This is a genomic window from Pseudarthrobacter chlorophenolicus, from assembly GCF_000962805.1.
Classification (GTDB): Bacteria; Actinomycetota; Actinomycetes; order Actinomycetales; family Micrococcaceae; genus Arthrobacter; species Arthrobacter chlorophenolicus_A.
This window is the reverse complement of record NZ_JZTW01000014.1, coordinates 1-55,009: the sequence shown is the minus strand read 5'-3', so window position 1 is coordinate 55,009 and position 55,009 is coordinate 1. Positions and strand designations below refer to the sequence as shown.

The following is a 55,009-nucleotide window of genomic DNA, read 5'->3' as shown; positions in this document are numbered from 1 at the left end:
CCAGCGTAGGAGCGCCGCTGATGCCTGTCTAAGTGTTTTTTTATATGTATTGATACCTTTGCTGCATCATGATCGCGCGGGTACCAAAGCGGTGATGCTTGCGGTGCCCGGCCTTCGGGATTTACTCCATGGCGAATTCCAGGTCGCGCAGCAGGCGGGCCAGGGCCGGGTTGGTGATCCGGCGGTTCCATAGTGCGTGCAGTTCCACTTCCTCCCCGCGTCCGGCCTCAAGCGGCAGGAACTCGACGTCCTTGATGCCCAGCAGGGTGGCGGAGTGAGGCACGAAGGCCAGGCCGCGGCCGGCGGCCACCAGCGAAACCATGGTGAGGATCTGGCTGACGGTGTGCACCACGTTGGCGTGGCGGATAGGCAGCATCCGCACCACAAGGTCGTAGAAGTAGCGGGCCTGGGTGGGGGAGTGCATGATCAGCGGCTCGTCCTTGAAGTCCTCGGCCGTGATGTCCCGGGCGAGCAGGGTCAGCGGGTGCCCGGCCGGCACCGCCACCACCATGGATTCGCGGTAGAGCAGGTGTGAGTCAAAAGTTTCGCTGTCGAACGGCGGCCGGGCCAGGCCCAGATCGAGTTCCCCGGTCAGGAGGCCGCTGAGCTGTTCGCCCGTCACCAGTTCCTGCAGGTCAATGTCCACATCCGGAATGATGCCCGCCAGTTCGCCGAGGAGCGGGCCCAGGATGCTGAAGCCGCTGGCAGCGGTGAACCCCACCCGCAGGACGCCCGAGCGTCCCGAAGCAATCCGGCGGGCTGTCACCGGGGCCCGCTCGGCAAGTGCCATCAGCCGCCTCGCCTCGTCCAGGAAGGCTTCGCCGGCCGAGGTCAGGGTGACTTTCCTGTTGTCCCGTTCCAGCAGTTCGGCCCCGACGATCTTTTCCAGCTTCTGGATCTGCCGGCTCAGCGGCGGCTGCGTCATGTTCAGCCGCTCGGCCGCCCGCCCGAAGTGGAGTTCCTCGGCCACGGCGATGAACCCGGCCAGCTGGTCGAAAGTAAACATGATGCCTTCCGGGTATCAAATGATGCAGATATGGGCTTAGACAGGCATCATAACCGCTCCCTACACTCGACAAAGCGAACGGGGTGACCCGATTCACAGATTGTTCCGGGCCCCACCCGGAGACTAATGAGGAGTTCCAATGAAGCACTTCCCCACCCGCCGCGCCATCCTCGGCACTGCGTCGGCCTTCACGCTGTTGGCCCTGACGGCATGCGGCGGCAACGTTGGCGGCGGCGCCGCGGCCGGCAACTCGTCCAAGTTCCCCAGCGGTCCGGTGACGCTCACCGTCGGCCAGGCGGCCGGCGGCAGTACCGACCTCATCGCCCGCGCCCTGGCTGAAGGGGCTACTAAGACCCTCGGTTCCCCCATGCCGGTAGTCAACAAACCCGGTGCCAACGGAGCCCTGGCCACCAAGGAAGTGGCAGGCAAGACCGCAGACGGCCAGGAACTGGTACTGCTCACCGCATCGCTGATCACCATTACCCCGCTGGCCGTCAGTGCCGATGAAGCCGTCAACATCGATGACCTGGACATCATCGCCGGGCTCTCCCAGGACGACTATGTCCTCGTGGCCAGCCAGCAGTCAGGCTTCAAGAGCTTCAAGGACGTCACCAGCGCCGGCCGCAACGTCACGTTCGGCACCACGGGTGTGGGCACCGGCAGCCAGCTGGCCCAGACCGTCCTGTTCAAGCAGGCCAGCGTGAAGGGCACCGACGTTCCCTTCGACAGCGGCAAGCCCGCACTGACCGCCGTCCTGGGCAACCAGGTTGAACTGGCCACCATCCAGCTCGGCGAGGCCATGGCGCAGATCGAAGCCGGCAAGGTCTCCCCGCTGCTCGTCTTCTCCGAGGAGCGCAACAGCTTCCTGCCCGATGTGCCGTCCGCCAAGGAAGCCGGCTACGACGTCCCGGTGGCCCAGTACCGTGCGGTGGCAGCACCCAAGGGCACCCCGCAGGAGGTCAAGGATAAGCTCCTGGCATCCTTCCAGGACACCTTCAAGACGGACGCCTACAAGGAGTTCAACAAGAAGAACCTGCTGACGCCCAAGGAGCTCAGCGGCGAGGAAGTGGTCACTGAATGGAAGGGCTACGCCGAGAAATACAAGGAGCTGGTGGAGAAGTACGACATCAGCCTCGGCGGGAACAAGTAAGGACCATGGAGACAACTCCAGCAGTATCCGCCGGGCGTGACGGCAGCACCGCCGTCACGCCCGGCGCGGACGCCACCAACGACCTGCCCGAATCCCTGACCCCTGAGCAGCTCGCGGCGCAATGGGAAGAGGAAAAGCCTCCTGCTGCCGGGCCGCTGGCCAATGCCGCGTCCTCCCTGGTGGTGCTCGGCGTCGGCATCGGCGCCCTGGTCCTTTCGGTGGCCATGGGCCTGGGAACACTGTCGGCCCCGCAGCCCGGGCTGTGGCCCTTCATGGCCAGCTGCGTGATGGTGGCGCTCGGGCTCTTCCAGCTGATCCTGGGCCGCCACAACCGGGACGCCGAGAAATTCACCCGGATGTCGCTTGCCCCGCTGATTGGCCTGGCCACGCTCGCCACGATGGTTGCCCTGATGCCGGTGATCGGCTTCGAAATCCCCGCGTTGGTCCTGTGCGTCATCTGGATGAAATTCCTCGGCGGCGAAACCTGGCGCTCAACCATCCTGATCAGTGTCCTGGTGGTGGTTGCGTTCTACGCGATCTTCATCCTGGCCCTGGGCACGTCCATTCCCCACCTCTTCTAGGAGACCACCGTGGATTTTCTGAATCCTGTGATTAACGGTTTCTCGGTCGTCCTGGAACCGATGAACCTCCTGTACTGCCTGATCGGCGTCGTCATCGGCATGCTGATCGGCGTGCTCCCCGGCCTGGGACCGGCCGCCACCATCGCCATCCTGCTGCCCCTGACCTACGGCGTTGAACCGGTGACGGCCATCATCATGCTCGCGGGTATCTTCTACGGGGCCCAGTACGGCGGCACCATCACGTCGGTGCTGCTGCGGCTTCCGGGTGAAGCATCCTCCGTGGTCACCGTTTTTGACGGTTACCAGATGGCCCGGCAAGGCAAGGCCGGCACCGCGCTGGGCCTGGCCGCCATCGGCTCGTTCATTGGCGGCACGGCGGCCATCATCGGCCTGACCTTCCTGGCGCCGCTGGTGGCAGGCTTCGCCCTGGACTTCGGGCCACCCGAGTATTCCGCACTGGCCATGCTTGGCATTCTGCTCGTGGCAACCATCAGCGGCGGGTCCAAGGCCAAGGCACTGATCGCCGCGTCGGTGGGCCTCCTGCTGGCCACCGTGGGCCGCGACATCTTTACCGGCGAGAGCCGTTTCACCTTCGGCAGCATCCAGCTCGCGGATGGCATCGATTTCGTGCCGATCGCCATGGGCATCTTCGGCCTCGGCGAGATCCTCTACAACCTTGAGGAACGGCACCGCGCCGCCAAGGCGCCGTCGAAGGTTTCCAACGTCTGGCCGTCGAAGGGCGAACTGAAGCATGCCTCAGGTGCCATCGGCCGCGGGTCCGTGCTCGGATTCTTCCTCGGCATCCTTCCCGGCGGTGGCGCAACCATCGCCTCCATGGCCTCGTACGCCATGGAAAAGAAGCGCGCCAAGCAGCCCGAGCGGTTCGGCAAGGGTGCGCCCGAAGGCGTAGCCGGACCTGAAACGGCGAACAACGCGGCAGCAACGTCGTCGTTCATTCCGCTGCTGACCCTGGGAATCCCCGCCAACGCCACCATGGCCCTGATGTTCGGTGCACTGCTGATCCAGGGCGTCACCCCGGGACCGCAGCTTGTGGAGCAGGAACCCGAGCTGTTCTGGGGCGTGGTGAACTCCATGTACATCGGCAATATCCTGCTGCTGATCATGAGCCTGCCGCTGGTGGGAATCTTCGTGCGGATCCTGCGGGTCCGCGCCGCCATCCTCGCCCCGATCACCGCACTGATCACGCTGCTGGGTGCCTACACCATCAACAACAGCATGTTCGATGTGACGCTGGTAGTGGTCTTCGGCGTGGTGGGCTACCTGATGAAGAAGTTCGGGTTCGAACCCGGCCCGCTGGTCCTGGCCTTCGTCCTGGGCGAGCTGCTGGAAAGCTCCCTCCGCCGCTCGCTCCTGGTGTTCGACGGCGACCCCACCGGATTCTTCACCCGGCCCATCTCGGCCACCCTGCTGGCGGTCTTCGTCCTGGTTGCAGTGATGCCGGGCATCCGCAGCCTAATCGCCAAGCGCAAGCGCACGACGGCGGCATCCGCCTTGGCCGGCGACGGCACCAACAACGGCGCCAACAACATCAAGGAGAAGGTATGAGCATCATCGTCGGGTTCGTCCCCACGCCTGCCGGGGAGGCTGCCCTCACCGCAGGCATCGCGGAGGCGCAACTGCGGAACCAGCAACTGTTCATCGTCAACTCGGCCCGCCAGGGTGCACTGGTGGACAAGTCCGTCGCCCCTGAGGACGTACTGGCCGAGGCCGCGGCCCGCGCTACGGCCGCCGGCATCAAGGCAACAGTCATCCAGCCGCCGTACCAGCACGACCTCGCCGACGAATTCCTGGACGTTGCACGGGAGGTGGATGCCTCGCTTATCGTCATTGGGCTGCGGCACCGCACCCAGGTGGGCAAGTTCATCCTGGGGAGCCACGCGCAGCAGATCCTCATGCAGGCCGACCGTCCCGTGCTGGCCGTCAAGGCCGCCGGCGGAAACTTCTAGCAGGAACGGGAGCCGGCATGTATCAGCGCAGCCCTCTTCGCAGGATCGCTGCCAGGCGTGGGCCGGTCCGCGTGGCGGCCCCGGTCCAGGTGCAGGTCCCTGACTGGTCCAGGCTGGGCCGGGGCGACGACGTCGAGGTGATGGCGGCCCGGGGAACGGCCGTATCCGGGACGATCGACATGATTGCAGCGGACCGCAGTGTGTTCTGGATGATCCGGCGCGACGGCGGCGGACGGACCATGGTCTGTTCCGGCGACGACGTCAGCGTTGCGATGATCGCCCGGGCAAAGGCTGCAACGCTGGAACATCCTGCCGTCCAGGTGTGACCACCCGGAAGGTTCGGGAACAAAACTGGTTTGCCGGAAAGGCCGGTGGTCCGTCACGGACCACCGGCCTTTCGCATCCACCGTCATCCGGCAGCGCCGAGCTCCTTCAGCAGCGCGTCCAGGACAGGAATCTGGCCTTTGACAAGCTTTTCCCGCGCGGCAGGAACCGGAAACCAGCGGGCATCGTCGATCTCCGGAAAGTGCTGGATACGCCCGGAGCCTTTGGGCCACTCAAGTGGAAACGTGTTGCTGACGATACTTTCGGGCCGGAAATCCTGTTCCGCCGTGAACACGGCAATGACCTTGCCGCTGGACTGCCGGAACTCACCCAGCAGCCGGTACTCGGCGGCCGGAGCGGGCGTGCCGATTTCCTCCGCGAATTCCCGCAGGGCCGCTGCGAGCGGATCCTCGCCGTCACCGTATTCACCCTTGGGAATGGACCAGGCATGGGCGTCCTTCCGGGCCCAGAACGGTCCACCCATGTGGGCGATCCATACGTGGACACCCGGAGTTGAGCCGGGGCTGTCCGTGTCCCGCCGATACAGCAGGAGTCCCGCGCTTCGAACCGGCATCTGCCCTCCAAGGTCGAATCAAAAAGTGGAAAACTGCCCTCCGGTGTTAACCCGCAGTTCACGGCACTGCCTTAGGTTATTCCTTCAGGCACTCTGCTCGAAGGGACCATCATGGCCAACATCGCTGAGGTTATGGGACGGCTCACGCCGGAAGAACTTGATGAGCTTCACCGCCTGGGGCCGCAGGGCCACTTGCCCCGCCACCTCCAGGACGCCCTGGACCGGGCCGCCGGCGGGCCTGGTTCCGGCAGGGGGTACTACGTGCCCACGGGAAACGTCAGCTCCACGGGCGGCCCCCTGCTGGTGCTGCGCAGCGACGTCTCCACGTGGCTGTTCAGCTCCCACCGGGACGATCCGGACCAGCTTCCGCAGCACCCCTGACCCCGCCACTGCCCGGAGTTTTTGGACAGATATGAGGGGCTAAACCCCCTGCAAGTCACTGTATCTGCCCAAAAACTCCAAAGGGGGTTTTGGGGGAGAGGTGGGCAAGGAGGGTCAACCGATCAGCAGGCTGAGCGCCTCGGTCAGGTGTTCCACCTCGCGTACCGAGAAACCGGCCGGAACCGGCCCGGGCCCTGTGTGGCTGGCAGGGACCACGGCGTGGGTGAACCCCAGCCGGTGGGCTTCCTGGATCCGCTGGTTGATGCCGGGAACCGGCCGGACCTCACCGGCCAGGCCCACCTCGCCGAAGGCGATCAGCCGGACGGGCAAAGGCTTGCGGGCCTTGGCCGAGGCCACAGCCAGGGCAACGGCCAGGTCCGTGGCGGGCTCGCTGAGCTTTACCCCGCCCACCGTTGCCACGTAAGAATCATCCTTGTGCAGCTGCGTTCCGGCGCGCTGCTGCAGCACGGCCAGGAGCATTGACACCCGGGAGCTGTCCAGGCCGCTGGTGGCCCGGCGCGGCTGGGAGTTGGGGCTTTCCGCCAGCAGCGACTGCACCTCGGCCAGCAGCGGGCGGCGCCCCTCCATGGTCACGGTGATGCAGGTGCCGGACACGGGATCCTTGGTGCGGCTGACGAACAGCCCGCTGGGATCGGTGAGCCCTTCAATACCGTTCTCGTTCAGGTCGAAACAGCCGACGTCGTCCGTGGGCCCGTAGCGGTTCTTGACGGCCCGGAGCAGCCGCAGCCGCGAATGCCGCTCACCCTCGAACTGGCAGACGACGTCCACCAGGTGCTCCAGCAGGCGGGGCCCGGCGATGGACCCGTCCTTGGTCACGTGCCCCACCAGGAGGGTGGTCATGTTCCGCCGTTTGGCTGCGGCAATGATGGAGGCCGCCACCTCCCGGACCTGGGACACGCCACCGGCGCTGCCGTCCACGTCGGCGCTGCTGAGTGTCTGGACGGAGTCCACGATCAGGAGCCGCGGTTCAATCTTTTCCACCTGCCCCAGCGCCTGGCCGAGGTCCGTTTCCGCGGACAGGTAGAGGGATTCGGCCACGGCGTCGATCCGCTCGGCACGCAGCTTCACCTGCGCGGCAGATTCCTCGCCGGTGACATACAGGACATCCTGTGCCGTCCGGGCGAACTTTGCGGCCACGTCCAGCAGCAGCGTGGATTTCCCGACCCCGGGTTCGCCGGCCAGCAGGATGACGGCCCCGGGGACCAGGCCGCCGCCCAGCACCCGGTCCAGCTCCGCTACGCCCGTGGGCAGGAACGCGGCCGTGGTGGCGTCCACCTCGGCAATCCGCCGGGCCGGCTCCACAACCGTAGTGGCCGCCGTCGTACGTGCAACGGCCGTGCCTGTTTCCTCAACGGTGCCCCACGCCTGGCACTCGCCGCAGCGACCCACCCACTTGACGGTGGTCCAGCCGCACTCGGCGCATTTGTACGCGGGCGCCTTGGAAGCCCGGGAAGTCTTTGTTGCCATGCCTCCAACCCTACTGGCGGGCACCGACATCGGGGCTCCGGCCCCGCCCGCCTGCGCGCGGGCGGCAGCTATAGAGCCGGCAGCACGTCCCGCGCCTCCTGGGCATCCATGCCCGTGGCCTCCAGCAGGTCCACCATCAGCGGCCGGAACAGCATCACCACCGTTTCGCCCTCCAGCCGCTGCACCTCGAGCAGCTTCGGGTGCAGCCGCAGGGCGATCTCGCTGAGCTCGTTCCGTGCCGTGCGCAGGTGGGCGCGGCGGACGCCGTCGTGCGTTTCCGCGAGGCCCAGCGAGAGCTCCTCGATGGCGGCAGCGGTTTCCTGCAGCACCTCGGCGATGTTCTCCGTGGCCTCATCGGAGAGCGCCGCGTGGTTGATGGCGCTGGTGAGCCGCCGCGCGAACACCCGGCTGTTGCGCAATGCCAGGTCGATGAAATCGAGGGACTCCTTGAGCCGGTCCAGCTCGTCCCGGTGCCGGCGATGGGCGGGCGCCAGCCGCGCCACCTCATTGGAGGCCCGCAGCGAGTGCCGCATCCCGTCCACCAGCGGCTGGCAGTTCCGGCCGCGGACCAGGGCGTGCCATGCCTTGGTGGAATCGCTGTGCGCCAGCGCCTCCGCACACTCGCGCAGCACCTCCGCCAGTTCATGGAGCAGGTTCTGGACGTCCTTGCGCGGCTCCCTTCGCGGATCCTTCGGCATCAGGATGGTCACCAGCAGGGCGCACAATCCGCCCACCACGGCGTCGATACTGCGGGTGAACGGCCCGCCGGACGGCGCCGGCAGCAGCACCACCAGCAGCGACTGCAGCGCCAGCTGCGTGGTGAAAATGTTGCCGCTGTCGAGGAAGCGAGCCAGCAGGATGGAAAACAGGAGTACGACGGCGGCCTGCCAGATTCCGCTGCCCAGCCAGTGCAGGAGCAGGTCGCCCACGGCGATGCCGATGGTGCAGCCCAGGCCCACCTCCAGGACCCGGCGCAGCCGAGGCTCACGGGAGAACCCCAGCGCAATCAGGGACGATGTGGCGGCGAACAGCGGCCCCGAGTGTCCCAGCACGTATTCGGCGAACGCGTAGGCGCCCACGGCGCAGACGGTCATCTGAATGGCCGGGACAAGGGAGTTGCGGCTCCGGATGATCCCGGTGCGGAAGCGGCCGCGCAGGAAGTGCCTGCCTGCTGAAAGTCCTGCTGCGGGAGCCATGGCGTCAAGTCTATTTGCTGCCCGCGCAGGTTCCCGCGCACGCTCACGCCCGGGCAGGCCCACTACGGCGATCAATGTGACCTGCGCAATGGTGACCCGGCAAGTGTTAACCAAAGTCCCGCCGTCGTTAAGGTCCCGTTCACTTTGGGCCGCCCATCCCGTTACCTGCGGCCCATAACTTTCTTGAAGGTACAGAACGTACGCATCGCGCGGCAGGGTTTCTCCGGCCCCGCCCGCACCTGAATAACCCTGGAAGGGGTACACGTAGTGAAGGCACTTCGTTTCGGCCGCCACGCGGCAATCGCTGTTATCGCAGCCGGCGCCCTGGCGCTCACGGCCTGTGGCTCAGACAACGCCACGGGCACCACGCCTGCCGGCAACCAGACTTCCTCCGGCCCCAAGGTCACAGGCACCCTCACCGGCATCGGCGCATCCTCCACCGGCGCAGCCATGGACGCGTGGAAGGCAGGCTTCGCCTCCGCCAACCAGGGCGCCACCGTGCAGTACTCCCCGGACGGCTCCGGCGCGGGCCGGAAGGCGATCATTGACGGCTCCGCCCAGTTCGCCGGTTCGGACGCATACCTCAAGGACGAAGAGCTCGAAAGCTCCAAGGCCGTCTGCGGCCCCGACGGCGCCATCAACATCCCGGTCTACATCTCGCCGATCGCCGTTGCGTTCAACATCCCCAACGTCACCGAACTGAAGCTGGACGCCACCACCGTGGCCAAGATCTTCCGCGGCCAGATCAGCAACTGGAACGATCCCGCCATTGCCGCCCTGAACGAGGGCGTCAGCCTGCCGGACCTGAAGGTCACCCCGGTGAACCGCTCTGACGACTCCGGCACCACCACCAACTTCACCGACTACCTGGCCTCCGCTGCCCCCGAGGTCTGGACGGACAAGTCCTCCGGTGTCTGGCCCGCCAGCCTCCAGGGCGAGAACGCCAAGGGCACCTCCGGTGTGGTTAAGACCGTCACCGACACCCCCGGCGCCGTGACCTACGCCGACGACTCCGCAGTGGGCGGCAAGCTCGGCACCGCCTCCATCAAGGTGGGCGACGAGTTCGTCAAGATCTCCGCCGACGCCGCCGCCAAGGCTGTAGAAGCCGGCAAGCCCGTTGACGGCCGCTCCGCCAACGACGTGTCCATCAAGCTGGACCGCAAGACCACCGCTGCCGGCGCCTACCCGGTGGTGCTGGTTTCCTACCACGTGGTCTGCAGCACCTACGACAAGCAGGAGACCGTTGACCTGGTCAAGGCCTTCGAGAACTACGTAGTCTCCGACGCAGGCCAGCAGGCCGCCGCCGACTCCGCGAAGTCCGCCCCGCTGTCCTCCTCCCTCGCGGAGAAGGCCCAGAAGGCCATTGACTCCATCAAGGTCAAGTCCTAGCAGCCGTACCAAACCCGGGTTCCCCGCCTGCCGAGAGGCAGGCGGGGAACTTCGGTTTGGACGCAGCAATCTTTTTCGTGCCAGTTAACGATCGAAGGGCCGTCGAATGACCGCCACCTCCCTGACCAGCACCCAGGGCGCCGGCCGCGCCGGGGACAAAGTCTTCTCGGGCGCCGCGCTCGCCGCCGGCTGCCTCATCCTCGCCGTCCTGTTCGGCGTCGCACTCTTCCTGGTGGTCCAGGCCATCCCGGCGCTCACCGCCCCCGCCGCAGAAATCCAGGGCGGGGCCGGCTTCTTCGCCTACATCTGGCCCATCGTGATCGGCACGCTGATCGCCGCCGTCATCGCCCTGGTGATTGCCACTCCCATCGCCATCGGCGTTGCACTGTTCATCTCGCACTTCGCCCCGCGCGGCCTGGCCGCAGCCCTGGGCTACGTGGTGGACCTGTTGGCCGCCATCCCGTCGGTGGTCTACGGTGCCTGGGGCGCAACATTCCTGGCGCGGGAGATCTCCCCGGCCTACAACTGGCTGGCGGACAACATGGGCTGGCTGCCCATCTTCCAGGGACCGGCCTCGGCCACCGGCAAGACCATCCTGACGGCGGGCATCGTCCTGTCCGTGATGGTGCTGCCCATCATCACCTCGCTGTCCCGGGAAATCTTCCTGCAGACCCCCAAACTGCATGAGGAAGCCGCTTTGGCCCTCGGCGCCACCCGCTGGGAAATGATCAAGATGTCCGTGCTGCCCTTTGCCCGGCCCGGCATCATCAGCGCCGTCATGCTCGGCCTCGGGCGTGCGCTCGGCGAGACCATGGCCGTGGCCCTGGTGCTGTCCTCCGGTGCGCTGACCGCCAGCCTCATCCAGTCCGGCAACCAGACCATCGCCGCCGAGATCGCCCTGAACTTCCCGGAGGCCAGCGGGCTGAAGGTGAGCACCCTGATTGCCGCCGGCCTGGTCCTGTTCGTCATCACCCTGGCCGTCAACATGATTGCGCGCTGGATCATCACCCGGCACAAAGAATTCTCGGGAGCCAACTAAATGACCTCCACGCTTACCCCGGTGCGCAGCAAGCGCTCGGCACTGACCAAGGGCCAGCTGCCCAAGTACGCCCCGTACATCGTCCTGGCCGCCGCCCTGATCGTGGGCGCCGCCATCCTGGCGCTCATCGGCTTCAACGCCTTCGGGTGGGGCATCGTCTCGGCCCTGCTGTTCGCCGTCGGCCTGGTGTCCTGGAGCGCCGCCGTGGAAGGGTCCCGCAAGGCCAAGGACCGGCTGGCCACCTGCCTGGTGGTGGGCTCCTTCCTGGTTGCGCTGCTGCCGCTCGTCTCGGTGATCTGGACAGTGCTGGTCAACGGCATTCCCGGGCTCCTGAACCCCGGGTTCCTCAGCAGTTCCATGAACGGCGTCACCGGCGTCTACGACAACCGGGCCGTTGAAGAAGGCGCTCCGGTCCTCGGCGGCATCTACCACGCGCTCCTTGGCACCGTGCAGATCACCCTCCTCGCCACCGTCATTTCCGTGCCGGTGGGCCTGCTGACGGCCATCTACCTGGTGGAGTACGGCAACGACGGCCGCCTGGCCCGCGCCATCACCTTCTTCGTGGACGTCATGACCGGTATCCCGTCGATCGTGGCCGGCCTCTTCGCAGCGGCATTCTTCTTTGCCGTGGTGGGCCCGGGAACCAAGACCGGTGCGGTAGCCGCCGTCGCGCTGTCCGTCCTCATGATTCCCGTGGTGGTCCGCTCCAGCGAGGAAATGCTGAAGATCGTCCCCAACGAACTCCGCGAGGCCTCCTACGCCCTTGGCGTGCGGAAGTGGCGCACCATCCTCAAGGTGGTCATCCCGACGGCGATCTCCGGCATCGCGTCCGGCGTAACCCTGGCCATCGCCCGGGTCATCGGCGAAACGGCCCCCATCCTGGTTACCGCAGGCTTTGCCACCAGCATCAACTCCAACGTCTTCGGCGGCTGGATGGCCTCGCTGCCCACCTTTATCTACACCCAGATCCTCAACCCCACCTCGCCCGCCAACCCGGACCCGTCGTCGGAGCGGGCCTGGGGCGCTGCGCTGGTCCTGATCATCCTGGTGATGATCCTTAACCTCGCCGCACGGCTGATCGCCAGGATCTTCGCCCCCAAGACGGGCCGCTGAGCCCGCAGCCCCTTCCGGTCCAGCGGGCCGGATGACAGACTTCAATTCATCCCCAGTTAGTGAAGGAACACCATGTCTAAGCGCATCGACGTCAAGGACCTGAACGTTTACTACGGCGACTTCCTCGCCGTGGAAGACGTCAGCATCAACATCGAGGCCAAGTCCGTCACCGCGTTCATCGGCCCGTCCGGTTGCGGCAAGTCCACGTTCCTGCGGACCCTGAACCGCATGCACGAGGTCATCCCCGGCGCCCGCGTGGAAGGCGAAGTCCTCCTCGACGGAGACAACCTGTACGGCAACGGCGTGGACCCCGTGACGGTCCGTTCGCAGATCGGCATGGTGTTCCAGCGGCCTAACCCGTTCCCCACCATGTCCATCCGGGACAACGTGCTTGCCGGCGTGAAGCTGAACAACAAGAAGATCTCCAAGGGCGAAGCCGATGTCCTGGTGGAACGCTCCCTGAAGGGCGCCAACCTGTGGAACGAGGTTAAGGACCGCCTGGACAAGCCGGGCTCCGGCCTCTCCGGCGGCCAGCAGCAGCGCCTCTGCATCGCCCGCGCCATCGCCGTGGAGCCGCAGGTGATCCTCATGGACGAGCCATGCTCCGCCCTGGACCCCATCTCCACGCTGGCCATCGAGGACCTCATCAACGAGCTCAAGGACCAGTACACCGTGGTGATCGTGACCCACAACATGCAGCAGGCGGCGCGCGTCTCTGACAAGACCGCGTTCTTCAACATCGCCGGCACCGGCAAGCCGGGCAAGCTGATCGAGTTTGGCGACACCCACACCATCTTCAGCAACCCTGTGGAGAAGGCTACCGAGGACTACGTTTCCGGCCGCTTCGGGTAAATCCGGCAATATCGGAGCCAGGGGCGCGCAGGCGCTGCGCCCCGGGGTGCGCCTAGGCCGGGACTTCCAGCTGGAAACCGCACCGGCAGCGCAGGACCCTGGTAGGCAGGCATACGGCGCTGGGATCGTCGCCGGCCCTGCTGGTCCGGTAGCCGAGCCGCACAATCTCGAAGCCGGCTTCCTCCATGGGGTAGCCGCAATGGACGTAGTCATCGCCGAACATGATGACCTGCGTCATGGAGCGAACCTGGTGGAGGGCGGCAGCGACGTCCGTGGTGTACGCCAGGTGCTCCTGGAACTGCATGCAGCCATCGCAGGTGTAGGACACCGTCACCAGGTCCCCGCCACCGGGGTCCAGGGCCGTGATCGCGTGGATGGTCACGTGGTTTTCCGTGCCGCATGTTGCGCAGCCGAGCTGCCGGGGCTGGGGCAGCGGGCGCCGGGGATTCGAAGTAGACATGATGCCTGCTCTTTTCCGCGATGTGCATCCATGCCGCCGGTTGCAGCAGCGGCAAAATCCGGCGGTTGCACACGGCGCCGGACGGGTCCCCGGCACCCAGCACTGGGGGACGTCCTTCGAATGTACGTCACCGTCGCCGGGACTGTACAGGAAAATTACGGGCGCTCAGCCCGCCGCGGACAGGGCCAACGCCAGGACGAAGGCGAGTGCCGCCGTCGCCACCGGTGTGAGGACCCAGAGCCCCACGATGCGGATGACCAGCTTCCGGTTGGTCACGGAGAAGTGCTGGTTCTCGCCGGCTCCCAGGACCGCCGAGGTGACGGTGTGGGTGGTGGACAGGGGCCAGTGCAGTGCAAGGGCCCCCACGAACAGCATGAGGGCGCTGTAGATCTGGGCCACTGAACCGCGCAGCGGATCAACCCTGGTGAGCTTGTAGCCGATTGTGTGGGATATCCGCCATCCGCCAAACAGGGTCCCCGCCGTAATCATCACCGCGGACAGGAGGACAACCCACACGGGGATGCTCCCGCCGTCGGAATATCCTGCCGCGAGCAGGGCGAGCAGCAGCACGGCGCTGACCCGCTGGCCGTCCTGCAACCCGTGGCCGAATGCCACCGCGCCGGCGGCAATGGCCTGGCTGCGGCGGAAGCGCTGGTTCACCACACTCGGCTGGGTGTGGCGGGCGGCCCAGGTGGCCGGGTACACCAGGAGGAATGCGCCGCTGTACGCCACCAGGGGAGAGAGTAAGAGCGGCAGGACCACCTGCAGCAGGAGTGACTGGTCTGCGCCGCCCACACCGGCCCCGCCAACGGCAAGGCTGGCAACGCCGGCCCCGGCCAGGCCGCCCACCAGGGTGTGTGTCGAGGGGACGGGGATGCCCCGCCACCACATCAGCAGGCCCCAGGCGCACGCGCTGAGAAGGCCGGAGACCAGGATGGCCAGGCCATCGGTGCCGGATGGCAGGCTGATCCAGGTCTGGCTGACGGCAACGGCCAGGGTGGCGCTCAGGAGCGCCCCCACAAAGTTGAAGAAGGCGGCCAGCAGGACCGCCACACTGGGCGTGAGTGCCCGGTTGCGGACCGGCAGGGCCGTGGAGAGGGAAACGTCCCGGAAGCCGTTGAGGAACGCAAACGCGGCGGTGAGGAGCACCACTGCGCCGAAGAAGACTGCCGTCACCTCACGATTCCTTGACGATGATGCTGCCCACCTGCGTGGCGATGCGCCGCATATCCTTGGTGACCTCAACCAGTTGGTTGGCCACGTCCCGGTTGCGGGAATACTGGGCCCACTTCATGTCTGAGATCATGTCCGCCACCCACACCCGGTGCGTGCGCTCGGCCCGTTTGGTGAGGCGGAGGATCTCGATCCAGTAGTCCTCGAGGTCGTCCAGGTTGTTCAGCCGGCGCATGGCGTCCACCGTCAGTTCAGCCTGCCTGCTGATGATCTCCAGCTGGTCCGCGGCGCGCTTGGGGAGCCGCTCCAGTTTGTACAGCGCCACCAATTCGGCCGCGGCGTCCATCTTTTCCATGGCTTCGTTGAGGTAGCGGGACAGGGTGTACATGTCCTCGCGGGGGAGCGGGTTTACGAAGCTGGTCCGCATGTGGGTCAGCAGGGCATAGTGCAGCTCGGAGGACTTTGCGTCATGGTTGTGCATGTCCTCCACGAGCTTGGCGTGGTCTGCAGCCGAGACTCCCAGGATTTCCGCCAGGGTGCCGCTGGCCAGGACAATCTGCTGGGCCATCTGGGAGAGGAGTTTCAGCCCGGCGGGCTCCTGGGGAAATAGGCGCAGCTGCTTCACGTGGTTTACCGGTCTCCGGGAAAAGTTCAAGGCGGGGGATTGCCGCCGTGTGACTTGACCCGGGCGCGCAACTGACGCTAACTCTACCGGCCCCTCGCCGCGGGCCTGAAATGGGCGGACGGCAAAATGGGCAGAAAAATGGTGCCGAACCGGATACGCCTCTCGGCGGTAGGCCGCTCTAGGCGGCTGAGTGTTGAAGCCCGGGGGTTTCGCGGTTCGGCACCGGTTTTAGTCTTCTACGATGCTTCGCCCAAGTCAATCTTGACAGTTGGCGGTGCTTGGGCAGGGGGTTTCAGTCGAGCTCCCCGAGGCGCCACGCGTTGGCGGCGTGCTCCAGGTCCTCTGCGGTCTTCACCAGCTGGTGCGAGTTGCGCGTCAGCTTGCTGGCATGTGCCTCGTTGGCGTGCTCGGCACCATCGGCGAGGGTCGCCTGGCCGAGCGCCACCACCCGGCAGAAAGCGGCGGAACGTTCCAGCGCGACGTCGAACTCGCCGTCGAACGCGCCGGAAAGGATGGCATCCGCCATGGTCCGCATCTCATCGGCCCCCGGCGGCTCCGCCACGCCCGCCACCACGTTGGACACCTGCGCGGTGTCCTTGCCTGCCCGGAAATAGACGGAGATGCGTTCAGGGTCCTGGACGGTTGCGGCACGCAGGGCATAAAGCCGCCACAGTGCTCCCGGCAGCGAGCGGGCCGGGCTTTCGGCCCACATCTCCGCGATGGCTTCCAGGCCCTGTTCGTCCGCGAGCCGCACCAGGCGCTCGGTGATGACGGGATCGTCGCTGTCGCGGCCGTGCCGGACCAGCGCCTGCGCGGCAAGGTGGGCAGCCTCGGAGACCCGGGCGGGGTCAGCGCCGCCGGCGAAGGGCTCGAAGTCGATGGGGGCGAAGGGCTTGGGCTTGTGGTGCCGGTTCGCGCCGCCGTATGGCTTGGATCCTGCTTGCTCGCTCATGCCCCCACGCTACTCCTGTGCCGTTCCTGAATCGAGCACGCGAGGCAGGGGCGGGCCGGGCAGGAAAGCGGGTGCCGGATCCGGTGTGGAACGCCCGACGGCGGCGTCCGGGCCGCGTGCGGAGGCGCCGGAACCATGGGTTAGAGTATTAACGTCCAGAAATGGATGGGCCGGGATGGCGAACGTGGCAGACTGCAGCGTTGACCAGCCGGCTGGGGCCTTTAGCTCAGTTGGTAGAGCATCGGACTTTTAATCCGTGGGTCGTGGGTTCGAGCCCCACAGGGCCCACCCATTCAGCGGGCCGGAAGCGTGGAGCTTCCGGCCCGTTTTTGTTTTCCGCTGTGCCGCCAGTCCTGGGCTTGTTCGCCGGACAGGGCCTTCACGGCATGGTCCCGCGAACTAGCTGCTGACCGGAGCCTGTGCCGCCGCGGCAAGCCACTGGCTGCCGGCCGCAATATCAGTGAACCGTTCGCCGATCAGCCCGTAACCCTCGGCATCCGGGTGGAGGAGGTCCGGGAGGAGATGTGCGTCGGCGGACCCGAAAAGCCGCAGCCCGTCCAGGTAGTGAAGATTCGGGTCGGAGGCGCTGCGCTCGCTGACGGCCTCCGCCAGGACGTTCCTGGCATCGCGGAGGGTCATCAGCCCGTCGCCGGGCTTGCGGGGAAGATCGGTGGCCAGGAACTCGCCGTCCACCAGCCGCGAGGGCCCGGGGGCGTCCTCATGCTCGGGGCAGAAGATGGGCGATATCAGGACCAGCGGGGTTCCTGGGTGGCCCTCCCGCACGGTGTCCAGGAATCCGTGAAGGGCTGGTGCGAATGTGCGCCGGCGAAGGCTGGCGCTGTTTATGATGTTGATGCCAACCTTCAGCGTGATGAGGTGGGCCGGCTGGTCGCGGATGGTCCGTGCAACAAACTGGTCCAGGTGGGCGGAGCCTGCCAGCCCCAGGTTGTAAAGGTCCAGGCCCAGGTTGCGGGCGGCGATAACTGGCCACACACCAAGGGGGGACTCGGCGTGTGAGGACTGGCTGATGGAGCTACCGTAGTGCACCCAGCGGGGACCGGTGCGCGGTGCGGGCTGCAGGGGCGATTCGGCGCGGACGCCGTGGATCCGGACGGTTCCACGGTGCGGGAACCACAGCGTGACTGAGCGTTCCTGCCGCGGCCCCGGAATCTCGAATCGGGCCGTGGACGGGGCGCCGGGGGCCAGGGTGCTGGACCCGTCCGGAAAGGTTTCCAGGACGTCCCCCTCGTGGAAGTCCCGGCTTTCGGCATGGCCATCCGACGTGGTCAGGCTGAGCACCGCAGCCTGCAACGGACGCCAGCGCCAGTCAGCAGATTCCCGGGTGAACGTCAGGTCCACCTCCAGCCAGGCGGCATCGGTGAGGAACTCCAGCCGCACCCCGGAGGGCGTTGCATTGGCTTTGGCCAGCGGATTGTCCCCACCGAACTGGGCCTGCGTCCATGCGGGAAGCCGCCGGATGGTGGTGCCGCCGGTGCCCGGGGTGATGTCCAGTGCTCCGCGGAAGGCCGCTGCTTCGGTGTCCGGTGAAGCGGTATATGGTGCAGCGTTGTCCAGGGCCATGGCCCCATTCCACCACGCCAATGTCCAGGCCCGGGCCCGGGCTGTGCTGCATGACGTCCCTTGACGAGGCAGGGAATGTAAAAGAACCAGCCGGGCCTTACTCATAGGCTTGTTCGCTCGTCAGAACCTTGACGGCGGGGTTGCGCGAACTGGCTTCTGATGGAACCCGGGAAGCACGGGGGCGGTCCATGCAAGGTTGCTCAGACGGGCCTGGGGCGGGCCACCCGTTCCAGCGGGGACAATAGGCAGATGGCTAAAAGCAGCAAGGGCAGGATGCCGCGCCTGGAGGATGTGGCAGATGTGGCCGGCGTTTCCCACCAGACCGTCTCCCGCGTCATCAACAACCACCCGAATGTCAGCAAGGCCACCCGGGAAAAGGTGGAGGCCGCCATTGCGGAGTTGGGGTACCGGCGGAACACGGCTGCCCGGAGCCTGGTCACCAGGCGGTCCCAGACCATCGGGGTCCTGGCCAGCGAGCTGTCCCAATACGGGCCGGCCAATACCCTCCTCGGCGTGGAGCAGGCTGCGCGAGATGCCGGTTACTTCGTCAGCATTGCCGCACTCCGCGAGGTCAACGGAGCAGCCATCGCCGGCGCCGTCAGCCACTTCCTGGACCAGGCGGTGGACGGCATTGCCGTGCTGGTGCCGCACGCGGAGACCCTCCAGGCGCTCGACGCGCTGAACATCCCGGTCCCGGTGATGGCCGTGGGATCGCTGGGCAACAGCGAGGTGAGCGGTGCCATGGTGGACCAGCGCGCGGGGGCGCGGCTCGCCGTCGAACATCTCATCGCCCAGGGGCACCGGCGGATCGGCCATGTTTCGGGTCCCGCCGGCTGGACCGACGGCGCCGAGCGTGCCGAGGGATGGCGGGAAGCCCTCCACGCCGCGGGCCTTGCGGACGATCTTCTGGTGGAAGGGGACTGGAGCGCCGGCAGCGGCTACGCCATCGGGCGGGAGCTGGCGGCCGCGCGCAGCGCAACCGCACTCTTCGTGGGCAACGACCAGATGGCGCTGGGAATCCTGAGGGCCTTCGCCGAGGCCGGTGTCCGCGTGCCCGACGACGTTTCAGTCGTTGGGTTCGACGACCAGCCGGAATCGGGGTACTTCAGCCCGCCGCTGACCACCGTCCGGCAGGACTTCGAGGAGCTGGGCCGCCGCTGCCTGGACATCATGCTCAAGGAAATCGAGGCCGGTGCCGGGATCAGCTCCACCGTGGTCACACCGGCACTTGTTCCAAGGTCCAGCACTGCCGCACCCGCGGCCGGGTAGGCGGCCACAAATAGTTCCATGATTCTGCATCCAAATCCGCGCCCGCACCGGTAATAGAGGTGTAAGCGTAAAGCGCCCGCCCGCCGGGCCGACCAAGGAGAAGGACATGCGAAAGAGGATCTTCACAGCAGGTATCGGTGCCGCAGCCATCGCCGCCGCGATGGCCCTGGCCGGTCCCGCCAGCGCCGCCGAAGGCGACGCCCAGCTGTCGGTGCTGCACGGCGTCCCCGGGCTGACCGTGGATGTCTGGGTCAATGGCGACCGCACCCTGGACGATTTCACCCCGGGCAGCCTGGCAGGGCCGCTGGCATTGCCCGCTGGCGCCTACCAGATCGCGATCACCGCGGCGGACGCTGCCGATGCATCCGCAGCTGTCATCGGCCCCGTTACCGTGAACCTGGCCGCCAACGGTAACTACACCGCAGTGGCCAACCTTGACACGGCTGGCAAGCCCACAGCCAACCTCTTCACCAACGACGTGTCCCAGATCGCCGCCGGCAAGGGCAAGCTCACCGTCCGGCACACCGCCGCGGCACCCGCCGTCGACGTGCTGGCCGGCGGCAGCGCTATGGTCACCAACCTGTCCAACCCCAACGAGCAGACGCTAACCCTGGACCCGGGAACGGTGTCCGCCACGGTTGCCGCAACCGGAACTACCGCCCCGGTGATCGGCCCGGCGGACGTCACCATCGCCGAGGGCACGCACACCATCGTGTACGCGTGGGGCAGCCTGGCTGACAAGAACCTGCAGCTCGCGGTGCAGACCATCCCCGGCCTGCACTCCGCGCCCGGATCTGTCCCCGGCGCCCGGGACGGATCCGCCGATGCGCAAGCACCGGCAGGCCTGGTCCTCGGCTTCGGTGCAGCCGCCCTCGCCCTGCTGGTTGGCGGCTTCGGTGCTGCCCGCGTAGTGGCAGCACGCCGCGTCCGGCAGTAACGTACCGGATCCGAAAGACCGGCCGCCCGGCGTACCCTGCCCACCTGCGCTGGGCGGCCACCCTACCGAAAACCACTACTCCCCGCGGGCACGGGGCCCGGACTGAGAAAGGCACGGCGATGAACGGATGCACGACGACGGCAGGGGAGTTCCGCCGTCGTCCATCTGTTGGGGTGCGGATGGCCGCCGCCGTGTCCCTAGGGGTGCTGACCGCATGCGCACCGGCCGGACAGTCCACAGCACCGTCCGTTGCGCCCGCCAGTACAGCAGCCCCTGCAGCAACTGCCCCTCCCAGGTTGGTTCCCACTCCCGGTCCTACTACCCAGGGCGCGGCCGCTTCGGCCGGCCAGCCGGGTGCGGCGCCCACCATTCCCGTCCATCCGGCCACCCTGGGCACTGTCTCGGCGGATCCCGTGCCGACGTCGATCTCCATCGCCGGCACGGCCATCGACATGCCGGTGGTCCCCGGGGGAGTGTCCGGCGAGGGCGCCATGGAAATCCCGGACGCCTTTGACCGCGCGGCCTGGTACCGGTTCGGGCCCGCACCCGGCGCTGCTTCGGGGGCTTCCGTGATAGCCGGCCACATCGACACCGCCTCGGACAGGGCGCCGTTCTCCGCCCTGAAATCGCTGGCCGAGGGCACCGCCATCCGCGTAGGCCGTGACGGCGCCCCGGACCTCACCTACCGCGTGGTAAGGGTGGAATTGATGGCCAAGGACAAGTTCGACGGTGGCTCGCTCTTCCGCCGTACCGGGCCGCACGAGCTCAAGGTGGTAACCTGCGGCGGAAGATGGCTGGACGAGCGGATGGACTACAGCGACAATGTGATAGTCACCGCGGTCCCCGGGTAAGTGGTGACCAGCCATGGTTCTCGTCATCGATGCCGGGAAGGAGCCGCGAGTGACCCCTCCTGCGCAGGCCTCCCACGGCTGGGATGACCGGCTGACTGCCTCTTTCCTCGCCGGTGATGAGAAGGCTTTGGCCGCGGCCTACCGCGAGTTCGCCCCGCTGGTGCACACCCTGGCCCTCCGTTCCCTGGCAGATGCATCAGCCGCTGACGATGTCACCCAGGAAGTCTTCATCCGGGTGTGGCGTTCGCGGAGCACTTTCAACCCGGACGTGGCCCGGCTGCCCGCCTGGATTGTGGGGATCACCAGGAACGTCATCACCGACGCGCACTCGGCGACCGCACGCGAAGTCCGCAAGGCCCACGCGGTAGCCGGCGCCGGACTGGCTGCCGGAGAAGTAGGCGCAGGATCAGAGGCCGCAGAGGTTCTGGCGGACCGGCTGATGCTGGACGGAGAGCTGGAAAGACTGGGCGAACCGCAGGGCTCCATCATGAAGCTGGCCTTCTACGAGGATCTGACGCACGAACAGATCTCTCGGAAACTGGACCTGCCGCTTGGTACGGTCAAGAGCCACATCCGCCGCAGCCTGACGCATTTGAGAAGCCGATTGGAGGTAGACCATGCCGCATCTTGATCCGGAACAGTTGAGCCTCCTGGCGCTCTACGACGACTGGGAGGACGCCGACGGCCGGGAGCACCTCAATGTGTGCCCCGAATGCGCCTCCGACTACGCCGCGCTGCGCCGCACCGTTGACGCAGTGAAGACGACGCCGGACTCCACCAGCCTGTCCGTTCCCGGGCCCCAGGTGTGGGCCGGGATCCACCGGGAACTTGGACTTGCCGACTCTGTCCGGGAGGACCCGCTGAGTGGTCCCGGGACCAAGCCCGCGGAGGCACCTGCCGAGGCGGCGCCGTCGAACGTTGCCGTATTCAGCCCGCGGAAGAAGGCATGGTGGCAGCGCACCGGTACGTGGATCGCCGCCGCCGCGGCTGTGGTCCTCGTTGCGGGTGGTGGAATCTGGGCGTCCATGCGGCCCGCCCAACCACCCCAGCCCACCCAGCTGGCTCAGGCCCAGCTGACGCCGCTGGCGCAGTACTCGGCCAGCGGTTCAGCCAAAGTGGTGGAGGCGGCCGATGGTTCCCGCAGCCTGGAGGTCACGCTCGACAAGGATGAAGCGAAGGGGTACCAGGAGGTCTGGCTGATTGCACCTGACCTGTCACGGCTGGTCAGCCTCGGCGTCATGGCCTCTGACTCCGGGACGTTCCAGGTTCCTGCGGGGCTGCAGCTGGCCGACTACCCGATCGTTGACGTTTCTGACGAACCGGTGGACGGGAACCCGGGCCACTCAAGCGTCAGCATTGTCCGCGGAACGCTTACTTCCTGACCCGCATCCCTGCGTGCACTTCGAGTGGTTTCCGTTGGCTCCGGCGTGCGGGAATCCTGTCCAGTTGCCGTGTAATGACAAGGGTCAGCAGGGCCGCTCCCATGTGCAGGTACAAGAGCAGATGCAGATCATGCGCCACGGGTCCTTGGCCCTGGTTTGCCGTGCTGGGGTCCTGGGCGGGCGATTGACCGTGGCCATGGGAGGGTGCGTCGAATCCGGTGGAAATCGAAAAGGCAGCGAAGGCAAAGTGCAGCATTTGCTGGGCGATCCCGGCCGTCAGGAGCAGGCCCCACCCTGGCAGCCGCCCGGGCTTGCCGATCGCCGCCGCCATGCCCAGCAGCGCGGCGAGGGCCACCACGATCACCAGCGACGGGGAGGCTCCGCCGCCCAGGACATGCGCCGCCCACCCTAAGCCGGTGGCGAGCGGGCCGAGGAGCCATGCCAGTGACGCACTGGGTATGCGCCCGGGTTCGACTCTGGTGGTGGCCACAGGGATCCCCTCGATCCATCCGGTTGGGCAGTACCTGTGGACCGTACCCTGAATTGCTGCTGATGAACGCCTTTATGGAGAAACTCCGCAGGGAACTTAATTCACCGGTGCCGGGCACTACTCCTGGTCCGGCCTGTCTGAGCAGCCCGCCGTCACGCAGGGCACGCTTCTGGCCTCCCCAAGCCTTCTGTTCCGCGCATAACCGGGGCTCCGCCGTCGGGCGCCCTCCGAAAGGCTGCTGTGCGTGACGCGGCGAGGCCTGGAGATGCTTCTCGTCAGGCATGAAACGCGTGCCCAGGTCATCTTTTGGGGAATCGGGCAGCATACGCGCCGGGGCGGGGGCGGTAGGCTCTGGTCCGTGATTGCTCAAATCTGTGGGGATGGACTGCCGCTCGTCGTGATTCACGGTTTCGGTGTGGACCACAGGATCATGCTCCCGCTGGAAGATGCCATCGGTGAACGTGGATGGCAGCGACTCTACATCGACCTGCCCTGGGCGGCAGGGGGTTCCGGCAACAACGCCGCCAGCGCCCACCAGATATCGCAGGAAGTTCTGGACGATATCCGGGGCCACCTTGGAAACCGGCATTTTGCGGTGATAGGCAACTCGTTTGGAGGCATGCTTGCCCGCTATGTTGCTCATGAGCTGCGGGCGCAGGTTCTCGGCCTGGCCACACTTGCGGGTGTCTATGAACCGGTCCATGCCGCGCGCGACTTGCCCCGCCGTCAGGTTGTCCGGGAAGACCCTTCAGTCCTGGCTTTGGCAGGGCCGTCCAGGGACGACTTCGAAGAGATGGCTGTCGTTCAAAGCATGGACACACTGGATGCTTTCACCCGGTACGTACTTCCCGGCCTCCGCGACGCGGACCAAACCGTCCTGGAACGCGTGAGAGGCGGGTATTCGCTCCCCGTTGAACCGGAAATCGCTCATCCAGCCCCGTTCGAAGCGCCATCATTGCATCTCTTCGGCCGGCAGGACCACGTCACGGGCTATGAGGACGGGTGGAAGCTTCGGGACCACTACGTCCGTGGGACCTACGCCGTTCTTGACGCCGCCGGCCACAGTGCGCACCTTGAACGCCCGGATCTTACGGCCGCGCTGCTGAAGGACTGGCTCGGAAGCACCAGCGCTGCTGCTTTCTGACCGCAGGCTCTGGAGCATCCGGGTTCGATGCCCCTAAGGTGAGGTGACCAGGCAAGCACACCCCAGGAGATGACATGCCCCTCGTCCGCGTGCACAACTTTTCGGTTTCCCTCGACGGCTTCGGCACGGGCGAGGGCCAGCAGCTCGAGGCCCCGTTCGGCCATGCCGGCTCGAGGCTCATGGAGTGGGCCTTCGGGACGCGTACCTTCCGCGCCATGGGCCTCCACGGAGAGGGGCAGGCATCCTTTGGCGTCGATGAGGCCTTCGCCAGCCAGTGGGGGAAGGGGGTCGGCGTCGAAATCATGGGGCGCAACAAGTTCGGCCCCCAGCGCGGGCCTTGGGAGGACGAGGAGTGGAAGGGATGGTGGGGCGACAATCCCGTCTTCCATACCCCCGTTGTTGTCCTCACGCACCATCCCCGGCCCACCCTTGAAATGGAGGGCGGAACCACTTTCCACTTCATTGATGCCGACCCGGCAACTGCGCTCGCGAAAGCCCGCGAACTGGCCCCGGGCCTCGACGTCAGGATCGGCGGCGGTGCGGACACGGTGCGGCAGTTCCTCGAAGCCGACCTGATCGACCACATGCACATCGCCGTAGTGCCCATCATTCTCGGCCGCGGTGAGCGGCTGTGGGACGGGCTGGAAGGCCTGGACGAGCGCTTCGACGTCGAGTCCACCACATCGCCTACCGGAGTGGTGCACATGGTGTTCACCCGCCGCGGCTCCCGCTAGGCAGACCCGGGCCGGCCAAACCGGAAAACCCGCCAGGAGGACGCTCGTTGACTTCATTCTTGTTAGCGCTCACAATTAGACCCAGGCCGCAACGCTGCGGCAGCTATCAAAGGAACTTCCATGAAAACAGCGGACAGTGCCGAGGCCTGCGTCATCGGTGTTGATTACGGGACACTCTCCGGCCGGGCCGTGGTGGTGCGCGTCAGGGACGGCAAGGAACTGGGCAGCGGAGTCTTTGACTATCCCCACGCCGTCCTCACCGATTCCCTCCCCAAGGACGTAGCGGGCGACGGCGGCGCCCGGCTTCCCGGCGAATGGGCACTCCAGGTGCCGAGCGACTACCGGGACGTCCTGCGCATCGCCGTCCCCGCCGCCGTCGCGGACGCGGGAATCGACCCGGCGGCCGTCGTCGGAATCGCCACGGACTTCACCGCCTGCACCATGGTGCCCACGCGGGTCGACGGAACGCCGCTGAACGAGGTGCCGGGGTTTGCAAACCGGCCGCACGCCTACGTGAAACTATGGCGCCACCACGCGGCCCAGCCGCAGGCCGACCGGATCAACCGGCTCGCGGCAGAGCGCGGCGAGGATTGGCTGCCCCGCTACGGCGGGCTGATCTCCTCCGAATGGGAATTCGCCAAGGGGCTCCAGCTGCTTGAGGAAGATCCCGAAGCCTACGCCGCCATGGATCACTGGGTGGAAGCCGCCGACTGGATCGTCTGGCAGCTCTGCGGGGAGTACGTCCGCAACGCCTGCACCGCCGGTTATAAAGGCATCTACCAGGACAGCCGGTACCCGTCTGAGGACTTCCTGGCTGCATTGAACCCGCAGTTCAAGGACTTCGTCAGCGCGAAACTCGAGCACACCATCGGCCAACTCGGCGATGCTGCCGGCTTCCTCACGGCTGAGGCCGCAGCGTGGACCGGCCTGCCGGAGGGCATCGCCGTCGCTGTCGGAAACGTGGATGCGCACGTCACCGCCCCGGCCGCCAAGGCAGTGGATCCCGGCCAGCTGGTGGCCATCATGGGAACGTCCACCTGCCACGTCATGAACGGTGCCGAGCTCCGCGAAGTCCCCGGCATGTGTGGCGTGGTGGACGGCGGGATCGTTCCCGGCCTCTGGGGCTACGAGGCAGGCCAGTCCGGTGTCGGCGATATTTTCGGCTGGTTCACCAAAAACGGTGTCCCGCCCGAATACCACCGGGCGGCCGCGGCGGCGGGACTCGGCATCCACGAATACCTCACCGAACTTGCCTCAAGCCAGGCCATCGGCCAACACGGGCTGATCGCGCTCGACTGGCACTCCGGCAACCGGTCCGTGCTGGTGGACCACGAACTCTCCGGAGTCATCGTGGGCCAGACCCTCGCCACCACGCCGGAAGATATTTACCGGGCCCTGCTCGAGGCCACGGCCTTCGGCACACGCACCATCGTGGAGGCCTTCCGCGACGCCGGTGTCCCGGTCAAGGAGTTCATCGTGGCCGGCGGCCTGCTCAAGAATAAACTCCTGATGCAGATCTATGCCGACGTCACCGGCCTGCAGCTGTCCACCATCGGCTCCGCCCAGGGCCCGGCCCTCGGCTCGGCCATCCACGCCGCCGTCGCGGCCGGACACTACGCGGACATCCGCGAGGCTGCCGCCGCCATGGGATCCGAACCCGGCGAGGTGTACACGCCCATTCCGGAGAACGTGGCCGCCTACGAGGAGCTGTTCCGGGAATACAAAGCCCTGCACGACTACTTCGGCCGCGGCAGCAACGACGTGATGCACCGGCTCAAGGCCATCCAGCGCCGAGCCTCAGGGATCACTTCGGAAGCGGCTGTGACCGAAGTTCCCGTGGAGGTGACCGCATGAGCGCCGCGCTCCTGGACGCCATCGCCCGCACCAGGGCGGACGTTTGCGCCCTGCACGCCGAGCTGACCCGGTACGAACTGGTGGCGTGGACTGCAGGCAACGTCTCCGCCCGCGTGCCCGGAACCGATCTCATGGTCATCAAGCCCTCCGGCGTCTCCTACCAGGACCTGACGCCGGAGCAGATGGTGGTGACCGACCTTTATGGCACGCCTGTGCCAGGTAATGACGACGGCGACTGGGGCAACCCGGCGCTCTCGCCGTCGTCGGACACGGCAGCGCACGCCTACGTCTACCGCCACATGCCCGAGGTGGGCGGCGTGGTCCACACGCACTCCACCTACGCCACCGCCTGGGCAGCCCGAGGTGAAGCCATCCCGTGCGTGCTCACCATGATGAGCGACGAGTTCGGCGGCGAGATTCCGGTGGGACCCTTCGCGCTGATCGGCGACGACTCGATCGGCCACGGCATCGTGGAAACGCTGAAGAACTCCAACTCCCCGGCAGTGCTGATGCAAAACCATGGCCCGTTCACCATCGGCAAGGACGCCAAGTCCGCGGTGAAGGCCGCAGTGATGTGCGAGGAAGTGGCCCGCACCGTCCACATCGCCCGCCAGCTCGGCGACCCCCTGCCCATCGACCAGGGCCACATCGACTCCCTCTATGCCCGCTACCAGAACGTCTACGGCCAATAGGCCTCCAAAACTTTGCCAGGAGAATTCATGAGCACCGCAGCAAACACCTCCCTTGACGGCTACGAGGTCTGGTTCCTCACCGGCAGCCAGCACCTCTACGGCGAGGACGTCCTGAAGCAGGTGGCCGCCCAGTCCCGGGAGATCGCCACCCAGCTCAACGCCGCCTCCGCCGTACCGGTGCGGATCGTATGGAAGCCGGTCCTGACCGATTCCGACGCGATCCGACGCACCGCGCTGGAGGCCAACGCGGACGATTCGGTCATCGGCGTCACGGCCTGGATGCACACGTTCAGCCCGGCCAAGATGTGGATCCAGGGCCTGGACCTGCTCCGCAAGCCGCTGCTGCACCTGCACACCCAGGCCAACCGCGACCTGCCTTGGGCGGACATCGACTTCGACTTCATGAACCTCAACCAGGCCGCCCACGGCGACCGCGAGTTCGGCTACATCCAGTCCCGGCTGGGCATCGCACGGAAGACCGTCGTCGGGCATGTCTCCAACCCTGAGGTGGCCCGCCAGGTAGGCTCCTGGCAGCGCGCCGCCGCCGGCTGGGCCGCCGTGCGGACCCTGAAGCTGACCCGCTTCGGCGACAACATGCGCAACGTCGCCGTCACCGAAGGCGACAAGACCGAAGCGGAGCTGCGCTTCGGCGTCGCGGTCAACACCTGGTCCGTCAACGAGCTCGCCGACGCCGTCCACGGCGCTGCAGAGTCCGACGTCGACGCCCTGGTCGCCGAGTATGAGGACCTTTACGAGGTGGTGCCGGAGCTCCGTGCAGGCGCGGCCCGGCACGAATCGCTGCGGTACGGCGCCCGGATCGAGCTCGGCCTGCGGTCCTTCCTCGAGGCCAACGGTTCTGCCGCGTTCACCACGTCCTTTGAGGACCTTGGCGCGCTCCGCCAGCTCCCGGGCCTGGCGGTGCAGCGGTTGATGGCTGCCGGGTATGGCTTCGGCGCCGAGGGCGACTGGAAAACCGCCATCTTGGTCCGCGCCGCCAAGGTAATGGGCGCAGGTCTCCCCGGCGGGGCGTCCCTGATGGAGGATTACACCTACCATCTGGAGCCCGGCGCAGAGAAGATCCTCGGCGCGCACATGCTGGAGGTCTGCCCGTCCCTCACCGAGACGAAGCCGCGGCTGGAAATCCACCCGCTGGGCATCGGCGGCAAGGAAGATCCCGTGCGGCTGGTGTTCGACGCCGATGCCTCGCCGGGCGTCGTCGTCGCTCTCTCCGACATGCGGGACCGTTTCCGCCTGGTGGCCAACGCCGTCGACGTAGTCCCGCTCGACCAGCCGCTGCCGAACCTGCCCGTCGCCCGCGCACTCTGGCAGCCCAAACCGGACTTCGCCACCTCGGCCGCCGCCTGGCTCACCGCCGGCGCCGCGCACCACACCGTGCTCTCCACCCAGGTAGGCATGGACGTCTTCGAGGACTTCGCCGAGATCGCCAGAACCGAACTGCTCACCATCGACGACGGCACCACCATCCGCCAGTTCAAGAAGGACCTGAACTGGAACGCCGCCTACTACAAGCTGGCCGGGGGCCTCTAGCCGCTAGTGCCCGAAGTGGGATTGCGGGGGACCCTCGGGCAGCCGCTCGAGGATGTCCTCCGCAATCCGCCGGACTTTGATGTTCCTGTGGCTGGAGGCTTTGGCCAAAATGGAAAACGCCTCGTGGTAGGAGCACCGGTTCTGGGCCATGATGACGCCGCACGCCACGTTGATGGAGGTGCGGCTGTCCAATGCCGAGCGCAGGTCCGACGCCATGGAACGGGCTGTATGCAGGTCCAAGGCCATTCGCAGGCTCCGCGACGCCAATCCGGCGAACGCCCGGGCCTCGGCGATCACCTGCAGCGGGAAGGCCTTGGAATCCGGGGCAAAGAACGCAAGGGCGGCGTGGGTTTCTCCGTCCGGCGCATCGTCGGCCGGGCCCGTCGACGCGGGATCGCGTCCACCGTCAAGCCGCAGCCGTATCCCCAGGACGCTGCCAAAACCGGCATCCTGCAGCTCGCTGCAGTAGCGCGGCCAGCGGAAATCCCCGTGCCGCTGAAGAACCGCCACGGGATGGCCACCGGCCAGCACTTCGCTGGTGGGACCCTCCGCTGCCTGCTGCTCCCACGCCATCATCCGCTCAGCGTCCCGGGATGTCCCGGTAATGGCGGGGGACCGGCGCGGCTGGGTCAGCACCACTGCGCATTCGATCTGCGCGCCAGCCTGCTGAAGTGTCCCCGCCTGCTGCGCACCTGCCACCGACCGCACCGCAGCGGCAACCAGCCTGTCCAGTGAATCGGTCAGCGAATCTGCACCGGTGACCAGGTCAAGCAGCATCGCCTGGCTGCCGTCACTCCCGGTGGCCTGCGCTGCTTTCGGGACCGCGCCAGCCGCAGCCTGCGTGCTGGTGCGCGGCGCAACAGTCGGCAACCCTGCGGCAGGCCGCGGGCCGTGAAGGCGTGAAGAAAGAAGAGGGCCGGCGACGGCTGGGGGAGAGGCCTTGGTCTCAAAGGCCTCCTCGTCGCCGGCCCCGCTCAGTACCCGGGTCCGTTGACCCGGGAAGTTTGGGCTCACCTGTCGTGCGTGCATTGCCACTCTCACACCCCCTGGTGAGCTAAGTCCTGCCGGGACAGAAACACGCCTTGTCCCTGTGAAAAACCTAGTGGGCTGGCCGGGGGCCGGAGAATGAGTAACGGTACTCGACTTTCAGATTAGGTATTACTTGGATACTCGAAACCGCTACTTGCTTTGCGCATAGCCGCAGGTGGGATGCCCGGCGCCTCTCCGCGACCCGGCCCCGAGGCGAAAAAGATTCTCTCCGGCGACCATTCAGCGGCGCACCCTTGACTCAGATAGCCGCAACGCCAACAATGTTTTCTATAACGTTGTAAATTTAGAGAACGAGGATGTTTTTCGTGGCAACCCCAGAACCGGCAACAGCCAAAGTAACCCTTGACCCGGCCTTCACCGTCGGCCCCGTCCGGCGCCGCACATTCGGCGCCTTCGTGGAGCACCTTGGCCGATGCGTCTACACCGGCATCTTCGAACCCGACCACCCCGATGCCGACGAGGACGGGTTCCGCCGCGATGTCCTGGGTTTGACGCGGGAACTCGGCGTCTCCACCGTGCGCTACCCCGGCGGCAACTTCGTCTCCGGCTACCGGTGGGAGGACGGCGTGGGGCCGAAGGACCAGCGGCCTGTACGCCTCGACCTGGCCTGGCACTCCACAGACCCCAACCTGGTGGGCGTGGACGAGTTCGCGGCGTGGTCCGTCAAAGCCGGGGTGGAACCCATGATGGCCGTCAACCTGGGAACCCGCGGCATCCAGGAGGCGATGGACCTGCTGGAATACTGCAACATCGACGGCGGTACCGAGCTTTCTGACCAGCGCCGCGCCAACGGTGCGCCGGACGGCTACGGCATCAGGATGTGGTGCCTGGGCAACGAGATGGACGGCCCGTGGCAGATCGGCCACAAGAACGCCCTCGAATACGGGCGGCTGGCGGCGGATACGGCCCGCGGCATGCGGATGATCGATCCGGACCTCGAACTGGTGGCCTGCGGCAGCTCCGGTCCCACCATGGACACCTTTGGCGAATGGGAGCGCGTGGTCCTGTCCGAAACCTACGAGCTGGTGGACCTGATCTCCGCCCACCAGTACTTCGAGGACTTCGGCGACCTCCAGGAACACCTGGCCGCCGGTCACAAGATGGACGCCTTCATCAAGGACATCGTCAGCCACATCGACCACGTGAAATCGGTGAAGAAGTCCACCAAGCAGGTGAACATCTCGTTCGATGAATGGAACGTCTGGCATATGAGCCGGGCAGAGTCCAAGGCGCCCTCCGGCAAGGACTGGCCCGTAGCCCCCGTGCTGCTGGAGGACACCTACACTGTGGCGGACGCCGTGGTGGTGGGCGACTTGCTGGTCACCCTGCTGAAGAACACGGACCGGGTCCATTCCGCGAGCCTCGCCCAGCTGGTCAACGTCATCGCCCCCATCATGACCGAACCCGGCGGCCGGGCCTGGAAGCAGACCACCTTCCATCCCTTCGCCCTGACCTCCCGGCACGCCGCCGGCACTGTCCTGCAGCTCGCCGTCGAATCCCCGCTGGTCAGCGGCGGCACCACGGCAAACGTGGCAGCGCTGTCGGCCGTAGCAACCTTCGACGCCGACAAGCGCGAGGCCGTGGTGTTCGCCGTCAACCGCTCGGCAACGGACGCACTCACCCTGGACGCCGCCGTCGCCGGCCTGGGGAACGTCCGCGTGGTGGAGGCGCTGACCTACGCCAACAAGGACCCGTACTGGCAGGCAACCGCCGATGATTCGACGTCCGTGGTGCCTGCGGAAAACGTCACGGTCAAGGCCGACGGCGGCCGCCTCACCGCTGAGCTCCCGGCAGTGTCCTGGTCCATGATCCGCCTGGCGGTGGGCAGCTAGCACCCCGGGGCGGTGACGGCGGGGGCGTCCTTATGACGACGGCGGCCCGCAGGTGGGAGGATGGACGGCATGGAGCTGCACATCACGGGGGACCCCGCCGCGGACAAGTTGTTGAGTGAGGACGCCTTCGCCCTGCTGACCGGCATGCTGCTGGACCAACAGGTAACCATGGAATCGGCGTTCGCCGGGCCGGAAAAGATCAGGACCCGCATCGGGTCCGTCTCTCCGGAAGCCATTGCCGGCCACGATCCGCAGGCCTTCGTGGAGATGTTCAAGGAACGGCCCGCCGTGCACCGGTTCCCTGGTTCCATGGCGGCCAGGGTCCAGGCGCTCGCCGAAGCAGTGCAGAATGACTGGAACGGCGACGCCACAGCCATCTGGACCCAGGGCGAGCCCAACGGTGCAGAGGTACTGAAACGGCTCAAGGCCCTGCCCGGGTTCGGCGACCAAAAAGCCAAAATCTTCCTGGCGCTGCTGGGCAAACAGCGCGGCCTGCAGGCGCCGGGCTGGCGGGAAGCCGCCGGCCACTACGGCGAGGACGGTTCGTACCTGTCCGTGGCGGACATTGTGGACCCCGAATCCCTGGTGAAGGTGCGGGCCAGCAAGCAGGCGGCCAAGGCCGCGGCGAAGGCAGGAAAAGAAGGTTAATGGCAGTAACCATGAACGACGTTGCGAAGGCTGCGGGTGTCTCACTCAAGACCGTTTCCAACGTCCTGAACAACTATGAGTTCATCCGTCCCGCCACCAAGCAGCGGGTTGAGGATGCCATCGCGGAACTGGGCTACGAGGCCAACCTCACCGCCCGCAGCCTGCGGTCCGGCAAGACCTCCATGCTGGGCCTGGTCCTCTCGGACCTTTCGGCCCCCTATTACGCCGAGCTCGCCTCGAAGCTGATGGACGCGGCAACCAAACACGGCTACCGCGTCCTGGTGGAGCAGTCCGCCGCGGAAGGGGCCGCCGAGCTGAACGCCCTCGAGGGCCCGTTCCGGCAGCTCACGGACGGACTGCTTTTCACCCCGCTCTCCATAGGCGCCGACGCCATCGCCGAGCGGGCCGGAACGAAGCCCCTGGTGATGCTGGGTGAGCACATCATGGACCCGCGGTTCGACCTGGTCACTATGAAGAACCAGGAGGCTGCCGCAGCGCTGACCTCCCACCTGCTGGCGGGAGGTCGGCGTCGTATCGCCGTCCTCGGCGCCACCCCGGAGGAGTCCACCGGCACCGCCGGGCTGCGGCTCAACGGCTACCGCGCCGCCCTGAAGAACGCCGGAATTCCCTTTGACCCGGCGCTTGTGGCACCCGCTGAGTGGCGCCGCGATACCGGCGCCGCCGCCGTCGCAGGCCTGCTGGAGGCGGGCGTGGAGTTCGACGCCGTCTTCGGCCTGAACGACGTCTTGGCGCTCGGCGCAATGCACGAACTCCTGATCCGCGGCGTCCGGGTACCGCAGGACGTGGCCGTGGCCGGCTTCGACGACGTGGACGAAGCCCGCTTCGCCTCACCGTCCCTGACCACAGTCTCGCCCGGGATGGACGAGATCGCCGAACGGTCCATGGCGCTGCTGCTGGACCGGATCGCCGGCCGCGAAACCGCCGACGCCGGAGTGCACGTTGAGGCCGAATTCCAGCTGAGGATCAGGGAGTCCGCGCCCTAGCACCCGCCGTGCCACCGCCCGGTACGTCAGGCCGCTGAGCCTCCCCGCTTTTGAGCGAGGACGACGGCGTGTCCGGCGAATCGCCGTCGTCCGCGCTTCTTTTGAAGTCAAAGGTGGGGAATTTCAGCGGGTCCGCGCCCGGGCGTCCGGATGATGGACCTGAAACCTGGCGGAAACGTGCGGGGCCTACTCTGAATCCACGCTGTCCGTCGGCCGTTGAAGGGACCCGCATGCATCTGATGCCACGTGAGCAGGAAAAACTCATGATCGTGGTGGCCGCCGACCTCGCCCGGCGCCGCCAGTCCCGCGGCCTCAAGCTCAACTACCCCGAAGCGGTGGCCATCATCAGCTACGAACTGATCGAAGGCGCCCGCGACGGCCGGAGCGTCGCCGACCTCATGAGCTACGGCACCACGCTGCTCGCCCGCGAGGACGTCATGGAAGGCGTCCCCGAGATGATCCACGACGTGCAGATCGAGGCCACGTTCCCCGACGGCACCAAGCTGGTCACCGTCCACGATCCCATCCGCTAAGGAGCCGCAGTGATTCCAGGAGAATACGTCCTCCGGCCGGAGCCCGTGACGGCGAACGCGGGCCGCGACGCCATCGAGCTGTCCGTGACCAACACCGGCGACCGGCCCGTGCAGGTGGGCTCGCACTTCCACTTCGCCGAAGCCAATGCTGCGCTGGACTTTGACCGGGCGGCAGCCCGAGGCCGGCGCCTGGACATCCCCGCTGGGACGGCCGCCCGGTTCGAACCCGGGGATTCCCGCAGCGTCCGGCTCATCGAATTGGCGGGGTCCCGCGAGGTGTTCGGGCTCAGCAACGCCGTCAACGGAAAGCTCGACGGCGGCCCCCGCCCGGGCGGGTCAGCCACCGGAAGGGACACCAAGTGAGCTTCGAGATCCCGCGCCGGCAGTACGCCGACCTGTACGGCCCCACGACGGGTGACAAGATCCGTCTGGCCGACACCGAGCTGTTCCTTGAGATCGAGAAGGACCTCACCGTCTACGGCGAGGAAGTGGTGTTCGGCGGCGGCAAGGTGATCCGCGACGGCATGGGCCAGAACGGCCAGGCCACTCGTGACGGTGACCGCCCGGAAGACGATGTGCCGGACACCGTCATCACCAACGCCGTCATCCTGGACTACACCGGAATCTATAAGGCGGACGTTGCCCTGAGGGACGGCCACATCCTGAGGATCGGCAAGGCCGGCAACCCGCAGATCACCGACGGCGTGGACATTGTGATTGGCGCCAGCACCGAGATCATCGCCGGGGAACGCAAAATCCTCACCGCCGGCGGCATCGACACGCACATCCACTTCATCTCTCCGGACCAGGTGGCCACGGCCCTGACCAGCGGCGTTACCACCATGATCGGCGGCGGCACCGGCCCGGCAGAAGGCACCAAAGCCACCACCGTGACTCCCGGCAAGTGGCACATCCACCGGATGCTGCAGGCCGCCGAGGCGTTCCCCATGAACATCGGCCTGTTCGGCAAAGGCCACGCGTCCGCCGTCGAACCCCTCGCCGAGCAGATCCGCGCCGGCGCCATCGGCCTGAAAGTGCACGAGGACTGGGGCTCCACCACGTCCTCGATCGACATGTCGCTGACCGTCGCCGATGCATACGACGTCCAGGTGGCCATCCACACCGACACCCTCAACGAGTGCGGCTTCGTGGAAGACACCATCCGCGCCATCAACGGCCGCGTGATCCATACCTTCCACACCGAAGGCGCCGGCGGCGGCCACGCACCGGACATCATCAAGATCGCCGGGATGCCGAACGTCCTGCCCGCCTCCACCAACCCGACGCTGCCGTACACGCGAAACACCATCGAAGAGCACCTGGACATGCTGATGGTGTGCCACCACCTCAACCCGGACATCCCCGAGGACGTGGCCTTCGCCGATTCCCGCATCCGCGCCGAAACCATCGCCGCCGAAGACGTCCTGCAGGACTTGGGCATCTTCTCCATCACCTCCTCCGACTCCCAGGCCATGGGCCGGGTGGGTGAGGTGATCACCCGCACCTGGCAGGTGGCGGACAAGATGAAGAAGCAGCGCGGAGTTTTAGCGGCCGACGGCGGCACGGACGTTGGTGCCGACGGCTCGGCTTCCGGGCACGGCAGCGCCGGGAGCGACAACTTCCGCCTCAAGCGCTACGTGGCCAAGTACACGATCAACCCCGCGCTGGCCCAAGGCATCGCGGACACCGTCGGGTCCGTCGAAGAAGGAAGATTTGCGGACCTTGTCCTCTGGGACCCGGCCTTCTTCGGCGTCAAGCCCGAACTCGTCCTCAAAGGCGGGCAGATCGCCTACGCGCTGATGGGCGACGCCAACGCGTCCATCCCCACGCCGCAGCCCCGCACCATGCGGCCCATGTTCGGTGCCTTCGGCAAAGCTGTTCAGCAGTCCTCCATCACGTTCCTGTCCAAGGCCGCCATCGAGGCGGGAGTGGCGGAGGAGCTCGGGCTGGAGAAGGTCATCCGGCCCGTCTCCGGAATCCGGAACCTCACCAAAGCTGACCTCAAATACAACGACGCCACGCCAGACATCCAGGTGGACCCCGAAACGTACCAGGTCACCGTGGACGGCGAGGACGTCACCTGCGAACCCGCCGACGTGCTCCCCATGGCGCAGCGCTACTTCCTCTTCTAACTACTCCGGAGAACCTGCATGATCATCGACAAAGTCCTCGGCAACCTCCACGACCTGCCCGAAACCGACCTCGCCGCCTACACCGGGCTCCACCGCGAGAAAGTGGTCCTGCCCAGCGCCCAGCTGGTCAAACGCATCCAACGCGCGACGACGGACCACGGCAACGAAATCGGCATCCGGCTCCCGTCCGGGGCCGGGGACCTCCGCGACGGCGACATCCTGCACGTGGCCGACGCCAACATGATCGTGGTCTCCGTCCTGCCCACCGACGTCCTGGTCATCGCCCCCCGCACCATCCACGAAATGGGTGTCACCGCACACTCCCTCGGCAACCGGCACCTCCAGGCACAGTTCTTTGACTCCGAGTCCGAGTACGGGGCGGCCGTCATGGTGTGCGCCTACGACCACACCGTCGAGGACTACCTCATCCATGCTGGAGTGCCTTACACCCGCCAGGAACGCGTCCTGCCTGTGCCTTTCCGCCATGCTGAACATTCGCACTGATAACCCTGTCGGCGCGCTGGGCGCTCCTCGAGGTGTCCGGGTTGGCTGCGCCGCCCCGGGATGGGGGCCGTGCCCGCTTCGCGGTGCCCGCCACGCCGCGGCCCCCATCCCCGGGCGTCGCTTGGGTTCGTCGCCTTGGGTGCGCCTTTCGTGAGCGGGTATCAGCTCGCCCTTCAGCAGCTCACTGACTCTGCGCTTCCTACTGGGGCTTTTGCTCACTCCCTGGGGTTTGAGACGTACATCGATCGGGAGCTCGTTTTTGATGAGGAGTCGTTTGGACGCTGGCTCTCCGCCTTTGTCGCGCAGTCTTTGACCTACTCTGATGGGTTGGCTGTTCGGCTGCTGTATGAGGGTGGTGAGCTGCGGGAGCTTGATGCTCTCCTGTCCGCCTCCCTTTTGCCGCGGGAGGTTCGGGATGCCTCACTCAAGATGGGCTCCCGGCTGCTCGAGATTGGGACTGAGGTCTTTCCCTCGCCCGCGCTGGAACTGTACCGGGACCTGGTGGCCACCGGCCGGGCTGCCGGGCACCAGCCGCTGGCGTTCGCCGTCGTCGCCCGCTCCCTCGGGGTGCCGCTGCAGGAGGCGCTCGCCGCCTACCTCTTCGCCACCGTCACGTCCCTCAGCCAGAACGCTGTCCGCGCCATCCCGCTCGGCCAGAACGCCGGGCAGCGGGTGCTGCGCAAAGCGCACGACGACGTCGCTGCCGCCATCGGGGCGATCGCGCACCTCACGCCGGACGACCTAGGCGCCGTCAGCCCCGGACTGGAAATTTCACAAATGCGGCACGAACGCCAACGTGCCCGGATGTTCATGAGCTAACCGTGCATACCGCTTCACAGGAGGAACACCATGACTGAACCCATCAAGATCGGTATCGGCGGGCCCGTCGGCGCCGGTAAAACCCAGCTCGTGGAGCGGCTCACCCGGCACATGAGCGGCGACATCTCCATGGCCGCCATCACCAACGACATCTACACCATCGAAGACGCCAAAATCCTTGCCGCCAACGGCATCCTGCCCGTGGACCGGATCATCGGCGTCGAAACCGGCGGCTGCCCGCATACCGCTATCCGCGAAGACACCTCCATGAACACCGCCGCCATTGACGAGCTCAAGGCGAGGCACCCCGACCTGCAGGTCATCTTCGTCGAATCCGGCGGCGACAACCTCTCCGCCACCTTCAGCCCCGAACTCGTCGACTTCTCCATCTACATCATCGACGTGGCCCAGGGCGAAAAGATCCCCCGCAAAGCCGGCCAGGGCATGATCAAATCCGACCTCTTCATCATCAACAAAACCGACCTCGCCCCCCACGTCGGCGCGGATTTGTCGGTCATGGCGAAGGATTCACGGGAGTTCAGGGGCGATCGTCCATTTTGCTTCACCAACCTCAAAACTGACGAGGGCCTCGAAAACGTCATCGAATGGATAAGGCATGACGTGTTGATGCTTGATTTGGCGCAGTAGCCATGGCGTCTCTCCACGTGCACGAAGGTGACGTTCGCGCTGAGGCGGCGAGGCCGGATTTTGGGGCCGCGGCGTGGCGGGCACCGCGGAGCGGGCACGGCCCCAAATCCGGCGAAGCCGCCGGACGCAACCACGGACAGTCACCGATGGGGCGGCTCGAGCTTGGCGTCACTTTGCGGGGCGGACGGTCGGTTGCCTCACACCAGTTCCATGAGGGCGCTCTTCGGGTAATGCGGCCGCATTATCTTGATGACTCCGGACAGGTTTGCTATGTGGTCGTGAATCCTGGCGGGGCTTATCTTGGGGCGGACCTCTTTGTCATTGATGTAGAGGTTGGTGACTCTGCTTCGCTGCTGCTGACTACGCAGTCCGCTACCAAGGTTTACCGGACTCCGGGCTCTTTTGCTGAGCAGCGGATGGCCGTGCGGTTGGGGGAGGGGGCGCGGCTGGAGCTGATGCCAGACCAGCTCATTGCCTACCGCGAGGCCAGCTACCGGCAACGGACCTCCGTGACGCTGCGGCCGTCGTCGTCCCTGGTCATGGCCGAGGTGGTAACGCCCGGATGGTCGCCTGACGGCGCTGCCTTCCGCTACGAGGAAGTGCGGCTGCGGAACGAGATCTGTATCGAAACGGACGCCGGAACCCAACTGTTGGCGCTGGACAATCTGCTGATCCGCCCGCCGCTGGGTGACGTGACCGGGCTTGGCTTCATGGAGGGCTTCAGCCACCTGGGCTCCCTGGTGGTGGTGGACGCCCGGGTGGACCAGGAACTCGCGGATGAGCTGCACCACCTCACGGCGGGATACGACGCCCGGACCGGCATCTCACTGACCCGGACCGTTGCCGGAACCACCGGGCTGGTGCTGCGCTCGCTGTCCAACAGCACCGGCGAACTGAACCACCTGCTCGCCGCCTGCGCCGACCTCCTGAGAGTACGCTGGCACGGGCAAGGCCCACTGAACCTGAGGAAGCACTGATGACGGCCCTGGCAAACATCGCAACCCTGTACCGCCACCGGGAAACTCTGCCCTTCCGGACCCGCCTGCTCGCCACCTTTGGTGCTGTGGCCGCCCTGCATGTTGCCGCCGTCGTCCTCCTCACCGCCGGTTCGGCAACCGCCGGCGCGCCCCTGGCCCTTGGCCTGGTGCTGACCGCCTACGTGGCCGGTGTGAAGCACAGCTACGACTGGGACCACATCGCCGCCATCGACAACTCCACCCGCAAGTTCGTCGCCCAGCGGAAGGACCCTGTCAGCGTGGGGTTTGCCTTCAGCCTGGGCCATAGCTCCGTGGTGGTCTTGGCCGGGCTGCTGGTGGTTGCCGGCGCGGCGGCGATAGGCCAATTCATGGAAGAGGGGACCACGGGCAACCACGTGCTGGGCCTGATCGGCAGTGGTGTGTCCGGGCTTTTCCTGCTGGCCATGGGCCTGTTCAACGGGCAGGCGTTCCTGCGTGCAGCGCAGGTCTACCGCAGGGTGCAGGACGGGGCCGCGGTCCGGGACGAGGACCTGGAAAGCCAAGGATTCGTTGCCCGGCTCCTTGCCAGGCCCCTCGCCCGGGTACAGCGGCCCCGGAACATCTACGTGATCGGCTTCCTGTTCGGGCTCGGCTTCGACACGGCCACCACCATCGGGCTGCTGGTGGTCACCACCGCCGCGTCCCTGGCCGGGGTGTCCCCGGTGGCGCTCATGGCGCTTCCCCTCGCTTTCACAGCGGCGATGACCCTCTGCGACACGGTCAACGGCGTGGCGATGATGCGGATGTACAGGTCAGCGATCCACAGCCCCCAGCGCAGGCTCGGGTTCAACGCGCTGGTTACAGGCGTTTCAGCGCTGTCGGCACTGTTCATCGCCGTCATCACGCTCGGCGGGTTCGCCAACGCCGCCTTTGGGCTGGGTGATCCGCTCACCAGCTGGTTGGGGGAGATCGACCTGGGTGAAGCCGGACTCCTGCTGGTGGCGGCCTTCCTCGCCGTCTGGGGCGGGGCGGCCCTCAAATCGAGAAGGGCCGTCAAAACCTCCGCCTGAAACGGAGCGCGTTGCCAAACTGTCAGGGACCGGTTCCCACGTCCGGGTGCGGCCCTGGGCTCAGGCGGCGAGGCCCCGGCTCGGTTTGCGGTGCGGGCGGCTCTTGGGAGGTGCTGCAGCCTGCGTGCCCTGCAGCTTCTGGCCGCCGTCAGGAATGGTGGTGTCCGAGTGGAGGTGCATTCCGTGCCCAATCAGTACACCGGAACCGATGCGGGAATGGCTGCCGATGTTGGCGCGGTTGCCGATCACCGTGGCGCGGCCAATGCGGACGCCGTCGCCAATCACCGTCCGAGCGCCGATCTTGGCTTCCCGGTCAACCCAGCTGCCGTGTCCAATCCGGCAACCGGCGCCGATCACCGCACCATGCTCCACGTACGTCATCGGGCCGATCCGGGCGCTCTCGGCAACAACGGCACCGGGAGAGACGAAACCCCCGCCGTTGGCATGCCGGACATACCTGGTGACCTTGCCGGCGTCGTCCTCTACTGATTCAAACTTTGTGCTCATCACATCCCTAACCAACTGGCGCGTTTCCTACCGCACAGTAAGTTAACGGTTGACAGCCCGCAGTGATTCCCTGGAACGTGGCCGGACCGAAGGCCTAGGAGACGAGGTTCGCGGCGGCGGAGTCCATGTGTTCGAGGATGGTCTTCCGGGCCAGCCCGGCGTCGCCCGTATCGATGGCGGCCACGATGTCCCGGTGGCGGTCAACGCTCATGTTGCTCACACCCTTTTCCAACCCGGCGAACATGATGGACATCCTGATGGAGCCCTCCAGCGATTCCCAGGAGTGCAGCAGCGTTTCGTTGCCGGTGAGGCGGCACAGGGTCCGGTGGAACTCGAGGTCCGATTCGATCCGCTCCTCAAGGGTCCCGTCCGCTGCCGAACCCATGGCGTCGATGGCGGCGTGCAGCGACTCCGTGACGTGCTGGCGGTCCGCCAGCTCGCACAGCGTCCGGGCGGCCAGCGATTCCAGCGCGGCGCGGACGGCATAGATGTCCCGGATTTCCTTCTCGTCCAGGTGCCGCACGGACAGGCGGCCGCGCGGTCCGGCAGAGAGGAGGCCCTCCTGTTCCAGCTGCCGCAAAGCTTCCCGGAGCGTGCCCCGGCTGATCTGCAGCATTTCGGACAGCTCGGTTTCCACCAGGTGCCGGCCCGGCGCCAGCTCGCCGCTGGTGATGGCGGTCCGCAGCGCCGAGAGGGCCTGCTCGCGCAGGCTTTTCTTTTGCAGTCCCAGCAGCGGGGCTGTCAGTCCGGCCATGGCATCCGTCCTCAGTGTCATAAGTCGACTGTTTACAGTCGTAGTTCGATGGTACGGCAGAAAGCGCGGCACCGGCCGGGACCGGTGCCGCGCTTTCTGCCAGCCATGATGCTCAGCCGAGTTCGGCGAGGACCTTGGCGACGATGCGGTCGGTGGCGAGCCCATACCGGTCGTGCAGGGTGGGGAGGGCACCGGCATCGAGGAACTGGTCCGGCAACCCGACGGGAACCACGCGCTTGCCGACTCCGGCGGAGACGACGGCGGAGGCAACGGTTTCGAACAGGCCGCCCACTACGGAGTGGTTCTCCAGGGTGACGGCGAGCCGGTCCGTGTTGATTTCCTTCAGGACCGTCCCGGCGTCGAACGGCTTGATGGTGGGGGCGTGCACGACGGCGACGTCCACGTTGTGTGCCGCCAGTGCCTTGGCTGCCTGCAAAGCACGCATGGTCATCAGCCCGGAGGAGATGAACACGACGTCGTTGCCGCCGCGCAGCACCTTGGCCTTGCCGAGCTCGAACGTGTAGCCGTACTCGTCCAGGACGGTGGGCACGTTGCCGCGGAGCAACCGCAGGTAGGTGGGGCCCTCGGACGCTGCGAGCTGCGGCACGGCCTGTTCGATGTCGATCGAGTCGCAGGGGTCCACGATGGTCAGGTTGGGCATGCCGCGGAAGATCGCCATGTCCTCGGTGGCCTGGTGGCTGGGGCCGTACCCGGTGGTCAGGCCGGGCAGGCCGCCCACGATGTTCACGTTCAGGTTCGGTTCCGCCGCGTCCAGGCAGAGGAAGTCGTAGGCGCGGCGGGCAGCGAACACTGAGTAGGTGGACGCAAACGGAACCAGCCCGGTCTCGGCCAGGCCCGCGGCTGCGCCGAACAGCAGCTGCTCCGCCATGCCCATCTGGAAGAAACGCTCCGGAAACGCCTTGGCGAAGATGTGCATGTCCGTGTACTTGCCCAGGTCCGCGGTGAGGCCGACGATCCTGTCGTTCTCCTGCGCTGCCTTGACCAGCGCGTGGCCGAACGGCGCGGATGCGGTTTTTTGGCCGGGGTCGGCGAATGATGCGATCATTGCCGACGTCTTCAGCTTGGGCTTGGCGGCCGCCGTAGTATTAGGGGCCTCGGTGGTGGTGCTCATGCTGAAGCCTTTCCTTCATAGCCGGCGGTGAGCTGCTCGCGGCAGATCTGCCATTCGTTCTCTTCGATGCGCATGAAGTGCGCCTTTTCGCGGTTTTCCAGCAGCGGCACACCGCGTCCCACCTTGGTGTCGCACAGGATCACGGAAGGACGTCCGACGGCGGCGGCCTGGGCAGCAGCGTTGTCGAACGCTGCGAGCAGCGCGCCGACGTCGTTTCCGTCCACCCGCTGGGTGTACCAGCCGAAGGACTCCCACTTCTCGGTCACCGGCTCGGTCCGCAGGACCGTGTCCGTCTTGCCGTCGGCCTGCAGCGCATTGATGTCCACCATGGCGGTCAGGTTGCCCAGCTGGTGGTGGTGCGCGCCCATGGCGGCCTCCCAGGTGGAGCCCTCGTCCAGCTCGCCGTCGGACAGGAAGTTGAACACCCGCGCCGATGATCCCTGGTAGCGCAGGCCCAAGGCCATGCCGACGGCAATGGTCAGGCCGTGGCCCAGGGAACCGCCCGAGATTTCCATGCCCGGCGTGTAGGTGGACATCCCGGACATCGGCAGCCGCGAATCATCCGAGCCGTAGGTTTCCAGTTCCTCCACCGGGACGATCCCGGCTTCGGCCAGGGCAGCGTAGTGGCCAATGGCGTAGTGGCCGGTGGAGAGCAGGAACCGGTCGCGGGCTTCCCAGTGCGGGTCCTCCGCGCGGAAGTTCAGCTGGTCTCCGTAGACCGTGGCGAGCATGTCCGCGGCGCCGAGGGCCTGGCCCACGTAGCCCTGGCCCTGGACTTCGCCCATGTTCAGGGCGTGGTGCCGGATCCGGTAGGCGGCCGCGCTGATCTTCTCCACCCGTTCCGGGGTCACCGCGGTCTGCAGTGTTTGTCCCTGCAGTGTTTCTCCCTGCAGGGCGGCCTGGACGGTATCTGTAGGCATTACTGGCTCCGTGTTCGTTGCGTACGTGGCAGTCATTCAGGCGTTGACGGTGTTGGGGGTGCTTTTGGTGGCTTCTTCGGCCAGTTCGCGCTCCCGCTTGCCCCAGGTTTCCCGGGTGGCCACCGCGGCCCAGAGGCCGATCAGGGCGTAGGCGCCGAAGAGCAGTGCCGGGCCCATCCAGCCGAAGCTGACGAACAGCAGGGTGGTGATGAAGGGGGTGAAGCCGGAAACCATGGCCGAGATCTGGTAGGCCAGGCTGGCGCCGGAGGCGCGGGTCTTCGCCTGGAAGAGTTCCGGGAACCAGGCACCCTGCGCGCCGGCGAGGGAGTTCTGGCAGACCGCGTAGGAGATCACGATGGTGAGGATGATCGCGATGAACAGGCCGGTGTTGACCAGCAGGAACATCGGAATGGCGAACAGCGCGGCAAAGGCGGTGGACCAGATGTAGAGCGGGCGGCGGCCGATGCGGTCGGTCAGTGCGCCCCAGGCCTGGGTGGCGAAGATGCCGATGGCCGAGGCGATGCAGAGGGCCACCAGGGTCTGGCTCTTGTCCGCCAGGTGCTGGCTGTTGATGTAGGAAATCATGTAGGTGATGGACACGGCGTAGCCTGCGGTTTCTGCGACGCGGAGGCCGATGCCCTTGACGATGTTGCGCCAGTCGGTCTTGATGACCTCCACGATGGGGGACTTCACAATGTCGCCGCTGTCCTTGACCTCATCGAAGACCGGGGACTCGGGAACCTTGGAGCGGATGATCAGGCCCACGGCCACCAGGACGATGCTGGCCAGGAAGGGGATGCGCCAGGCGAGCTCGCCGCCGAGGTTGACGCTGAAGAGGAAGGTCAGGTTGGCCAGCAGCAGGCCAACCGGGAAGCCGGCCTGGACGATGCCGGTGTACTTGCCCTTGGCTTTCCAGGGAGCGTGCTCGTAGCTCATCAGGATGGCGCCGCCCCATTCCGCGCCGAAGGCTAGGCCCTGGACGATGCGGACGAAGACGAGCAGTGCCGGGGCGAGAAGCCCCACTGCGGCGTAGGTGGGCAGGAGACCGATGGCAAAGGTGGCCAGGCCCATCAGGATCAGGGAGGCCACCAGGACGGGCTTGCGGCCCACTTTGTCGCCGAGGTGGCCACCGATGATGCCGCCCAGGGGACGGGCGGCGAAGCCGACGCCAAGCGTGGCGAAGGAGGCGAGGGTGCCGGTGACGGGGTCGCTTCCTGGGAAGAAGGCGGTCCCAAAGTACAGCGCAGCGGCGGTGCCGAAACCGATGAAGTCATACGTCTCGATCACAGCGCCCACGCCGGATCCAATGGCAACGCGCTTGGCGTCCTTCGTTCCGTGGACCGGACCGCGCATGGTCAGAGCATCTTTGCTCATGGTTGGTTCCCTTTCGAAAAGCGGGCTAAGGAAGTCGCCGCTGTCGACTGTTAACAAATGATAGCTCCCAGTGTGACCCCCATCATGCTCACTGTCAACAGTCAACTTTACGGGTTGACTGTTGACAGTTAACGAAGCTACTGTGGTCGGCATCACTACTGCTCCGCACGAACCAAGGGATCAACGATGTTCCATTCCAGACTCGGATGCTCGTCCATCAGCTTCCGCCACCAGGATCTGGGTACTGCCCTGCGCACCATGAAGGAGCTGGGGTTCGAGGAGATTGATCTGGGTGCCCTGCCCGGCGTCTGCGACCACGTTCCCTATGAGCTGGATGAGGCCGCGGTTGCCGCGGTCTCGGCGCAGGTGAACGCCTCCGGGCTCCGCGTCCGTTCCGTCAACGGGGACATCGGAGACCTGAACGCCGTGCTCGACGCCGACGCGGCAGTCGCGCGGCAGCGCCACCTCGACGCCCTGCTCACCCTGACATCCAACATCGGCGCGAAGGCGCTGGTCCTGCCTTGCGGCGCCCTTAGCCATGAACCGGTCCGCAGCGAAGGCGAGGACCTGGACCTCATCGCCGCCCAGCTCATCGGTGCCGGACAGCGGGCGGCGGAGTTCGGCGTCGAACTCTGGACCGAGTCCCTGCATTTCCTGCGCTTCTGCTGCAACCTCAAGCGTGCGGGCCTGCTGGCCGACCGCCTCGCCGGTTCCGGCGTCGGAATCGTCATGGACTTCAGCCACATTGTGGCGTCCGGCGAGGACATCCAGGACTACCTGGACTTCCATTCCGGGCGCATCAGCCACGTGCACCTTCGGGACGCCGTGCCGGGGAACATCAACCTCAGCATCGGCAACGGCCAGGCGGACTTTGCCGGCGGCCTGAAGCGGCTCGCCGCGCAGAACTACGCCGGCCACTTCTCGCTTGAACTCGAAACCCGGGACGTCACCAACGACGAACGTCCCGCCGCCGCCGCCAAGGCAGCAAGCTTCATCACCGACCTCATCTGAACGACTTCACCGATTTACAAACAACTCAAGGAGCACCCACCATGACCACCACCCAGCGCACCGCCGTCCTCACCGGAGCCACCTCGGACCGGGGCATCGGCATCACCACCGCCCGCCGCTACGCCCGGGAAGGCTGGGCCGTCGTGATCCTGGACCTCGACGGCGAAAAGTCCGCCAAGGTCGCCGCCGAGATCGGCAACGAATTCAACGTCCCCGCCTACGGCCACGAGATCGACGTCGCCAACGAAGCCTCCGTCACCGCAGCCCAGGCCGCCGTCGCCGCCGAGGTCGCCGCAGGCAACCTCCCCGTGGTGGGCGCGCTCGCCAACATCGCCGGCATCACCTCGCCCGTCCCGTTCCTGGAAACCACCCTTGAGCTGTGGCACAAGGTCATGGACGTCAACGCCACCGGCACCTACCTGGTGAGCAAGGCCTTCCTGCCGGACATGATCGAGAACGGCTGGGGCCGGATCGTCAACATGTCCTCCGTGTCCGCCCAGCGCGGCGGCGGCGTGTTCGGCAAGGTCCCCTACTCGGCAGCCAAGGCCGCCATCCTCGGTTTCACCAAGGCCCTGGCCCGTGAACTCGGCACCACCGGCGTCACGGTCAACGCCATCACCCCCGGCGCCGTGGACACCAACATCCGCGTGGGCAGCACCGACGAACAGGAAGCCGCCATCAACGCCGGCATCCCGCTGGGCCGCAACGCCACCACCGAGGAAGTGGCCTCCGTGATCACCTTCCTGTCCTCCGAGGATTCCGCGTACCTCACCGGAACCGTGGTGGACATCAACGGCGGAAGCCACATGCACTAAGGGCCCGCAGCCCTTCCGGACCCCTCCCACGCCAGAGAGCCCACCATGACAAAGATCTTCAATGACCCCTCGGACTTCGCCGAGGAAGCCCTCGCCGGCTTCTGCGACATCCACTCCGGACTGGTCCGCCAGGTTCCCGGCGGTGCTGTCCGCCGCTACCGGCCCGCCCGCCCCAAGGTGGCGGTCCTTGCCGGCGGCGGCTCCGGCCACTACCCGGCCTTCGCCGGTCTGATCGGCACCGGATTCGCCGACGGCGCCGTGGTGGGCAACATCTTCACCTCACCGTCCGCGCAGCAGGCCTACTCCGTGGCCAAGGCCGCCGAGTCCGGCGCCGGCGTCGTCTTCACCTACGGCAACTACGCCGGCGACGTGATGAACTTCGGCATGGCCAGCGAGCGGCTCGCTGCCGAGGGCATCGCCGTGGAAAACGTCCTGGTGACGGACGACATCGCCAGCGCCCCGCCGTCGGACATCGACAAACGCCGCGGCATCGCCGGCGACTTCACCGTTTTCAAGGTGATGGGCGCCGCCGCCGAAACCGGTGCAGAGTTGGCCGAGGTGGTCCGGCTGGGCCGCAAGGCCAACAGCCTGACCCGCACCATCGGCAGCGCGTTCGGCGGCTGCACCTTCCCGGGCGCCGAGGCGCCGCTGTTCACCCTTCCCGAGGGGCAGATGGGCCTGGGCCTGGGCATCCATGGCGAGCCCGGCCTGCACGACACGGACCTTCCCTCGGCCAAGGAACTGGGCCAGGAACTGGTGTCCCGGCTGCTCGCCGAGACACCGCCCGGAGCGGGCCAGCGGATCGCCGTGATCCTTAACGGGCTCGGCTCCACCAAGCACGAGGAACTGTTTGTCCTGTGGGCCACTGTGGCGCCGCTGCTGCGCGCCGCCGGCTACACGCTGGTGATGCCCGAAGTGGGCGAGCTGGTCACCAGCCTGGACATGGCCGGCGTGTCGCTGACCGTCACGTGGCTCGATGAGGAACTTGAGGAGCTGTGGGTTGCTCCGGCGGAGACGCCCGCCTACCGCCGCGGCACCGCGACCGCTGAAGCCGGTGCGTCCGCCGGGGAGGAAGCGTACGACGGCGGTTCCTCCGCATCGGCGTACGTCGCCACGGACGCCTCCCGGGAATACGCCGCAGCCTGCGTGGCGGCCATCGACGCTGCCCGCACCTCCCTGCACGACGCGGAGGAACGCCTGGGCCGGATGGACGCCATTGCGGGGGACGGTGACCACGGCCGTGGCATGGTCCGTGGCGTGGATGCCGCGGCCGTCGCCGCATCGGCTGCCTTCAGTGAAGGTGCCGGCGCTGGTGATGTGCTCGCAGCCGCCGGAGACGCCTGGGCGGACAAGGCCGGCGGGACGTCCGGTGTCCTCTGGGGAGCGGGACTGCGCGCCTTCGGCGAGTCGGTGGGCAACACCACTGCACCCGGAGGTTCGGAGGTCGCCGCCGGAGTGGCCGCCTTCGCGGACCGGATTGTCGAACTGGGCAAGGCCGAAATCGGCGACAAGACCATGGTGGACGCGCTGCTGCCGTTCACCTCCTTCCTCAGCAGCCAGGTAGCGCAGGGGACGGCTCCGGAGGATGCCTGGGCCGCTGCCGCCCGGGAGGCCGCCCGCGCCGCCGAAGCTACGGCCCAGCTGCTGCCGCTGAAGGGGCGGGCCCGTCCGCTGGCCGAGAAGAGCCTGGGCACCGCAGACCCGGGGGCCACCTCCCTGGCCATGGTGTTCGGCGTCATGGGGCCGCACTTCGCCGGGGGCATCCCGGCAGTACAGGACAACACTTCCCGGGAAAGCGTCGGGGCATGAGCACGGAAGGACAGGCCATGGGGCTGAGGCTGATTGTTGGCGCTGATGAAGCCGGCGTCGATTACAAGGACAGGGTGCTGGAGGACCTGCGCAACGATCCCCGGGTCAGCGAGGTCATCGACATTGGGGTCAACCGCGGTGATTCGCCTGAGGACTTCACCAGGCCGTATCCATATGTGGGCATCGCTGCCGGTGAGATGATCCGGGACGGCGCTGCCGACCGCGCCATCCTCTTCTGCGGCACCGGAATCGGCGTGGCAATCGCCGCCAACAAGGTGGAAGGTATCCGCGCCACCGCGGCCCACGATTCCTTCTCCGTTGAGCGCTCGGTTCTGTCCAACGACTGCCAGGTGCTCACCATGGGCCAGCGGGTTGTTGGCATTGAACTGGCCCGCAGGCTCGCGAAGGAATGGATCGGCTACACCTTCGACCCGGGCTCTGCCTCGGCCGGCAAAGTCAAGGTCCTCAGCGACTTCGAGTCCTGCTAGGCAGGAGGGGTGCCGTGGATTCGTACCCGTATTCGGAGTGGGCCCGCCTGATCGGTGTCCCGGTGGAGGTCCGCCTGGATCACCGGACAGTGCGCTCCGGCGTGGTGGACAACGCCATGCCGGACTCATCCGCCGTGTGGCTTGCCGGGGATGCAGCCGGCGGGCGGGAGCTGTTCACGGCGGCCGACGGATACGAACTGTGGATCAGCCCCCGGCAGCTGGGTGGCAGGCTTTGCTACAAAATGGCTGCCTCCCAGCTGGAGGGTGCTCCTAGACTGGGGTGATGATCACAGTCGCCGGAAGTGTGGAAACCAAATTGTCCGCCGAGAAGGCCTTTGCCTTCCTGAGTGAATTCGAAAACACCAGCAAATGGGACCCGGGCACCCCTGTGATGGACAAGATCACGCCCGGACCCGTGGCAGTGGGCCACAAGTACCATGCTGAAGCTGAGTTCCGGGGGAAACGCCAGGCGCTGACCTACGAAGTCATCGAGCTGACGGGCAGCCACATCAAACTGCGCGGGGAGAACAAGACAGTGGTGTCCTTCGATTCCATCGATGTCAGCCCCAACGGCGCCGGTTCCGTGGTGAAGTACACGGCCGAGTTCAGCATCAAGGGGCCGGCCAAGATCATCCAGCCGCTCCTGAAGCCTCTGTTCATGCAGCTCCGCGACCCTGCGTTGAAGGGCCTCCGGGACACCCTCAACTCACTGGCTGCTGCCTGACCTGGTTTGCGGCAAAGAACACCCGAAGCCCGCGCCGGGGGTCCGCCTCCGGCCGGGGCGGGTCGTTGAGGACCATGGTGTGGCGTTGCTGCCCGTACTCCGGCCACTCCAGGCCGGGCTGGTCAGGAGCCCCGGTGCGCGCGAAGGCCGCCCAGGCTCCACTTATGGCGTCGCTGAGGGCCTGCGGAGCTTTGCCCCGGGTCAGGTAGGCGGAGTCCGGAGAATCCAGGTGCCGGAACACGAACGGAATTTCCAGCGTGTGGCAGGAGCCCAGCTTTCCGCCCATGGCCGGGCTGGGCCAGGTGAACAGGTAGGAGAAGGTCCTGCCGTCCGCCGTACTGCGTGCTGACTGCAGCCTCGCATCAAGCAGGTTGTTGCTGGGCTGGCGGTACACCGCATCGGCAATGGCCGCCTCCAGCAGTTCCTTCCCGCGGGGCTCGCGCGCCAGCACCGCCGCAAGTGCCTCCGCGTATCCCGGGGCGCAGTCGCCAGGCAGGCCACCGGCGGACAGGACCGCGGCGGCCCGGTCCGGGTAATCAGGATCTTCGGGCCGGTCCGGGCGCATTTCGACGGCGAAAGACCCCTCGTTGAGGTTGGTGCCCACCAGCAGGTCCACGCCGCTGTTGAGCCCGTTCCGGACGGCGTCCAGTGGAGGTTCCGGTAGGGAAGGGGTGCCCACCGTTGGCTGGAAGGGGAGCGGCACCGCGTAGTTTTCGGCGGCGATGCGCCCTTCCAGCTGCTGCTGCGCTGCCAACAGCCGTTCCACCGGGAGGGCGGGCAGCTCACCTACTGACGATTCGTCCAGGCCGCAAAGCCGCAGGAATTCGGCTGTTACCCGCGCGGACGCCTCCGGTGTGCGGAAACGCTCCGCGGTGCCGCTTTGCATGATGGCCCGGTTGAAGAGGCCTTCCGACGCCGGCATGCCCAGCAGGGTGCCGATGGCTGCCGCGCCCGCCGATTCCCCGAACAGGGTCACGTTGTGCGGGTCGCCGCCAAACCCGGCGATGTTGTCCCGCACCCAGCGCAGCGCCTCAAGCTGGTCCAGCAGGCCGAGGTTGGACGAATCCTCGAAACCCTCGCCGAGCAGATGTGCCAGGAGGAGGAAACCGAGCGCACCCAGCCGGTAATTGATGGCTACCACCACCGTGCCCGCCGCTGCGGCGAGGCGGGCGCCGTCGTACATTCCGTCACTGTTGGCCCCCATCAGGTAGGCGCCGCCGTGAAACCAGACCATTACCGGCCGGGCCGTCCCGCCGGTGCCCGGCGTCCAAACGTTAAGGTTCAGGCAGCCGTCTTCGCTCCAGGCCAGCGGGGCCTCATCCGGGTCAGCGGCGTCCGGGTTCTGAGGGGCTGCGGCTCCATATTCGGTGGCGTCCACCACGCCGGCCCATGCGGGCAGCGCCACTGGTGGGCGGAAACGCAGTTCCCCCGACGGCGGCTGGGCATAGGGGATACCGAGGAACCGGTGCACTGGGGCGCCGTCCACGGCCAAAGTGGTTCCGCGGAACGTTCCGCCATTGCTGGAGGCGAGCTTCATGATTGACACCTTACGGGGTGTCCGCGGGTACGCTGAGGACTACCGTTCGGCAGTGGGCGGCCATGGTGCGCCATGGCTTATCAATTGTGTCCGGGAGGAAAGACTTGTGGTTGACACCGGGGTTTCGGGTGGCGAGGTTTTCGCCGATGTTGCAGCCCACGTGCAGGACCTTGTCCTGCAGAGTCCGGATGTGGTCCGGCTCCTGGACAGCCTTGCCCTCTACGCGGTATCCCGGCTGGGCAGCGTAGGCCGGGAACTGTTCTGCGGCATCTCCGTCAACCGCCCCAAGAAACCCACAGCAGCGGCCGCCAGCGACACCAGGGCGAGGATGCTTGACCAGCTGGAACTCAAACACGGCCAAGGGCCTGCAGATTCCGCGGTCAGCAGCGCAGCCACCATGCACGTCAGTGACCTGCGGGAGGAAACGCGGTGGCCGGACTACGCCGCCGCGGCCACACACCAGGGCGCCTATTCCGTGCTGGCCATGCCGCTGCAGCTCGAGGGTGAGGACCGCGGTGTGCTGGTCCTGTACAGCGGGCAGCCTGGCGCTTTCAGCCCCGGCGCAGTTGCCATGGCCGAGGCTTTCACGGAGCAGGCTGCCAAGGGCCTGGCCCTGACACTGCGGATGGCGAAGCTCCAGGACACCAAGGACGGCCTGAGCGCCGCCATGCAGACGCGGACTGTCATCGACCTCGCCACCGGTGCCATCATGGCTCAGAACCGGTGCAGCCAGGATGAAGCGTTCAAGGTGCTGAGGGAAGCCTCCAACAGCCGGAACATGAAGCTGCGGGACGTCGCCTCGCTGGTGGTGTCCTCGGTTGCCGGCGGCGCGAAGACGATCACCTACTTCGACGAATAAGGATCCTTCGGTTCCACGGGAAGCACCGTCAGCGGTGAAGTGCTGTATGGCGCCCTGACCGCCAGGTCCGCCTCGGCACAGCACTCGTTCACGGCCTGGGACAGGGCATCCCGTTCCTTTTGCGGCAGTGCACCGGATTCCAGGCTGTAATTGCGGATGTCCTGTTCGGAGGCGTCTCCGCCAAGGGCCACATAGTCCAGCCACAAACTGCCGATGTCCAGGTTGTGCAGCCTAATGACCGCCCCGGTCAGGGCCTGCTGGTCCGCCTCATCCATTGTCCCTCCTAGCTTGGGGAGATGATCTCCACCGGGATTCGGAACCGGGAAGCCCGCGGATGGGTCCTGATTGAAGTTTTTTCCTGTGAGAATGGGTCCATGGATCCCGGCACCTATCCCATCCGGCGGCTGGTGGAAAACCCCGGCAATGTCCTGGACCGCGGCCGTTGGCCGGCCGACCTGCCACTTGTGGCCCAAATCCTGGCGACGGGCCTGGACCTTGGCCCGGCAACGATCCTGGTGGGGGAGAACGGTTCGGGAAAGTCGACGCTGGTGGAAGCCATCGCCCTGGCCTACGGGCTGTCACCCGAAGGCGGGTCAACTGGCGCGCGGCACTCCACCCGGCCCACCGAATCGGTACTGGCCCAGCACCTGCAACTGGTCAGGAACGCCGGTGCCACTCGCCGTGGGTACTTTCTGCGGGCCGAAACCATGCATGGCTTCTTTACCTACCTGGAAAACAATCCCGGAGTCCAGGACGCCGCCTTTCACGATATGTCACACGGGGAGTCCTTCCTGGAGCTGGCGGTCAGCCGGTTCCGCGGACGCGGGCTGTGGGTCCTGGACGAACCGGAATCCGCACTCTCCTTCTCCGGCTGCCTCAGCCTGCTGGCCATCTTGAAGGAGTTGCTGGCCGAAGGGAATTCACAGGTGGTGATGTCCACCCACTCGCCGCTGCTGGCTGCGCTTCCCGGTGCGCAAATCCTGGAAGCAGGTTCCTGGGGGCTGCGGGAGCGGGCCTGGGAAGACCTGGACCTCATCACCAACTGGCGCAACTTCCTGGATTCACCCCAGCGGTACCTGCGGCACATCTGACGGCAGCGGGGGATGTGTCCGTTTCCGGGCATGGCAGCCGCCGGGGAATGCCCTATACCCGTCGGAGGGTGGGGAGCCAGCACGGTACTGCCTCGCGGTATGCCTCGAAGCCACTGCCGAAGCGGGCCTTGAGGTCGGCTTCCTCAAGGGGCCGCACCGCATAGTTCCACACCACCGACCCCAGGACTGCGTAGCCCACCACGAACCAGGAGTGGAGCATGAGGCCAACAGCCGCGCCCTGGACAACGCCTGCCACCGCCATCGGATTGCGTATCCAGCGGTACGGGCCGGCAACCACCAGGGTAGTGGCCATCGCAGCGGGCAGCGGCGTCCCGTTTCCCTTGGTGGACATCGAAATGGCAGACCAGATGCCCAGCGCGCTCGCCAGGACCAACATCACCAGGCCGGCCGCGCCTGCTGCCTGGGGAAACCCGGCAGCCAATCCCCAGCGCCGCTCGAGGAAGTCAAGGAACAGGGGCAGGAGTCCCAGGAAGAAGCCCCAGAAGAGGATGATCTGGCCGAAGGTGGCAGCCATGTGGAGCCGGGCGTCCCGCTGGCGGGCGGGGCGGAACGCAAACGGTCCGCGGATAATCCACTCAACGGGAATGCGTCCCCACCAGGCCAAGCAGAGGGCCGCGGTTGAACCGGCGGCCGCGGCTGCCATGACAAGGGCTCCCGCGCCCGCCTGCATTGTGACAGTGGCATAGGCGCCGAGTGCAATGGTGACGGTGGTGGACCATGCGGCAACCACGGCGGCAGCGGCCCGGACACCGGCGGCCGCCACGGCGGACCCCAGCACGAAAAGCGGGATGTCGAAAGCGGCGACCAGGGCGGGATTGAGGGTGCCAAGGGTGGCGGTGCGTATGGTGGGAGACACCGCAACGGCGGCCCACCACAGGGCTCCGGCCAACCCCTGCAAGGCGAAGTACACCCTGCCCCACCTGATGAACCGCGGCACGGATTCCCCCCCCCGAATCTTTCCAAGCATCCCTCGCGGATGCTGTATGTTCCGCCCCGCCGGCCGCAAACGGATACCGGAGCTTTCCAGTGAATGAAAGCCCCGGCCCCCGGGTTGCGGTGCGGCGGCAAGACTTGTTCCTGAGACTACCCGTCGGACCGGGCAGGCGATGCTGGTGCACCCGGACGCCCGGCCACACCGACGCCAGGGCAGATTGACGCCCGGCGAAGCGAAAGGACCAGGATGGACATGATTCGGGTTGAACCCAAATGCAGGGTGATGATTGACAACGATTGGGCGGGTGATCCGGACGGGCTGGTGGGGCTGGCCCACCACGCGCTGTCCCCGGCCAACCGGATCGTCGCCGTCACGGCATCACTGACGAATCCCATGTTTGGGCCGCCGGAGGGCCGGGCCTTGGCCGGGGCGGATTTGGCGGCGGACCTGCTGCAGGTCCTGAAGGTGCCGGCCCCGTCCACCGTCCACGCCGGACCGGACGCCCCTTTCACGGGACAGCCGCGGGAATCGGAAGCGGCCCGGGCCATCATCGAAGCCGCTGCCGGACCGGCCCGGGACGGCCTTCCACTGATCCTGGTCTGCGCGGGTCCCCTGACGAATGTTGCCGATGCCCTCCTGCTGGAGCCTGCCATCGCATCGGCGTTCACGCTTGCATGGGTGGGCGGAGCGGAGGTCAACGGCGACGAATACAACTACTTCACCGACCCCGCCGCCGCGGACTTCGTCCTGGGCAACAAGGACCTTGCCGTGTGGCAGTTTCCGGCTGAAACGTACCGTCGCATTGTCGCCCCGGTGGCGGAGCTGGACCAGCTGTTCCGCACCGCCGGGCCGGCAGGTGCCTGGTTGTGGGAGCTTTTCCACGGCTTGGACGTGCCGGACTTCGTGAAGTTCGGGCCGCTGTGGTGCCTGGGGGACAGCGCACCCTTGGTGGTGACAGGGCTCGACGACGTCACCTCCACGTTCACGGAGACGGGCACCCAGCCCCCGCGCCGCACTTACACCTCCGTGGATACCAGGCTGATCATGGCCGATTTCGCGGCGCGCCTTCGCCTGACGGCCCGCCA

The 55,009-nt window shown here is 66.6% G+C and carries 59 protein-coding genes and 1 tRNA gene; 41 read left to right on the top strand and 19 right to left on the bottom strand.

Translation table 11 applies throughout. The features are described from left to right. Positions 1-121 precede the first annotated feature (121 nt). On the bottom strand, positions 122-1,006 hold the full coding sequence (locus UC32_RS14370; protein WP_015935578.1) for a LysR family transcriptional regulator: 885 nt from the start codon (positions 1,004-1,006) through the stop codon (positions 122-124). A gap of 139 nt (positions 1,007-1,145) precedes the next feature. On the opposite strand from UC32_RS14370, the gene UC32_RS14365 reads away from it, so the two are divergent. From UC32_RS14365 to UC32_RS14345, 5 genes are read left to right on the top strand one after another with little or no spacing between them, the layout of a single operon-like run. Then, a complete protein-coding gene (locus tag UC32_RS14365) occupies positions 1,146-2,156 on the top strand; it encodes a tripartite tricarboxylate transporter substrate binding protein (protein WP_045731874.1) in 1,011 nt (336 codons plus the stop codon). Positions 2,157-2,161: 5 nt separating this feature from the next. Beyond that, positions 2,162-2,737: a tripartite tricarboxylate transporter TctB family protein gene (locus tag UC32_RS14360; protein WP_052690593.1), complete on the top strand. Its 576-nt coding sequence runs from the start codon at positions 2,162-2,164 to the stop codon at positions 2,735-2,737. 9 nt (positions 2,738-2,746) lie between these two features. Then, a complete protein-coding gene (locus UC32_RS14355; protein WP_045731873.1) occupies positions 2,747-4,303 on the top strand; it encodes a tripartite tricarboxylate transporter permease in 1,557 nt (518 codons plus the stop codon). After that, a complete protein-coding gene (locus UC32_RS14350) occupies positions 4,300-4,704 on the top strand; it encodes a universal stress protein (RefSeq protein ID WP_045731872.1) in 405 nt (134 codons plus the stop codon). The genes UC32_RS14355 and UC32_RS14350 overlap by 4 nt, the downstream gene beginning before the upstream one ends. A gap of 17 nt (positions 4,705-4,721) precedes the next feature. Continuing rightward, on the top strand, positions 4,722-5,030 hold the full coding sequence (locus UC32_RS14345; RefSeq protein WP_045731871.1) for a hypothetical protein: 309 nt from the start codon (positions 4,722-4,724) through the stop codon (positions 5,028-5,030). A gap of 83 nt (positions 5,031-5,113) precedes the next feature. Here the strand turns inward: UC32_RS14345 and UC32_RS14340 are convergent, their stop codons facing one another. Next, positions 5,114-5,602 carry an NUDIX domain-containing protein gene (locus tag UC32_RS14340; RefSeq protein WP_045731870.1) on the bottom strand — a complete coding sequence of 163 codons (489 nt, stop codon included), beginning with the start codon at positions 5,600-5,602 and terminating at the stop codon, positions 5,114-5,116. 111 nt (positions 5,603-5,713) lie between these two features. Here UC32_RS14340 and UC32_RS14335 point away from each other — a divergent pair, with 111 nt between their 5' ends. Beyond that, positions 5,714-5,983, top strand: coding sequence for a hypothetical protein (locus UC32_RS14335; RefSeq protein ID WP_045731869.1), 270 nt, complete (start codon positions 5,714-5,716; stop codon positions 5,981-5,983). Positions 5,984-6,097: 114 nt separating this feature from the next. Here the strand turns inward: UC32_RS14335 and radA are convergent, their stop codons facing one another. After that, positions 6,098-7,471, bottom strand: a complete 1,374-nt coding sequence (radA, locus tag UC32_RS14330) for a DNA repair protein RadA (protein WP_045731868.1) — start codon at positions 7,469-7,471, stop codon at positions 6,098-6,100. A gap of 68 nt (positions 7,472-7,539) precedes the next feature. Beyond that, a complete protein-coding gene (locus UC32_RS14325) occupies positions 7,540-8,667 on the bottom strand; it encodes an FUSC family protein (RefSeq protein ID WP_015935587.1) in 1,128 nt (375 codons plus the stop codon). A gap of 267 nt (positions 8,668-8,934) precedes the next feature. On the opposite strand from UC32_RS14325, the gene pstS reads away from it, so the two are divergent. The 4 genes from pstS (at position 8,935) to pstB (ending at position 13,060) form a co-directional block, all read left to right on the top strand. Beyond that, positions 8,935-10,056 (top strand): phosphate ABC transporter substrate-binding protein PstS, encoded by a 1,122-nt coding sequence (gene pstS, locus UC32_RS14320; protein WP_045731867.1) that lies wholly within the window; start codon positions 8,935-8,937, stop codon positions 10,054-10,056. A 106-nt stretch (positions 10,057-10,162) separates the two neighbouring features. Then, positions 10,163-11,095 (top strand): phosphate ABC transporter permease subunit PstC, encoded by a 933-nt coding sequence (gene pstC, locus UC32_RS14315; protein ID WP_045731866.1) that lies wholly within the window; start codon positions 10,163-10,165, stop codon positions 11,093-11,095. Beyond that, the gene (gene pstA, locus UC32_RS14310; RefSeq protein WP_045731865.1) at positions 11,096-12,208 is read left to right on the top strand and encodes a phosphate ABC transporter permease PstA; all 1,113 of its coding nucleotides are present in this window, start codon (positions 11,096-11,098) and stop codon (positions 12,206-12,208) included. Positions 12,209-12,280: 72 nt separating this feature from the next. Beyond that, the gene (gene pstB / locus UC32_RS14305; protein WP_015935591.1) at positions 12,281-13,060 is read left to right on the top strand and encodes a phosphate ABC transporter ATP-binding protein PstB; all 780 of its coding nucleotides are present in this window, start codon (positions 12,281-12,283) and stop codon (positions 13,058-13,060) included. A gap of 52 nt (positions 13,061-13,112) precedes the next feature. Here the strand turns inward: pstB and UC32_RS14300 are convergent, their stop codons facing one another. The 4 genes from UC32_RS14300 to UC32_RS14285 all read right to left on the bottom strand — a co-directional run bounded on the left by UC32_RS14300 (position 13,113) and on the right by UC32_RS14285 (position 16,270). Next, positions 13,113-13,520 carry a hypothetical protein gene (locus tag UC32_RS14300; protein WP_045731864.1) on the bottom strand — a complete coding sequence of 136 codons (408 nt, stop codon included), beginning with the start codon at positions 13,518-13,520 and terminating at the stop codon, positions 13,113-13,115. A gap of 165 nt (positions 13,521-13,685) precedes the next feature. Further along, positions 13,686-14,696, bottom strand: coding sequence for an inorganic phosphate transporter (locus UC32_RS14295; RefSeq protein ID WP_045731863.1), 1,011 nt, complete (start codon positions 14,694-14,696; stop codon positions 13,686-13,688). Between the two features lies 1 nt (position 14,697). Further along, positions 14,698-15,261: a DUF47 domain-containing protein gene (locus UC32_RS14290; protein ID WP_045731943.1), complete on the bottom strand. Its 564-nt coding sequence runs from the start codon at positions 15,259-15,261 to the stop codon at positions 14,698-14,700. A 349-nt stretch (positions 15,262-15,610) separates the two neighbouring features. After that, positions 15,611-16,270: a hypothetical protein gene (locus UC32_RS14285; RefSeq protein WP_045731862.1), complete on the bottom strand. Its 660-nt coding sequence runs from the start codon at positions 16,268-16,270 to the stop codon at positions 15,611-15,613. 215 nt (positions 16,271-16,485) lie between these two features. Here UC32_RS14285 and UC32_RS14280 point away from each other — a divergent pair. After that, a tRNA-Lys gene (locus tag UC32_RS14280) sits at positions 16,486-16,558 on the top strand. A gap of 111 nt (positions 16,559-16,669) precedes the next feature. Here UC32_RS14280 and UC32_RS14275 read toward each other — a convergent pair. Then, the gene (locus tag UC32_RS14275; protein ID WP_045731861.1) at positions 16,670-17,851 is read right to left on the bottom strand and encodes a GDSL-type esterase/lipase family protein; all 1,182 of its coding nucleotides are present in this window, start codon (positions 17,849-17,851) and stop codon (positions 16,670-16,672) included. A gap of 249 nt (positions 17,852-18,100) precedes the next feature. Here UC32_RS14275 and UC32_RS14270 point away from each other — a divergent pair, with 249 nt between their 5' ends. The 5 genes from UC32_RS14270 to UC32_RS14250 all read left to right on the top strand — a co-directional run bounded on the left by UC32_RS14270 (position 18,101) and on the right by UC32_RS14250 (position 22,290). Continuing rightward, a complete protein-coding gene (locus tag UC32_RS14270) occupies positions 18,101-19,120 on the top strand; it encodes a LacI family DNA-binding transcriptional regulator (RefSeq protein WP_045731860.1) in 1,020 nt (339 codons plus the stop codon). A gap of 106 nt (positions 19,121-19,226) precedes the next feature. Continuing rightward, positions 19,227-20,057, top strand: a complete 831-nt coding sequence (locus UC32_RS14265) for a DUF4397 domain-containing protein (protein WP_045731859.1) — start codon at positions 19,227-19,229, stop codon at positions 20,055-20,057. A 119-nt stretch (positions 20,058-20,176) separates the two neighbouring features. Next, positions 20,177-20,908: a class F sortase gene (locus UC32_RS14260; RefSeq protein WP_045731858.1), complete on the top strand. Its 732-nt coding sequence runs from the start codon at positions 20,177-20,179 to the stop codon at positions 20,906-20,908. Between the two features lie 49 nt (positions 20,909-20,957). Beyond that, positions 20,958-21,539, top strand: coding sequence for an RNA polymerase sigma factor (locus tag UC32_RS14255; protein WP_045731857.1), 582 nt, complete (start codon positions 20,958-20,960; stop codon positions 21,537-21,539). Further along, positions 21,526-22,290: an anti-sigma factor gene (locus UC32_RS14250; RefSeq protein WP_045731856.1), complete on the top strand. Its 765-nt coding sequence runs from the start codon at positions 21,526-21,528 to the stop codon at positions 22,288-22,290. Before UC32_RS14255 ends, UC32_RS14250 begins: the two co-directional genes overlap by 14 nt. On the opposite strand, the gene UC32_RS14245 is transcribed toward UC32_RS14250, so the two are convergent. Further along, a complete protein-coding gene (locus UC32_RS14245; protein WP_045731855.1) occupies positions 22,280-22,780 on the bottom strand; it encodes a hypothetical protein in 501 nt (166 codons plus the stop codon). The two genes, UC32_RS14250 and UC32_RS14245, sit on opposite strands and share 11 nt — an antisense overlap. Positions 22,781-23,138: 358 nt before the next feature. Here UC32_RS14245 and UC32_RS14240 point away from each other — a divergent pair, with 358 nt between their 5' ends. The 5 genes from UC32_RS14240 (at position 23,139) to araA (ending at position 28,752) form a co-directional block, all read left to right on the top strand. Next, the gene (locus UC32_RS14240) at positions 23,139-23,924 is read left to right on the top strand and encodes an alpha/beta fold hydrolase (RefSeq protein ID WP_045731942.1); all 786 of its coding nucleotides are present in this window, start codon (positions 23,139-23,141) and stop codon (positions 23,922-23,924) included. Between the two features lie 74 nt (positions 23,925-23,998). Further along, positions 23,999-24,658, top strand: coding sequence for a dihydrofolate reductase family protein (locus UC32_RS14235; RefSeq protein ID WP_045731854.1), 660 nt, complete (start codon positions 23,999-24,001; stop codon positions 24,656-24,658). Positions 24,659-24,778: 120 nt separating this feature from the next. After that, positions 24,779-26,512, top strand: coding sequence for a ribulokinase (gene araB, locus UC32_RS14230; RefSeq protein WP_045731853.1), 1,734 nt, complete (start codon positions 24,779-24,781; stop codon positions 26,510-26,512). Further along, positions 26,509-27,204 carry an L-ribulose-5-phosphate 4-epimerase gene (locus UC32_RS14225; protein WP_045731852.1) on the top strand — a complete coding sequence of 232 codons (696 nt, stop codon included), beginning with the start codon at positions 26,509-26,511 and terminating at the stop codon, positions 27,202-27,204. Before araB ends, UC32_RS14225 begins: the two co-directional genes overlap by 4 nt. A gap of 27 nt (positions 27,205-27,231) precedes the next feature. Beyond that, the gene (gene araA, locus UC32_RS14220; RefSeq protein WP_045731851.1) at positions 27,232-28,752 is read left to right on the top strand and encodes an L-arabinose isomerase; all 1,521 of its coding nucleotides are present in this window, start codon (positions 27,232-27,234) and stop codon (positions 28,750-28,752) included. 3 nt (positions 28,753-28,755) lie between these two features. On the opposite strand, the gene UC32_RS14215 is transcribed toward araA, so the two are convergent. Continuing rightward, positions 28,756-29,766, bottom strand: a complete 1,011-nt coding sequence (locus UC32_RS14215) for a GAF and ANTAR domain-containing protein (protein WP_235423674.1) — start codon at positions 29,764-29,766, stop codon at positions 28,756-28,758. A gap of 332 nt (positions 29,767-30,098) precedes the next feature. Here UC32_RS14215 and arfA point away from each other — a divergent pair, with 332 nt between their 5' ends. From arfA to UC32_RS14160, 11 genes are all read left to right on the top strand, one after another. After that, positions 30,099-31,634 carry an arabinosylfuranosidase ArfA gene (gene arfA / locus UC32_RS14210; RefSeq protein WP_045731849.1) on the top strand — a complete coding sequence of 512 codons (1,536 nt, stop codon included), beginning with the start codon at positions 30,099-30,101 and terminating at the stop codon, positions 31,632-31,634. A gap of 60 nt (positions 31,635-31,694) precedes the next feature. Then, positions 31,695-32,282 (top strand): HhH-GPD-type base excision DNA repair protein, encoded by a 588-nt coding sequence (locus UC32_RS14205; RefSeq protein ID WP_045731848.1) that lies wholly within the window; start codon positions 31,695-31,697, stop codon positions 32,280-32,282. Next, positions 32,282-33,286 carry a LacI family DNA-binding transcriptional regulator gene (locus tag UC32_RS14200; protein WP_045731847.1) on the top strand — a complete coding sequence of 335 codons (1,005 nt, stop codon included), beginning with the start codon at positions 32,282-32,284 and terminating at the stop codon, positions 33,284-33,286. The genes UC32_RS14205 and UC32_RS14200 overlap by 1 nt, the downstream gene beginning before the upstream one ends. A 230-nt stretch (positions 33,287-33,516) precedes the next feature. Further along, on the top strand, positions 33,517-33,819 hold the full coding sequence (locus UC32_RS14195; protein ID WP_045731846.1) for an urease subunit gamma: 303 nt from the start codon (positions 33,517-33,519) through the stop codon (positions 33,817-33,819). A 9-nt stretch (positions 33,820-33,828) separates the two neighbouring features. After that, entirely contained in the window at positions 33,829-34,182 is a 354-nt protein-coding gene (locus UC32_RS14190; RefSeq protein WP_045731845.1) for an urease subunit beta, read from the top strand. Continuing rightward, positions 34,179-35,951 (top strand): urease subunit alpha, encoded by a 1,773-nt coding sequence (gene ureC / locus UC32_RS14185; RefSeq protein ID WP_045731844.1) that lies wholly within the window; start codon positions 34,179-34,181, stop codon positions 35,949-35,951. The genes UC32_RS14190 and ureC overlap by 4 nt, the downstream gene beginning before the upstream one ends. An 18-nt stretch (positions 35,952-35,969) precedes the next feature. Then, positions 35,970-36,455 (top strand): urease accessory protein UreE, encoded by a 486-nt coding sequence (gene ureE, locus UC32_RS14180; RefSeq protein WP_045731843.1) that lies wholly within the window; start codon positions 35,970-35,972, stop codon positions 36,453-36,455. A 150-nt stretch (positions 36,456-36,605) separates the two neighbouring features. Continuing rightward, positions 36,606-37,274 (top strand): urease accessory protein UreF, encoded by a 669-nt coding sequence (locus UC32_RS14175; protein ID WP_045731842.1) that lies wholly within the window; start codon positions 36,606-36,608, stop codon positions 37,272-37,274. 30 nt (positions 37,275-37,304) lie between these two features. After that, positions 37,305-37,922 carry an urease accessory protein UreG gene (gene ureG / locus UC32_RS14170; RefSeq protein ID WP_045731841.1) on the top strand — a complete coding sequence of 206 codons (618 nt, stop codon included), beginning with the start codon at positions 37,305-37,307 and terminating at the stop codon, positions 37,920-37,922. 146 nt (positions 37,923-38,068) lie between these two features. After that, positions 38,069-38,899 (top strand): urease accessory protein UreD, encoded by an 831-nt coding sequence (locus UC32_RS14165; RefSeq protein ID WP_045731840.1) that lies wholly within the window; start codon positions 38,069-38,071, stop codon positions 38,897-38,899. Beyond that, complete coding sequence (locus UC32_RS14160) at positions 38,899-39,948, top strand: HoxN/HupN/NixA family nickel/cobalt transporter (RefSeq protein WP_045731839.1); 1,050 nt, start codon at positions 38,899-38,901, stop codon at positions 39,946-39,948. Before UC32_RS14165 ends, UC32_RS14160 begins: the two co-directional genes overlap by 1 nt. A 60-nt stretch (positions 39,949-40,008) precedes the next feature. Here the strand turns inward: UC32_RS14160 and UC32_RS14155 are convergent, their stop codons facing one another. From UC32_RS14155 to UC32_RS14135, 5 genes are all read right to left on the bottom strand, one after another. Next, positions 40,009-40,455, bottom strand: a complete 447-nt coding sequence (locus tag UC32_RS14155) for a transferase (protein WP_045731838.1) — start codon at positions 40,453-40,455, stop codon at positions 40,009-40,011. Positions 40,456-40,549: 94 nt separating this feature from the next. Continuing rightward, positions 40,550-41,209 (bottom strand): GntR family transcriptional regulator, encoded by a 660-nt coding sequence (locus UC32_RS14150; RefSeq protein WP_045731837.1) that lies wholly within the window; start codon positions 41,207-41,209, stop codon positions 40,550-40,552. A 112-nt stretch (positions 41,210-41,321) separates the two neighbouring features. Beyond that, positions 41,322-42,341 carry a transketolase family protein gene (locus UC32_RS14145; RefSeq protein WP_045731836.1) on the bottom strand — a complete coding sequence of 340 codons (1,020 nt, stop codon included), beginning with the start codon at positions 42,339-42,341 and terminating at the stop codon, positions 41,322-41,324. Next, complete coding sequence (locus UC32_RS14140) at positions 42,338-43,261, bottom strand: transketolase (protein ID WP_045731835.1); 924 nt, start codon at positions 43,259-43,261, stop codon at positions 42,338-42,340. The genes UC32_RS14145 and UC32_RS14140 overlap by 4 nt, the downstream gene beginning before the upstream one ends. A gap of 36 nt (positions 43,262-43,297) precedes the next feature. Then, positions 43,298-44,635, bottom strand: a complete 1,338-nt coding sequence (locus UC32_RS14135; RefSeq protein ID WP_045731834.1) for an MFS transporter — start codon at positions 44,633-44,635, stop codon at positions 43,298-43,300. Between the two features lie 186 nt (positions 44,636-44,821). Here UC32_RS14135 and UC32_RS14130 point away from each other — a divergent pair, with 186 nt between their 5' ends. From UC32_RS14130 to UC32_RS14105, 6 genes are read left to right on the top strand one after another with little or no spacing between them, the layout of a single operon-like run. Further along, positions 44,822-45,646 carry a sugar phosphate isomerase/epimerase family protein gene (locus tag UC32_RS14130; RefSeq protein ID WP_045731833.1) on the top strand — a complete coding sequence of 275 codons (825 nt, stop codon included), beginning with the start codon at positions 44,822-44,824 and terminating at the stop codon, positions 45,644-45,646. Between the two features lie 41 nt (positions 45,647-45,687). Next, positions 45,688-46,461: an SDR family NAD(P)-dependent oxidoreductase gene (locus tag UC32_RS14125; RefSeq protein ID WP_045731832.1), complete on the top strand. Its 774-nt coding sequence runs from the start codon at positions 45,688-45,690 to the stop codon at positions 46,459-46,461. 45 nt (positions 46,462-46,506) lie between these two features. Continuing rightward, positions 46,507-48,270: a dihydroxyacetone kinase family protein gene (locus UC32_RS14120; RefSeq protein ID WP_045731831.1), complete on the top strand. Its 1,764-nt coding sequence runs from the start codon at positions 46,507-46,509 to the stop codon at positions 48,268-48,270. Then, positions 48,267-48,758 (top strand): RpiB/LacA/LacB family sugar-phosphate isomerase, encoded by a 492-nt coding sequence (locus UC32_RS14115; RefSeq protein WP_015935638.1) that lies wholly within the window; start codon positions 48,267-48,269, stop codon positions 48,756-48,758. The genes UC32_RS14120 and UC32_RS14115 overlap by 4 nt, the downstream gene beginning before the upstream one ends. Positions 48,759-48,772: 14 nt before the next feature. Next, on the top strand, positions 48,773-49,042 hold the full coding sequence (locus UC32_RS14110) for a hypothetical protein (RefSeq protein WP_052690592.1): 270 nt from the start codon (positions 48,773-48,775) through the stop codon (positions 49,040-49,042). Continuing rightward, entirely contained in the window at positions 49,042-49,482 is a 441-nt protein-coding gene (locus UC32_RS14105; RefSeq protein WP_045731830.1) for an SRPBCC family protein, read from the top strand. The genes UC32_RS14110 and UC32_RS14105 overlap by 1 nt, the downstream gene beginning before the upstream one ends. Here UC32_RS14105 and UC32_RS14100 read toward each other — a convergent pair. Continuing rightward, positions 49,460-51,019, bottom strand: a complete 1,560-nt coding sequence (locus UC32_RS14100; RefSeq protein ID WP_052690591.1) for a carboxylesterase/lipase family protein — start codon at positions 51,017-51,019, stop codon at positions 49,460-49,462. The two genes, UC32_RS14105 and UC32_RS14100, sit on opposite strands and share 23 nt — an antisense overlap. On the opposite strand from UC32_RS14100, the gene UC32_RS14095 reads away from it, so the two are divergent. Next, on the top strand, positions 51,018-51,878 hold the full coding sequence (locus UC32_RS14095; protein ID WP_235423673.1) for a GAF and ANTAR domain-containing protein: 861 nt from the start codon (positions 51,018-51,020) through the stop codon (positions 51,876-51,878). The two genes, UC32_RS14100 and UC32_RS14095, sit on opposite strands and share 2 nt — an antisense overlap. On the opposite strand, the gene UC32_RS14090 is transcribed toward UC32_RS14095, so the two are convergent. Continuing rightward, positions 51,863-52,153, bottom strand: a complete 291-nt coding sequence (locus UC32_RS14090; protein WP_045731828.1) for a hypothetical protein — start codon at positions 52,151-52,153, stop codon at positions 51,863-51,865. The two genes, UC32_RS14095 and UC32_RS14090, sit on opposite strands and share 16 nt — an antisense overlap. Before the next feature lie 99 nt (positions 52,154-52,252). On the opposite strand from UC32_RS14090, the gene UC32_RS14085 reads away from it, so the two are divergent. After that, positions 52,253-52,969 carry an AAA family ATPase gene (locus UC32_RS14085; protein ID WP_045731827.1) on the top strand — a complete coding sequence of 239 codons (717 nt, stop codon included), beginning with the start codon at positions 52,253-52,255 and terminating at the stop codon, positions 52,967-52,969. A gap of 52 nt (positions 52,970-53,021) precedes the next feature. On the opposite strand, the gene UC32_RS14080 is transcribed toward UC32_RS14085, so the two are convergent. After that, the gene (locus tag UC32_RS14080; protein ID WP_235423672.1) at positions 53,022-53,927 is read right to left on the bottom strand and encodes a methyltransferase family protein; all 906 of its coding nucleotides are present in this window, start codon (positions 53,925-53,927) and stop codon (positions 53,022-53,024) included. A gap of 279 nt (positions 53,928-54,206) precedes the next feature. Here UC32_RS14080 and UC32_RS14075 point away from each other — a divergent pair. Next, positions 54,207-55,009 (top strand): nucleoside hydrolase (locus UC32_RS14075; RefSeq protein ID WP_235423671.1); only part of this gene is annotated, 803 nt, incomplete at its 3' end.

What these genes read in the sequence shown, in the direction of transcription:
- UC32_RS14370 (WP_015935578.1), bottom strand. Translation starts at nt 1,006, where the DNA reads ATGTTTACTTTCGACCAGCTGGCCGGGTTCATCGCCGTGGCCGAGGAA.
- UC32_RS14365 (WP_045731874.1), top strand. Translation starts at nt 1,146, where the DNA reads ATGAAGCACTTCCCCACCCGCCGCGCCATCCTCGGCACTGCGTCGGCC.
- UC32_RS14360 (WP_052690593.1), top strand. Translation starts at nt 2,162, where the DNA reads ATGGAGACAACTCCAGCAGTATCCGCCGGGCGTGACGGCAGCACCGCC.
- UC32_RS14350 (WP_045731872.1), top strand. Translation starts at nt 4,300, where the DNA reads ATGAGCATCATCGTCGGGTTCGTCCCCACGCCTGCCGGGGAGGCTGCC.
- UC32_RS14345 (WP_045731871.1), top strand. Translation starts at nt 4,722, where the DNA reads ATGTATCAGCGCAGCCCTCTTCGCAGGATCGCTGCCAGGCGTGGGCCG.
- UC32_RS14340 (WP_045731870.1), bottom strand. Translation starts at nt 5,602, where the DNA reads ATGCCGGTTCGAAGCGCGGGACTCCTGCTGTATCGGCGGGACACGGAC.
- UC32_RS14335 (WP_045731869.1), top strand. Translation starts at nt 5,714, where the DNA reads ATGGCCAACATCGCTGAGGTTATGGGACGGCTCACGCCGGAAGAACTT.
- radA (WP_045731868.1), bottom strand. Translation starts at nt 7,471, where the DNA reads ATGGCAACAAAGACTTCCCGGGCTTCCAAGGCGCCCGCGTACAAATGC.
- UC32_RS14325 (WP_015935587.1), bottom strand. Translation starts at nt 8,667, where the DNA reads ATGGCTCCCGCAGCAGGACTTTCAGCAGGCAGGCACTTCCTGCGCGGC.
- pstC (WP_045731866.1), top strand. Translation starts at nt 10,163, where the DNA reads ATGACCGCCACCTCCCTGACCAGCACCCAGGGCGCCGGCCGCGCCGGG.
- pstA (WP_045731865.1), top strand. Translation starts at nt 11,096, where the DNA reads ATGACCTCCACGCTTACCCCGGTGCGCAGCAAGCGCTCGGCACTGACC.
- pstB (WP_015935591.1), top strand. Translation starts at nt 12,281, where the DNA reads ATGTCTAAGCGCATCGACGTCAAGGACCTGAACGTTTACTACGGCGAC.
- UC32_RS14300 (WP_045731864.1), bottom strand. Translation starts at nt 13,520, where the DNA reads ATGTCTACTTCGAATCCCCGGCGCCCGCTGCCCCAGCCCCGGCAGCTC.
- UC32_RS14290 (WP_045731943.1), bottom strand. Translation starts at nt 15,261, where the DNA reads ATGGCCCAGCAGATTGTCCTGGCCAGCGGCACCCTGGCGGAAATCCTG.
- UC32_RS14285 (WP_045731862.1), bottom strand. Translation starts at nt 16,270, where the DNA reads ATGAGCGAGCAAGCAGGATCCAAGCCATACGGCGGCGCGAACCGGCAC.
- UC32_RS14275 (WP_045731861.1), bottom strand. Translation starts at nt 17,851, where the DNA reads ATGGCCCTGGACAACGCTGCACCATATACCGCTTCACCGGACACCGAA.
- UC32_RS14270 (WP_045731860.1), top strand. Translation starts at nt 18,101, where the DNA reads ATGGCTAAAAGCAGCAAGGGCAGGATGCCGCGCCTGGAGGATGTGGCA.
- UC32_RS14265 (WP_045731859.1), top strand. Translation starts at nt 19,227, where the DNA reads ATGCGAAAGAGGATCTTCACAGCAGGTATCGGTGCCGCAGCCATCGCC.
- UC32_RS14260 (WP_045731858.1), top strand. Translation starts at nt 20,177, where the DNA reads ATGAACGGATGCACGACGACGGCAGGGGAGTTCCGCCGTCGTCCATCT.
- UC32_RS14250 (WP_045731856.1), top strand. Translation starts at nt 21,526, where the DNA reads ATGCCGCATCTTGATCCGGAACAGTTGAGCCTCCTGGCGCTCTACGAC.
- UC32_RS14235 (WP_045731854.1), top strand. Translation starts at nt 23,999, where the DNA reads ATGCCCCTCGTCCGCGTGCACAACTTTTCGGTTTCCCTCGACGGCTTC.
- araB (WP_045731853.1), top strand. Translation starts at nt 24,779, where the DNA reads ATGAAAACAGCGGACAGTGCCGAGGCCTGCGTCATCGGTGTTGATTAC.
- UC32_RS14225 (WP_045731852.1), top strand. Translation starts at nt 26,509, where the DNA reads ATGAGCGCCGCGCTCCTGGACGCCATCGCCCGCACCAGGGCGGACGTT.
- araA (WP_045731851.1), top strand. Translation starts at nt 27,232, where the DNA reads ATGAGCACCGCAGCAAACACCTCCCTTGACGGCTACGAGGTCTGGTTC.
- arfA (WP_045731849.1), top strand. Translation starts at nt 30,099, where the DNA reads ATGTTTTTCGTGGCAACCCCAGAACCGGCAACAGCCAAAGTAACCCTT.
- UC32_RS14205 (WP_045731848.1), top strand. Translation starts at nt 31,695, where the DNA reads ATGGACGGCATGGAGCTGCACATCACGGGGGACCCCGCCGCGGACAAG.
- UC32_RS14200 (WP_045731847.1), top strand. Translation starts at nt 32,282, where the DNA reads ATGGCAGTAACCATGAACGACGTTGCGAAGGCTGCGGGTGTCTCACTC.
- UC32_RS14195 (WP_045731846.1), top strand. Translation starts at nt 33,517, where the DNA reads ATGCATCTGATGCCACGTGAGCAGGAAAAACTCATGATCGTGGTGGCC.
- ureE (WP_045731843.1), top strand. Translation starts at nt 35,970, where the DNA reads ATGATCATCGACAAAGTCCTCGGCAACCTCCACGACCTGCCCGAAACC.
- ureG (WP_045731841.1), top strand. Translation starts at nt 37,305, where the DNA reads ATGACTGAACCCATCAAGATCGGTATCGGCGGGCCCGTCGGCGCCGGT.
- UC32_RS14165 (WP_045731840.1), top strand. Translation starts at nt 38,069, where the DNA reads ATGGGGCGGCTCGAGCTTGGCGTCACTTTGCGGGGCGGACGGTCGGTT.
- UC32_RS14160 (WP_045731839.1), top strand. Translation starts at nt 38,899, where the DNA reads ATGACGGCCCTGGCAAACATCGCAACCCTGTACCGCCACCGGGAAACT.
- UC32_RS14155 (WP_045731838.1), bottom strand. Translation starts at nt 40,455, where the DNA reads ATGAGCACAAAGTTTGAATCAGTAGAGGACGACGCCGGCAAGGTCACC.
- UC32_RS14150 (WP_045731837.1), bottom strand. Translation starts at nt 41,209, where the DNA reads ATGGCCGGACTGACAGCCCCGCTGCTGGGACTGCAAAAGAAAAGCCTG.
- UC32_RS14145 (WP_045731836.1), bottom strand. Translation starts at nt 42,341, where the DNA reads ATGAGCACCACCACCGAGGCCCCTAATACTACGGCGGCCGCCAAGCCC.
- UC32_RS14140 (WP_045731835.1), bottom strand. Translation starts at nt 43,261, where the DNA reads ATGCCTACAGATACCGTCCAGGCCGCCCTGCAGGGAGAAACACTGCAG.
- UC32_RS14135 (WP_045731834.1), bottom strand. Translation starts at nt 44,635, where the DNA reads ATGAGCAAAGATGCTCTGACCATGCGCGGTCCGGTCCACGGAACGAAG.
- UC32_RS14130 (WP_045731833.1), top strand. Translation starts at nt 44,822, where the DNA reads ATGTTCCATTCCAGACTCGGATGCTCGTCCATCAGCTTCCGCCACCAG.
- UC32_RS14125 (WP_045731832.1), top strand. Translation starts at nt 45,688, where the DNA reads ATGACCACCACCCAGCGCACCGCCGTCCTCACCGGAGCCACCTCGGAC.
- UC32_RS14120 (WP_045731831.1), top strand. Translation starts at nt 46,507, where the DNA reads ATGACAAAGATCTTCAATGACCCCTCGGACTTCGCCGAGGAAGCCCTC.
- UC32_RS14115 (WP_015935638.1), top strand. Translation starts at nt 48,267, where the DNA reads ATGAGCACGGAAGGACAGGCCATGGGGCTGAGGCTGATTGTTGGCGCT.
- UC32_RS14105 (WP_045731830.1), top strand. Translation starts at nt 49,042, where the DNA reads ATGATCACAGTCGCCGGAAGTGTGGAAACCAAATTGTCCGCCGAGAAG.
- UC32_RS14095 (WP_235423673.1), top strand. Translation starts at nt 51,018, where the DNA reads ATGATTGACACCTTACGGGGTGTCCGCGGGTACGCTGAGGACTACCGT.
- UC32_RS14100 (WP_052690591.1), bottom strand. Translation starts at nt 51,019, where the DNA reads ATGAAGCTCGCCTCCAGCAATGGCGGAACGTTCCGCGGAACCACTTTG.
- UC32_RS14090 (WP_045731828.1), bottom strand. Translation starts at nt 52,153, where the DNA reads ATGGATGAGGCGGACCAGCAGGCCCTGACCGGGGCGGTCATTAGGCTG.
- UC32_RS14085 (WP_045731827.1), top strand. Translation starts at nt 52,253, where the DNA reads ATGGATCCCGGCACCTATCCCATCCGGCGGCTGGTGGAAAACCCCGGC.